This is a genomic window from Neisseria subflava, assembly GCF_024205705.1.
Lineage (GTDB): Bacteria > Pseudomonadota > Gammaproteobacteria > Burkholderiales > Neisseriaceae > Neisseria > Neisseria subflava_D.
The window spans coordinates 1378423-1433017 of record NZ_CP073115.1 but is presented as its reverse complement, the minus strand read 5'-3'; the positions used below and the strand labels follow the sequence as shown (position 1 = coordinate 1433017).

64 protein-coding genes and 1 other RNA gene (2 of these 65 running past the window's edge) are annotated in these 54595 nt (G+C 48.0%); 29 read left to right on the top strand and 36 right to left on the bottom strand.

Going from position 1 to position 54595, the window contains the following annotated elements:
* Positions 1-758: the 5' portion of an MBOAT family O-acyltransferase gene (locus tag KCG54_RS06970; RefSeq protein ID WP_254323787.1), read on the bottom strand. The gene continues 679 nt to the left of window position 1, outside the view; only the first 758 of its 1437 coding nucleotides appear in the window; its start codon is at positions 756-758; its stop codon lies off the left edge, out of view.
* A gap of 46 nt (positions 759-804) precedes the next feature.
* Entirely contained in the window at positions 805-1443 is a 639-nt protein-coding gene (locus KCG54_RS06965) for a DedA family protein (protein WP_254323786.1), read from the bottom strand.
* A gap of 229 nt (positions 1444-1672) precedes the next feature.
* Between KCG54_RS06965 and hda the strand changes: the two genes are divergently transcribed.
* The 4 genes from hda to KCG54_RS06945 all read left to right on the top strand — a co-directional run bounded on the left by hda (position 1673) and on the right by KCG54_RS06945 (position 4323).
* On the top strand, positions 1673-2341 hold the full coding sequence (gene hda, locus KCG54_RS06960; RefSeq protein ID WP_003682428.1) for a DnaA regulatory inactivator Hda: 669 nt from the start codon (positions 1673-1675) through the stop codon (positions 2339-2341).
* On the top strand, positions 2338-3006 hold the full coding sequence (locus tag KCG54_RS06955) for an HAD family hydrolase (RefSeq protein ID WP_254323785.1): 669 nt from the start codon (positions 2338-2340) through the stop codon (positions 3004-3006). The genes hda and KCG54_RS06955 overlap by 4 nt, the downstream gene beginning before the upstream one ends.
* Positions 3007-3065: 59 nt before the next feature.
* Positions 3066-3380 carry a TonB family protein gene (locus KCG54_RS06950; protein ID WP_254323784.1) on the top strand — a complete coding sequence of 105 codons (315 nt, stop codon included), beginning with the start codon at positions 3066-3068 and terminating at the stop codon, positions 3378-3380.
* A gap of 157 nt (positions 3381-3537) precedes the next feature.
* The gene (locus KCG54_RS06945) at positions 3538-4323 is read left to right on the top strand and encodes an endonuclease/exonuclease/phosphatase family protein (protein ID WP_254323783.1); all 786 of its coding nucleotides are present in this window, start codon (positions 3538-3540) and stop codon (positions 4321-4323) included.
* 166 nt (positions 4324-4489) lie between these two features.
* On the opposite strand, the gene ssrA is transcribed toward KCG54_RS06945, so the two are convergent.
* From ssrA to KCG54_RS06930, 3 genes are all read right to left on the bottom strand, one after another.
* Positions 4490-4852, bottom strand: a transfer-messenger RNA (tmRNA) gene (gene ssrA / locus KCG54_RS06940).
* A 112-nt stretch (positions 4853-4964) separates the two neighbouring features.
* Positions 4965-6179: a pyridoxal phosphate-dependent aminotransferase gene (locus tag KCG54_RS06935; RefSeq protein WP_254323782.1), complete on the bottom strand. Its 1215-nt coding sequence runs from the start codon at positions 6177-6179 to the stop codon at positions 4965-4967.
* 84 nt (positions 6180-6263) lie between these two features.
* Entirely contained in the window at positions 6264-6479 is a 216-nt protein-coding gene (locus tag KCG54_RS06930; RefSeq protein WP_254323781.1) for a tautomerase family protein, read from the bottom strand.
* A 165-nt stretch (positions 6480-6644) separates the two neighbouring features.
* On the opposite strand from KCG54_RS06930, the gene KCG54_RS06925 reads away from it, so the two are divergent.
* Positions 6645-7244 carry an MlaC/ttg2D family ABC transporter substrate-binding protein gene (locus KCG54_RS06925; protein WP_254323780.1) on the top strand — a complete coding sequence of 200 codons (600 nt, stop codon included), beginning with the start codon at positions 6645-6647 and terminating at the stop codon, positions 7242-7244.
* 59 nt (positions 7245-7303) lie between these two features.
* On the opposite strand, the gene efp is transcribed toward KCG54_RS06925, so the two are convergent.
* The 3 genes from efp to KCG54_RS06910 are packed head-to-tail and all read right to left on the bottom strand — an operon-like array spanning position 7304 to position 9374.
* On the bottom strand, positions 7304-7864 hold the full coding sequence (gene efp, locus KCG54_RS06920; RefSeq protein WP_070608205.1) for an elongation factor P: 561 nt from the start codon (positions 7862-7864) through the stop codon (positions 7304-7306).
* 42 nt (positions 7865-7906) lie between these two features.
* Positions 7907-9064 carry an elongation factor P maturation arginine rhamnosyltransferase EarP gene (gene earP, locus KCG54_RS06915; protein ID WP_254323779.1) on the bottom strand — a complete coding sequence of 386 codons (1158 nt, stop codon included), beginning with the start codon at positions 9062-9064 and terminating at the stop codon, positions 7907-7909.
* Between the two features lie 31 nt (positions 9065-9095).
* Positions 9096-9374 (bottom strand): hypothetical protein, encoded by a 279-nt coding sequence (locus tag KCG54_RS06910; protein WP_003747149.1) that lies wholly within the window; start codon positions 9372-9374, stop codon positions 9096-9098.
* 102 nt (positions 9375-9476) lie between these two features.
* Between KCG54_RS06910 and nadE the strand changes: the two genes are divergently transcribed.
* A complete protein-coding gene (nadE, locus tag KCG54_RS06905; protein ID WP_003747146.1) occupies positions 9477-10265 on the top strand; it encodes an NAD(+) synthase in 789 nt (262 codons plus the stop codon).
* 68 nt (positions 10266-10333) lie between these two features.
* Here nadE and KCG54_RS06900 read toward each other — a convergent pair whose 3' ends face one another.
* The gene (locus tag KCG54_RS06900; protein ID WP_070587794.1) at positions 10334-10534 is read right to left on the bottom strand and encodes a protein MIGRI; all 201 of its coding nucleotides are present in this window, start codon (positions 10532-10534) and stop codon (positions 10334-10336) included.
* Between the two features lie 116 nt (positions 10535-10650).
* Between KCG54_RS06900 and metX the strand changes: the two genes are divergently transcribed.
* Together metX and metW are read left to right on the top strand one after the other, a co-directional pair.
* A complete protein-coding gene (gene metX / locus KCG54_RS06895) occupies positions 10651-11790 on the top strand; it encodes a homoserine O-succinyltransferase MetX (RefSeq protein ID WP_254323778.1) in 1140 nt (379 codons plus the stop codon).
* Positions 11787-12368 carry a methionine biosynthesis protein MetW gene (gene metW, locus KCG54_RS06890; RefSeq protein WP_254323777.1) on the top strand — a complete coding sequence of 194 codons (582 nt, stop codon included), beginning with the start codon at positions 11787-11789 and terminating at the stop codon, positions 12366-12368. Before metX ends, metW begins: the two co-directional genes overlap by 4 nt.
* Positions 12369-12463: 95 nt before the next feature.
* Here metW and KCG54_RS06885 read toward each other — a convergent pair whose 3' ends face one another.
* Together KCG54_RS06885 and KCG54_RS06880 are read right to left on the bottom strand one after the other, a co-directional pair.
* Positions 12464-12928, bottom strand: a complete 465-nt coding sequence (locus tag KCG54_RS06885) for a low molecular weight protein-tyrosine-phosphatase (RefSeq protein WP_254323776.1) — start codon at positions 12926-12928, stop codon at positions 12464-12466.
* A gap of 86 nt (positions 12929-13014) precedes the next feature.
* A complete protein-coding gene (locus KCG54_RS06880) occupies positions 13015-14115 on the bottom strand; it encodes a conjugal transfer protein (RefSeq protein WP_070608210.1) in 1101 nt (366 codons plus the stop codon).
* Positions 14116-14319: 204 nt separating this feature from the next.
* Between KCG54_RS06880 and gloA the strand changes: the two genes are divergently transcribed.
* Positions 14320-14733, top strand: coding sequence for a lactoylglutathione lyase (gene gloA / locus KCG54_RS06875; RefSeq protein WP_003685011.1), 414 nt, complete (start codon positions 14320-14322; stop codon positions 14731-14733).
* 159 nt (positions 14734-14892) lie between these two features.
* Here gloA and KCG54_RS06870 read toward each other — a convergent pair whose 3' ends face one another.
* The 12 genes from KCG54_RS06870 to KCG54_RS06815 all read right to left on the bottom strand — a co-directional run bounded on the left by KCG54_RS06870 (position 14893) and on the right by KCG54_RS06815 (position 23908).
* Positions 14893-15849 carry an IS110 family transposase gene (locus tag KCG54_RS06870; RefSeq protein WP_254323775.1) on the bottom strand — a complete coding sequence of 319 codons (957 nt, stop codon included), beginning with the start codon at positions 15847-15849 and terminating at the stop codon, positions 14893-14895.
* Positions 15850-16146: 297 nt separating this feature from the next.
* Positions 16147-17325, bottom strand: a complete 1179-nt coding sequence (locus tag KCG54_RS06865; protein ID WP_254323774.1) for a zonular occludens toxin domain-containing protein — start codon at positions 17323-17325, stop codon at positions 16147-16149.
* 4 nt (positions 17326-17329) lie between these two features.
* Positions 17330-17620, bottom strand: coding sequence for a DUF2523 domain-containing protein (locus KCG54_RS06860; RefSeq protein WP_254323773.1), 291 nt, complete (start codon positions 17618-17620; stop codon positions 17330-17332).
* Between the two features lie 9 nt (positions 17621-17629).
* A complete protein-coding gene (locus KCG54_RS06855; RefSeq protein WP_254323772.1) occupies positions 17630-19129 on the bottom strand; it encodes an IgG-binding virulence factor TspB family protein in 1500 nt (499 codons plus the stop codon).
* Positions 19083-19376: a hypothetical protein gene (locus tag KCG54_RS06850; RefSeq protein WP_254323771.1), complete on the bottom strand. Its 294-nt coding sequence runs from the start codon at positions 19374-19376 to the stop codon at positions 19083-19085. The genes KCG54_RS06855 and KCG54_RS06850 overlap by 47 nt, the downstream gene beginning before the upstream one ends.
* Before the next feature lie 127 nt (positions 19377-19503).
* Positions 19504-19779: a hypothetical protein gene (locus KCG54_RS06845; protein WP_254323770.1), complete on the bottom strand. Its 276-nt coding sequence runs from the start codon at positions 19777-19779 to the stop codon at positions 19504-19506.
* A gap of 12 nt (positions 19780-19791) precedes the next feature.
* Positions 19792-20010: a major capsid protein gene (locus KCG54_RS06840; protein WP_070646583.1), complete on the bottom strand. Its 219-nt coding sequence runs from the start codon at positions 20008-20010 to the stop codon at positions 19792-19794.
* A gap of 85 nt (positions 20011-20095) precedes the next feature.
* Complete coding sequence (locus KCG54_RS06835; protein ID WP_063075624.1) at positions 20096-20299, bottom strand: hypothetical protein; 204 nt, start codon at positions 20297-20299, stop codon at positions 20096-20098.
* A 13-nt stretch (positions 20300-20312) separates the two neighbouring features.
* On the bottom strand, positions 20313-20624 hold the full coding sequence (locus KCG54_RS06830; protein WP_254323769.1) for a hypothetical protein: 312 nt from the start codon (positions 20622-20624) through the stop codon (positions 20313-20315).
* Between the two features lie 12 nt (positions 20625-20636).
* Positions 20637-21890, bottom strand: a complete 1254-nt coding sequence (locus KCG54_RS06825) for a replication initiation factor domain-containing protein (protein WP_349306443.1) — start codon at positions 21888-21890, stop codon at positions 20637-20639.
* A 415-nt stretch (positions 21891-22305) separates the two neighbouring features.
* Positions 22306-23055, bottom strand: coding sequence for a lysophospholipid acyltransferase family protein (locus tag KCG54_RS06820; protein ID WP_003747133.1), 750 nt, complete (start codon positions 23053-23055; stop codon positions 22306-22308).
* Positions 23056-23113: 58 nt separating this feature from the next.
* Positions 23114-23908: a GNAT family N-acetyltransferase gene (locus tag KCG54_RS06815; RefSeq protein WP_254324995.1), complete on the bottom strand. Its 795-nt coding sequence runs from the start codon at positions 23906-23908 to the stop codon at positions 23114-23116.
* A 269-nt stretch (positions 23909-24177) separates the two neighbouring features.
* Here KCG54_RS06815 and KCG54_RS06810 point away from each other — a divergent pair, with 269 nt between their 5' ends.
* From KCG54_RS06810 to KCG54_RS06795, 4 genes are all read left to right on the top strand, one after another.
* A complete protein-coding gene (locus KCG54_RS06810; protein WP_254323767.1) occupies positions 24178-25509 on the top strand; it encodes a YadA-like family protein in 1332 nt (443 codons plus the stop codon).
* A gap of 94 nt (positions 25510-25603) precedes the next feature.
* A complete protein-coding gene (locus KCG54_RS06805) occupies positions 25604-26536 on the top strand; it encodes an AEC family transporter (protein ID WP_254323766.1) in 933 nt (310 codons plus the stop codon).
* 182 nt (positions 26537-26718) lie between these two features.
* Complete coding sequence (gene dnrN / locus KCG54_RS06800; protein WP_254323765.1) at positions 26719-27192, top strand: iron-sulfur cluster repair protein DnrN; 474 nt, start codon at positions 26719-26721, stop codon at positions 27190-27192.
* 157 nt (positions 27193-27349) lie between these two features.
* The gene (locus KCG54_RS06795) at positions 27350-28075 is read left to right on the top strand and encodes a hypothetical protein (protein ID WP_254323764.1); all 726 of its coding nucleotides are present in this window, start codon (positions 27350-27352) and stop codon (positions 28073-28075) included.
* Between the two features lie 41 nt (positions 28076-28116).
* Here KCG54_RS06795 and KCG54_RS06790 read toward each other — a convergent pair whose 3' ends face one another.
* Complete coding sequence (locus KCG54_RS06790) at positions 28117-29082, bottom strand: tRNA dihydrouridine synthase (protein WP_254323763.1); 966 nt, start codon at positions 29080-29082, stop codon at positions 28117-28119.
* An 83-nt stretch (positions 29083-29165) separates the two neighbouring features.
* Here KCG54_RS06790 and KCG54_RS06785 point away from each other — a divergent pair, with 83 nt between their 5' ends.
* Both KCG54_RS06785 and KCG54_RS06780 read left to right on the top strand, forming a co-directional pair.
* A complete protein-coding gene (locus tag KCG54_RS06785; RefSeq protein WP_254323762.1) occupies positions 29166-30740 on the top strand; it encodes a glycosyltransferase family 2 protein in 1575 nt (524 codons plus the stop codon).
* A gap of 222 nt (positions 30741-30962) precedes the next feature.
* Positions 30963-32291 (top strand): anaerobic C4-dicarboxylate transporter family protein, encoded by a 1329-nt coding sequence (locus KCG54_RS06780; protein WP_254324994.1) that lies wholly within the window; start codon positions 30963-30965, stop codon positions 32289-32291.
* A gap of 69 nt (positions 32292-32360) precedes the next feature.
* On the opposite strand, the gene KCG54_RS06775 is transcribed toward KCG54_RS06780, so the two are convergent.
* Complete coding sequence (locus KCG54_RS06775) at positions 32361-32786, bottom strand: DUF4124 domain-containing protein (protein ID WP_049322303.1); 426 nt, start codon at positions 32784-32786, stop codon at positions 32361-32363.
* 189 nt (positions 32787-32975) lie between these two features.
* Here KCG54_RS06775 and guaB point away from each other — a divergent pair, with 189 nt between their 5' ends.
* The 3 genes from guaB (at position 32976) to waaF (ending at position 36355) form a co-directional block, all read left to right on the top strand.
* A complete protein-coding gene (gene guaB, locus KCG54_RS06770) occupies positions 32976-34439 on the top strand; it encodes an IMP dehydrogenase (RefSeq protein WP_003678893.1) in 1464 nt (487 codons plus the stop codon).
* Positions 34440-34504: 65 nt separating this feature from the next.
* Positions 34505-35269: an energy transducer TonB gene (locus tag KCG54_RS06765; protein WP_254323761.1), complete on the top strand. Its 765-nt coding sequence runs from the start codon at positions 34505-34507 to the stop codon at positions 35267-35269.
* 66 nt (positions 35270-35335) lie between these two features.
* A complete protein-coding gene (waaF, locus tag KCG54_RS06760; protein ID WP_254323760.1) occupies positions 35336-36355 on the top strand; it encodes a lipopolysaccharide heptosyltransferase II in 1020 nt (339 codons plus the stop codon).
* A gap of 142 nt (positions 36356-36497) precedes the next feature.
* On the opposite strand, the gene KCG54_RS06755 is transcribed toward waaF, so the two are convergent.
* From KCG54_RS06755 to KCG54_RS06745, 3 genes are all read right to left on the bottom strand, one after another.
* A complete protein-coding gene (locus KCG54_RS06755) occupies positions 36498-37472 on the bottom strand; it encodes a class 1 fructose-bisphosphatase (protein ID WP_254323759.1) in 975 nt (324 codons plus the stop codon).
* Between the two features lie 67 nt (positions 37473-37539).
* The gene (locus tag KCG54_RS06750; RefSeq protein ID WP_254323758.1) at positions 37540-37893 is read right to left on the bottom strand and encodes a hypothetical protein; all 354 of its coding nucleotides are present in this window, start codon (positions 37891-37893) and stop codon (positions 37540-37542) included.
* 130 nt (positions 37894-38023) lie between these two features.
* Complete coding sequence (locus KCG54_RS06745) at positions 38024-38869, bottom strand: 23S rRNA (adenine(2030)-N(6))-methyltransferase RlmJ (RefSeq protein WP_254323757.1); 846 nt, start codon at positions 38867-38869, stop codon at positions 38024-38026.
* Between the two features lie 125 nt (positions 38870-38994).
* Between KCG54_RS06745 and KCG54_RS06740 the strand changes: the two genes are divergently transcribed.
* Both KCG54_RS06740 and KCG54_RS06735 read left to right on the top strand, forming a co-directional pair.
* Positions 38995-39609: a riboflavin synthase gene (locus KCG54_RS06740; protein WP_003683409.1), complete on the top strand. Its 615-nt coding sequence runs from the start codon at positions 38995-38997 to the stop codon at positions 39607-39609.
* A gap of 16 nt (positions 39610-39625) precedes the next feature.
* Positions 39626-40492, top strand: a complete 867-nt coding sequence (locus KCG54_RS06735; RefSeq protein ID WP_254323756.1) for an ATP-binding protein — start codon at positions 39626-39628, stop codon at positions 40490-40492.
* Positions 40493-40557: 65 nt separating this feature from the next.
* Here KCG54_RS06735 and KCG54_RS06730 read toward each other — a convergent pair whose 3' ends face one another.
* The gene (locus KCG54_RS06730; protein ID WP_049336552.1) at positions 40558-40986 is read right to left on the bottom strand and encodes a Spy/CpxP family protein refolding chaperone; all 429 of its coding nucleotides are present in this window, start codon (positions 40984-40986) and stop codon (positions 40558-40560) included.
* Positions 40987-41263: 277 nt separating this feature from the next.
* On the opposite strand from KCG54_RS06730, the gene rpe reads away from it, so the two are divergent.
* On the top strand, positions 41264-41944 hold the full coding sequence (gene rpe, locus KCG54_RS06725; RefSeq protein WP_036490579.1) for a ribulose-phosphate 3-epimerase: 681 nt from the start codon (positions 41264-41266) through the stop codon (positions 41942-41944).
* 105 nt (positions 41945-42049) lie between these two features.
* Here rpe and KCG54_RS06720 read toward each other — a convergent pair whose 3' ends face one another.
* Both KCG54_RS06720 and ypfJ read right to left on the bottom strand, forming a co-directional pair.
* Positions 42050-43432: a phosphomannomutase/phosphoglucomutase gene (locus KCG54_RS06720; protein ID WP_254323755.1), complete on the bottom strand. Its 1383-nt coding sequence runs from the start codon at positions 43430-43432 to the stop codon at positions 42050-42052.
* Between the two features lie 121 nt (positions 43433-43553).
* Positions 43554-44396: a KPN_02809 family neutral zinc metallopeptidase gene (gene ypfJ / locus KCG54_RS06715; protein ID WP_254323754.1), complete on the bottom strand. Its 843-nt coding sequence runs from the start codon at positions 44394-44396 to the stop codon at positions 43554-43556.
* A 186-nt stretch (positions 44397-44582) separates the two neighbouring features.
* On the opposite strand from ypfJ, the gene KCG54_RS06710 reads away from it, so the two are divergent.
* Entirely contained in the window at positions 44583-45080 is a 498-nt protein-coding gene (locus tag KCG54_RS06710) for a YbhB/YbcL family Raf kinase inhibitor-like protein (protein WP_254323753.1), read from the top strand.
* A 76-nt stretch (positions 45081-45156) separates the two neighbouring features.
* Here KCG54_RS06710 and KCG54_RS06705 read toward each other — a convergent pair whose 3' ends face one another.
* The 3 genes from KCG54_RS06705 to KCG54_RS06695 all read right to left on the bottom strand — a co-directional run bounded on the left by KCG54_RS06705 (position 45157) and on the right by KCG54_RS06695 (position 48636).
* Entirely contained in the window at positions 45157-45666 is a 510-nt protein-coding gene (locus KCG54_RS06705; RefSeq protein ID WP_004519830.1) for a peptidylprolyl isomerase, read from the bottom strand.
* Between the two features lie 116 nt (positions 45667-45782).
* Positions 45783-47198 carry an SLC13 family permease gene (locus KCG54_RS06700; RefSeq protein WP_254323752.1) on the bottom strand — a complete coding sequence of 472 codons (1416 nt, stop codon included), beginning with the start codon at positions 47196-47198 and terminating at the stop codon, positions 45783-45785.
* Between the two features lie 265 nt (positions 47199-47463).
* On the bottom strand, positions 47464-48636 hold the full coding sequence (locus KCG54_RS06695) for a sugar transporter (protein WP_254323751.1): 1173 nt from the start codon (positions 48634-48636) through the stop codon (positions 47464-47466).
* A 144-nt stretch (positions 48637-48780) separates the two neighbouring features.
* Between KCG54_RS06695 and KCG54_RS06690 the strand changes: the two genes are divergently transcribed.
* On the top strand, positions 48781-48990 hold the full coding sequence (locus KCG54_RS06690; RefSeq protein ID WP_049344680.1) for a heavy-metal-associated domain-containing protein: 210 nt from the start codon (positions 48781-48783) through the stop codon (positions 48988-48990).
* A gap of 246 nt (positions 48991-49236) precedes the next feature.
* Here the strand turns inward: KCG54_RS06690 and cueR are convergent, their stop codons facing one another.
* Positions 49237-49629 (bottom strand): Cu(I)-responsive transcriptional regulator, encoded by a 393-nt coding sequence (gene cueR / locus KCG54_RS06685; RefSeq protein ID WP_254323750.1) that lies wholly within the window; start codon positions 49627-49629, stop codon positions 49237-49239.
* A 147-nt stretch (positions 49630-49776) separates the two neighbouring features.
* Between cueR and KCG54_RS06680 the strand changes: the two genes are divergently transcribed.
* From KCG54_RS06680 to KCG54_RS06655, 6 genes are all read left to right on the top strand, one after another.
* Positions 49777-49986 (top strand): heavy-metal-associated domain-containing protein, encoded by a 210-nt coding sequence (locus tag KCG54_RS06680; protein WP_254323749.1) that lies wholly within the window; start codon positions 49777-49779, stop codon positions 49984-49986.
* A 99-nt stretch (positions 49987-50085) separates the two neighbouring features.
* A complete protein-coding gene (locus tag KCG54_RS06675) occupies positions 50086-52248 on the top strand; it encodes a heavy metal translocating P-type ATPase (protein ID WP_254323748.1) in 2163 nt (720 codons plus the stop codon).
* Positions 52249-52319: 71 nt separating this feature from the next.
* A complete protein-coding gene (locus KCG54_RS06670; protein ID WP_254323747.1) occupies positions 52320-52802 on the top strand; it encodes a sel1 repeat family protein in 483 nt (160 codons plus the stop codon).
* Positions 52803-52893: 91 nt separating this feature from the next.
* A complete protein-coding gene (locus KCG54_RS06665) occupies positions 52894-53151 on the top strand; it encodes a hypothetical protein (protein WP_070587765.1) in 258 nt (85 codons plus the stop codon).
* A 122-nt stretch (positions 53152-53273) separates the two neighbouring features.
* Positions 53274-53840, top strand: coding sequence for an SGNH/GDSL hydrolase family protein (locus KCG54_RS06660; protein ID WP_254323746.1), 567 nt, complete (start codon positions 53274-53276; stop codon positions 53838-53840).
* 118 nt (positions 53841-53958) lie between these two features.
* Complete coding sequence (locus KCG54_RS06655) at positions 53959-54207, top strand: CsbD family protein (protein WP_254323745.1); 249 nt, start codon at positions 53959-53961, stop codon at positions 54205-54207.
* Positions 54208-54271: 64 nt separating this feature from the next.
* Here the strand turns inward: KCG54_RS06655 and trpD are convergent, their stop codons facing one another.
* Positions 54272-54595, bottom strand: partial view of an anthranilate phosphoribosyltransferase gene (gene trpD, locus KCG54_RS06650; RefSeq protein WP_254323744.1) — the end only. Its footprint extends 705 nt past the window's final position; 324 of the gene's 1029 nt are visible here — the last part of the coding sequence; its start codon lies beyond the right edge, outside the window; its stop codon occupies positions 54272-54274.

Below are 54595 nucleotides of genomic sequence, written 5' to 3'. Positions count from 1 at the left end.
TAACCGGAAAAGTCGAAAAAGAGTTGGAAGGTGTAGCCATAAATCGCAGACAACACGCCCCAGCCGTCGAATTGGGCCGGATTTTCAAAAACAGGCGATACCCAGCCTTCCGCCAATACGCCGGCAAGCCACCATTTTTTTGCAACGCCCAACACAATCAGGCCGACCGCCAACGCTGGATAAATCAGCTGGCGCGCCTGTTTGGTGCGGATTTGCGTCAATGCGCCCGCTTGTTCGCCGTCTATGCTTTTAAAAGCGGCTGCACGGATAATCGGGCCGGATGTGATGGTGGGGAAGAAGCTCAAATGCAGTAGGAGCTCGTGCCATTCAAAACGGTCTCCCTTAGGCTCGCGGTAGCAATACACCAAGTAAGCCAGCGATTGGAAAGTGTAATAAGACAAACCCAAAGGCAAAAGGATGTCGATGACGGCGCTTTGCCCCGTATATTGCTGAATAATCGGGCGGAAAAAGTCGAAATATTTGAAGAAACACAAAACAGTCAATGCTGCCGAAATACCGCAACCCAGCCAAAATTTGCGGATATTCTCGTTTTCAGAAAACATCAGCACGCTGACCAGGTAAACCACAGACGAGTAAACCAAAATCAGCGCGGCAAAAATAGGGTCGATACGGTAAAGCCAGCCCAGTCCTGCAACCAAAAGTAAAACGTTTTGAACTTGCGGCAAACGTGCAAATGCCCAGTACAACGGCAAAAATGCGATAAAGAATACCGCAAACTCAATAGACAGCAACGGCATGACAATTCCTTGATGTGTTTAAACTTTCAAACTTTTCGATTGATTGTTATTTTTTGGCGTTAAGTTTGGCACGGATGACTTCGACTACCGCAGGTAAAATCGAAATTACGATGATTGCCGCCATGACTAAGCCCAAATTGTTTTTGACGACGGGGATATTGGCGAAGAAGTAGCCTGCATAGGAAAACGACAATACCCACAACACCGCGCCGATAATGTTGTAACGGATAAACGTGCCGTAGTGCATATCGCCCATGCCTGCGACAAATGGTGCAAACGTCCGCACAATCGGCACAAAGCGGGCAATGATGATGGTTTTGCCTCCGTGTTTTTCATAGAACGCATGGGTTTTTTCCAAATACGAACGGCGGAAAATTTTGGAATCAGGATTGGCAAACAGTTTTTGTCCAAAATACTTGCCGATCATGAAATTGGCCGCATCGCCTAAAATGGCGGCCGCTAAGAGCAGCAATACCATGACGTGGATGTTCATACCGCCGATGGCCGCAATACCGCCGGCGGCAAACAGCAGCGAGTCACCGGGTAAAAATGGCGTTACGACCAAACCGGTTTCGCAGAAAATCACAATAAACAAAATCGCGTAAATCCACGGGCCGTATTGGTCGGAAAGGTGGACAAGGTGTTGGTCGATATGGAGGATGAAATCGATAATGGTAGAAATCACTAGGGTTCCCAAATAAAAAGGCCGTCTGAAAAAGAACAGACAAATGTTTCGGCGAGAAGTTCGACATTGTAAAACCAAAGCGGAATAAAACCAATGCCGTAAGCGCATCAAGATATGTTTAGAAGTGCAGATATGTTGCAGGTATAGGCTTCAGACGGCCTTTATCCTTGATGGTGGACGGCAAAACAACGTAAAATAAAGCCGATTTCAACCTAACCGGTGCGCCTTTGTGAACCAGCTCATCTTCGATTTTGCCAGCCATGATTATCCAGGCTTCGACAAATTTCTGGGAACAGAAAATGCCGAGCTGGTGTATGTGTTGCAGCACAAACATGGGCAATTTATCTATGTTTGGGGCGAAGAGGGCGCAGGCAAAAGCCATCTCTTGCAGGCATGGGTCGCACAGGCGCTCGATGCCGGACGAAATGCCCTCTATATTGATGCCGCCGCCACGCCGCTGACAGAAGCCGCATTGGATGCGGAATATCTTGCCATTGACCAAATCGAAAAGCTTAATAATGAAGAACAGGCTTTACTGTTTGCCATATTCAACCGCTTCCGCAACAGCGGCAAAGGCTTTTTGCTTTTGAGTTCCGAATATACGCCGCAGCAACTCGTTATCCGCGAAGACCTGCGCACACGCATGGCGTATTGCTTGGTTTACGAAGTCAAACCGTTGACCGACCGGGAAAAAATCGATGCGCTCGTCAGCATGGCGGCTGCCCGTCAGGTAACCATCGATCCGGAAATTTTCGAATACCTGCTGAACCATTGGCGGCGCGATATGGACAGCCTGATGCAAATGCTCGATACCCTCGACAACTACGCCGTTATGATGGGCAAGCGCATTACTTTGCCGCTTTTGCGCCAGCTTTTAAAACAACAGGAAACCCAATGAAAAACCTTGCCATTTTCGACCTCGACAATACCTTAATCAATACCGATTCGGATCACTCTTGGCCGCAATACCTGATTAAAAAAGGCATAGTCGATGCGGCTGAAACCGAGGCGCAAAATGAAAAGTTCTACCAAGACTATCAAAACGGTTGTCTTGATATCGATGCCTTCCTCAAATTCCATCTCGCACCTTTAGCCCGTTTCAGCAAGGAAGAATTGGCTGAGTTTCATCGCGAGTTTATGGCCGAATATATTGTTCCGCACATTTCTCCGATGCAGCGTATGTTGGTGCAAAGCCATCAAATGGCGGGCGATGAAATGTTGGTTATTTCTTCGACCAACGAGTTCATCATTACCCCGATCTGTCATCTTTTCGGTATTCACAACATTATCGGTACACAGCTTGAAACCGGCGAAGACGGCCGATATACCGGCAACTATGTCGGTACGCCCAGCCTGAAAGAAGGCAAAATTACCCGATTGAACCAATGGCTTGCCGAGCGAGGCGAGACCTTTGAAAGCTACGGTAAGGTTTATTTTTACAGCGACTCCAAAAACGATTTGCCGTTGCTGCGTATCGTGAACGAACCTGTCGCCGTCAATCCGGATGCAGAGCTGGAAAAAGAAGCCAAAGCAAAAGGTTGGCCGATTTTGAATTTCAAATAACGACGAATCAGGCCGTCTGAAATATTTAATCTAACCACAACCCTAATAAGGACTAAAACATGAAAACGACTAAACTCCTCGCCTCAGCCCTGTTGTTTGCCGCTGTATTCGGTACCGCAGAAGCAGCCGATACCGAAACCTTGGAAGCCATGAAAGCGCAAAATGGCAGCGTTAAAACCGTTTTGATGGATGTCTTCACAACTCCTGCCGGCAATGTTGACCGCGTGAATATCATTCAATCCAGCGGCAATCCTGAAATGGACGAACGCGCAGTGAAAAGCGTTTCCAAATATCCTTATCCGAAACGTAAAACTGCATCTAAATATCAGCACGCCGTTACTTTTGAAACCAATGTTGAAGTAATCAACAACTGATTCGGACGCAAGGCCGTCTGAAAAACAGAAGGCGTTTTGATTGGGAAATTCCCTGTCAAAACGCCGTTTTATTCTTTAAACAAGTATAACCAAAATTTCCGTAAAACCACACGCTCCGGTGCTATACTGAAACAAATAAACCGCTTCATTACACATCATGTCTCCCCGTCCAGTTACCATTACTTCCTACAATATGCACAAAGGCATGTCTGCGCTCAACCGCAAAGTGCAGGTCAACCGTATGGCTGACGCGCTGGGTACATTGGGTTCGGACGTTTTGTTTTTACAAGAAGTCCAAGGACAACATCTCAACAGAAGCCGCCGTACCGACTTCCCCGATGCGCCGCATTACGACATCATCGGCGACAGCCTCGATTATCATCGCAGCTATGGTAAAAATGCCGTGTATCCCAAACGACACCACGGCAACGCCATTCTCAGCCGCTTGCCGCTGAAAACGGAAAACAACCTCAACATCAGCGTCAATAAACTCGAACAACGCGGCCTGTTGCATTGCGAGGTCGTGCCCGAAGGTTGGGAAGATCCGCTGGTGTGTCTGTGCGTCCACCTCAATCTGCGCGAGCCAGACCGCCTCAAACAATACCGAGCCATCAGCGACTACGTTGGCCGGTACATTCGTCCGGAAAGCCCTTTGATTATTGCCGGCGATTTTAATGACTGGCGGCAGAAATCAGCGCGTGAGCTGGGCAGTGCATTAGATTTGAACGAAGTATTTGTCGATAATACAGGCAAACGCCCCAAAACCTTCCCTTCGCGCCTGCCCATCCTAAGCCTCGACCGCATTTACACGCGCAATCTTGATGTCATCGATTCTGAAATTCACAACAGTAAAGACTGGCAACATTTGTCAGATCATCTGCCATTGAGTGTAACGGTTAGGCCGCATCGTAAAATGAATATGAAATCAGATAGAAAAATGTAAGGCTGAAATTTTTTAAAGCAAAGTACTATTGGCAATGTATCGAAAGAAAAAGTTTTTCACTCAGATATTTGAGACAAAAACAGGCCGTCTTAAAAGTTTCAGACGGCCTGTTTAAGTTTATAAAAAAGCGCAAACCTTTTTAAATCAAAAGTTTGCGCTTTAAATCTGGTGGAGGCGGGGGGAATCGAACCCCCGTCCGAAAGTCCTCTACAGAGCGTTCTACATACTTAGTTGTGTCTATTTAGAATCTCGTCCCCATCATGCCGACCAACAGGCCTTCAGAGAACCAGTTACCTTAAATCTCGTTTCCTGCCAAGTAACCCGACAGAAAACCAGTCAATGTAGAATGACGTTGCGGTAGCTTGCGCTACACAGCCCATTGACCAACTGCTGCAACGGCAGGCCTTAAGCGGCCAGTGCGTAAGTTTCGTCGTTTGCGACTATTTAAATTCAGTGTTTAACGGGAAATCTGAGACCCCGGTATGCCCGCATCTGCTTTGCAACCCCCGTCGAAACCAAGATCGCCCCCAGATAGGAAAAGTCAATTATACGCATGTCAGCGTGCTTTGCCAAGTTGCCGATTGATTGAAAAGGCCGTCTGAACAGCGGTTTGCTTTTTCAGACGGCCTCTTTGTTTAGGTTTATTGACGGTAGTTTTGCAGGAAGCGTTCGAGTTTGCCCATGGCTTCTTCGATTTGATGAACGGGAGGCAGGGTAACGATACGGAAGTGGTCGGGGCGTATCCAGTTGAAGCCTGTGCCTTGGACGAACAGGACTTTTTCACGCACGAGTAAGTCGTAGATGAATTTCATGTCGTCGTGGATGCTGTACATTTCGGTATCGATTTTGGGGAACATATACAATGCGCCCATGGGTTTGACGCAGGATATGCCCGGAATCTGGTTGACCAGTTCCCATGCTTTGTTGCGTTGCTCGAGCAGGCGGCCGCCGGGAAGGAGGAATTCGTTGATGCTTTGGTATCCGCCTAAGGCCGTCTGAATGGCGTGTTGCATGGGTGTGGTGGCACAAAGGCGCATAGAGGAGAGCATATCGAGGCCTTCGATATAGCCCTTGGCATGATGTTTCGGACCGTTGAGAACCATCCAGCCTTGACGGAAACCGGCTACGCGGTAGGCTTTGGAAAGGCCGTTAAACGTAATGGTCAGCAAGTCGGGAGCAAGGGCGGCAATATGATGGTGTACGGCACCGTCATAAAGAATTTTGTCGTAAATTTCGTCGGCAAAAATAATCAGGCCGTGTTTACGCGCCAGTTCGGCGATTTCGAGCAGGATTTCTTTGCTGTACACCGCGCCGGTAGGGTTGTTGGGGTTGATGACGACAATGGCTTTGGTTTTAGGTGTAATTTTTGCTTCCATGTCGGCCAGGTTGGGGAACCAGTTGTTTTCTTCGTCGCATAGATAATGGCGGACGGTACCGCCTGCCAGTGTTGCGGCGGCGGTCCACAAAGGATAGTCCGGTGCAGGAATCAGGATTTCGTCGCCGTCGTTGAGCAGCGCCTGCATGGACATGGTAATCAATTCGGAGACGCCGTTGCCGATGTAAACGTCGTTGACGGTAACGTCGAGCAGTCCTTTGGTTTGGTAGTAGTGGACGATGGCTTTGCGTGCGGAATAAAGGCCTTTGGAGTCGCAATAGCCTTGAGAAGTCGGCAGATTGCGGATGACGTCAACCAAGATTTCATCAGGTGCTTCAAAGCCGAACGGAGCCGGATTGCCGATATTGAGCTTGAGGATTTTGTTGCCTTCTTCTTCCAGTTGCAGGGCTTTTTTGTGAACCGGGCCGCGGATGTCGTAGCAAACGTGGTCCAGTTTGGATGATTTGGGGAATTTCTCCATGATGTGTGTTCCGTAAAATTGTTAACAATGGGATAAATGTACTCTTTTTGTGGGTAAATTAAAAGGGCTTCAGACGGTCAAAGCTTACTTATTGCGCGCTTCGGAACGGCGAACCGTCACGCTTTTGCCGCCTATGCCCCAGTTGTCCGTCTCGATTTCGTCGATGACGACGACGGTCGTCTCGGGATTTTTATTGAGAACGCTTGAGAGTAATTCGGTTACTCCGCGGATTAATTCGGCTTTTTGCTCTGCACTCGGGGCTTCGCTGCCGCCGGTTACTTTGATGTTGACGTAGGGCATGGCTTTTTCCTTTTAAAATAGTGTTCACATGTTATCTTATTTTTATCAGGCCGTCTGAAATTTGATTGCAGGATTTTTCATTGCTCATGTCAGCTTTTACAAAGAATTAAGTTTTTTGGAATAGATTGTTTTTAAAATGCGGTTTTATTTTGGATGGATATCGTCATGAACCGTTTTCTTCAGACTTTGATTGTGGCAGCACCAATGGTAATTGCCGCGCCTTATGTGGCAGCGGAAACGCATCCTGCGCAAAAACAGATGCAGCAGAACATTGATGCTGTGTTGAAAATTGCACGCAATACTTCTTTGACAGAAGCGCAACGTGTGAAACAGGTTGAGCAGTATGCCAACCGTTATCTGGATTATGAGCGTATTTCGGCTTTGGCGGTTGGTGCGCCATGGCGTGAATTTTCTGCCAAGCAGAAAACCGATTTTATCCGTGCATTCAAAGATATGGTGATTGCGATGTACTCGCATTCTGCACTGATTGGTGCGGCGGATGCAAATGTGCGCCTGTTGCCAAAGATGACGGCAAACGGCAATAAGTTTGACGTTTTCTCGGAAATTCAGACCAAAAAAGGTACCAAGTATGAAGTGGCCTACCAGCTTTACCAAAGTGGCGGTGCGTATAAGATTTACAACATCCGCGTGGACGGTACCAGCTTGGTAACGGTATACCGTAACCAATTTGGCGAGCTGATTAAGAACAAAGGCATTGACGGTACGATTGCGACTGTCGAAGCCAAGGGCTTGAAGAAACAATAAGGCAGATTGATAAAAAGGCCGTCTGAATATTCAGACGGCCTTTTTGTGTTACGGGCTGATTAAGCACGTTTGCGGAATTCGCCGGTACGGGTATCGATTTCGACTTTGTCGCCGTTTTCGATGTAAGACATCACTTGGATTTCAGTGCCGCCAACCAGACGTGCGGTTTTCATTACTTTACCGGAGGTATCGCCTTTAACGGCAGGCTCGGTGTATTCAACTTCGCGAACGATGATGGTAGGCAATTCTACGGAGATTGGGTTGCCTTCGTAGAAAGTTACTTCGCATACGTCTTCCATGCCGTCAACGATGAATTTCAACGCGTCGCCGATGTTGTCGGCTTCGATTTCGTATTGGTTGAATTCTTCGTCCATGAAGACGTACATTGGGTCGGCAAAGTAGCTGTAAGTACAGTTTTTGCGGGCCAAGATTACGACGTCGAATTTGTCGTCGGCTTTGTAAATGCTTTCAGAAGCGGCACCGGTCAGCAGGTTTTTCAGTTTCATGCTGACTTTGGCGGAAGAGCGACCGCCTTTGATGTATTCGGTTTTTTGAACAACCATAGGGTCGTTGCCAACCATAAATACGTTGCCGGCGCGCAGTTCTTGTGCTGTTTTCATTGTAGTTTTCCAATCAAATCGGTTGTAATAAAACGCGCTATTTTAGCGTATTTTTTTGTGCTTTGAAATAAAGGCGGCAAGTTTTTCGACGGCACTTTTTTGGGCAAAAAGTCCGTCCCGCCATTTTGCCGCGCTTTGGCGCCATTCGTTTTGGTGTGCCGTCAGGGTTTGCCATGCTTGCAGGCGCTGGCTGTCGCTGAGTGCTTCTCCGTTGTTGAGTTCGTCGGAAAGGCGGCGGTGTGCCGTGGCGACAACATCCGGATAAACCTGATGTGCTTTGTTCCAAAACGCGTGTAGTTTGTCGAGATGGATATTTTCTTCTTGCGGATAGATGTGCCAAAAGAAAGGTTTTCCGGCGAGCTGGGCGCGAACAAAGCTGTCTTCGCCGCGTATGACGGCGCCGTCGGCAAGGTTGAGCAGTTTATCGAAATCCTGTTGGGGGACAAAAGGGATTTTGATCAGGGTAACGTGTTCGCTCTGATACATATCGCCGTCTTCAAGCAGGGCGTTTTGTGGCACTAGGCCGCTGTTTTTCAGGCTGGCGATGATTTGTGTACCTGCAAGCAGCAGGGTAATAGGTTGGTTGGCCTGTTGCCACATGGTCAGCCATTTTGCCCAAATATCGCTTTGATAGCCGAAAAGCAGCCATTCGGGCGCATTTTTTGCAGGAAGTTTGAGTTGTCGGCGTAAGGCTTCTGTATCAAAGCCGGCAGATTCGGCGTAATCGAGTTCGCGCAGCAGGCCGCCGCTTTTTTCGCTGAAACCCATAAACCAAAAGTATTTCTGTATGCCGCCGGCTTGGGGCGAGGGCATTAAGTGCAGCCTCTCGTTGCTGTCTTCCGCGCTGAGGTATTCCCAGTTAAGCCAAAGTGGTCGGTGTCGGCGAATGATGGTTTGAACATTGTCGGGCAGTTCGCAGGCGAAGGTTTCGATGACGATGTCGGGGGTAGGGGCTGTATCGGTATCTTCGGCATGATCAGCTTGCCAAGCGTGAATGCCGATGCCTTGATGGATATTGGGAATCGAGGCCAAATCAGGGCAGAGTGCCTGAAGGGATGGGAAATCGTCTGTCCACAAATGCACTTGCCAGCCGAGTTCGCGTTGCAAAACACGTGCCAGCCGCCATGAAACGCCGATGTCGCCGAAGTTGTCGATGACGTTGCAAAAAATCCAGCAGGTATAAGGTGGGTTGGTGTTCATGGAAAAATATGCCCAAGGCCGTCTGAAAACATCAGAATGCGCCGAAATAGTGGAACAAATAAACAATCAGCAAAACAATCGGGATAAACATCCAAATGCTTTGCCGTTTCAATTCAGGCTCTTGTTTGAGGTGGTGTTTGATGACGTCAAAGAGGACGAATTTGAATAGGAACGTGGCTTCGCAGGCAAGGATGATGCCGTTGATGAGGTGTTGCGTTTTGTCTTCGGGCGGGTTGAGGGCAAACCACAAAAGAGTGGCGAGCGGAATCAGGCAGACGGCGAGCCAGCGCAGAAGGATGGGTTTGGACATGGTGTGCGTGCAAGAAATAAAAAGGGCATTATACCCTGTCGTCTTTCAGACAAGTGCAAATCAGGCTATCATTCGTTTTATTTGAAGCGAACATTTATCCCCATGCAAACCCAAGCCATCATCCGCCATATCGTTCAATGGCTCAAAGATTACGCCGAGCAGGCGCGTGCTAAAGGTTTTGTCGTCGGCGTATCCGGCGGCATCGATTCTGCCGTGGTTTCCACACTTGCCGCGCAAACCGGTTTGTCGGTTTTGTTGTTGGAAATGCCGATTCGTCAGAAGTCTGACCAAGTCAACCGCGCACAAGAACACATGGGCCGTCTGAAACAGCGTTATCCCAATGTAAAAGCGCAAAGCGTTGATTTGACCCCGGCGTTCGATACGTTTGCCGATACCGTTGACGTCAGCGAAACTGAATTTCCTAACAAACAGCTGGCACTGGCCAATGCACGCAGCCGCCTGCGCATGACGACGCTTTATTATTACGGCCAGTTGCATGGTTTGCTGGTGGCGGGGACAGGCAACAAAATTGAAGATTTCGGCGTCGGTTTTTTCACCAAATACGGCGACGGCGGCGTGGACATCAGCCCGATTGCCGATTTGACCAAAACTCAAGTGTACGCGTTGGCAGCCGAGTTGGACGTATCGGAAGACATTCAAAAAGCTGTACCGACAGACGGCCTTTGGGATACCGAGCGTACCGATGAAGAGCAAATGGGCGCATCTTATCCCGAACTCGAATGGGCGATGAGCGTGTACGGCAGCCACAAGCCAGAAGATTTTGAGGGCAGACAGCGCGAAGTTTTGGCAATCTATACACGATTGCACAAAGCCATGCAGCACAAAGTCAATCCGATTCCGGTTTGCAAGATTCCGGAAGAATTGTTTTAAGTTTGAATATCAAAAGGCCGTCTGAAAACGCTGGATTAAGGTTTTCAGACGGCCTTTTATATTTTATTTCAATAAGAATTGGGAATATGCTTGAAAAACAGCATCATCAAATACCAAAACAGCGTAGCCGTCGCCGCGCCCAGTAATACCCACGCGCTGATTTTGGCGATTTCCCGAATGGTGCGCTTTTGTTTGCGGCTGAACAGACGGTTCACAATCAATGCCGCGATGGCGCAAAAGAAAAAAAATCGTAAAAGCCTGCCTATCATTCTACATCCTCTCAAAAATATTGCCTTTAATTAAGGCAGGCCGTCTGAAGCCTCATGCACAAAACAAAAACGAAACGTTATAATACCCCTTTTGCCGCTTCACTTGGAAATTACAAATGACAACAAATGCCTCAGTGGGCATTGTAACGCCCCAGAAAATCCCGTTTGACACACCGCTTGCTCTGGAAAACGGCAAAACCTTACCCCGTTTCGACCTGATGATTGAAACCTACGGCACACTCAATGCCGACAAAAGTAATGCCGTCCTTATCTGCCACGCCCTGTCAGGCAATCATCACGTTGCCGGCAAGCACAGTGCGGAGGATAAATACCCCGGTTGGTGGGACAATATGGTCGGCCCCGGCAAACCTATCGATACCGAACGCTTTTTTGTTGTCGGTTTGAACAACTTGGGCGGCTGTGACGGCAGCACCGGCCCTTTGTCCGAGAATCCTGAAACCGGCCGCGAATATGGCGCGGATTTCCCTGTAGTAACCGTCAAAGACTGGGTGAAGTCCCAATCCATGCTTGCCGATTATCTCGGTATTCAAAAATGGGCTGCCATTGTCGGCGGCAGTTTGGGCGGTATGCAGGCATTGCAATGGACGATTTCTTTGCCTGAACGCGTTGCCCATGCGCTCGTCATCGCTTCTGCGCCTAAACTTTCCACTCAAAACATCGCGTTTAACGATGTTGCCCGTCAGGCGATTTTGACCGATCCAGATTTCCATGAAGGCAATTACCGCAGCCATCATACCGTTCCTTCACGCGGTTTGCGTATCGCGCGTATGATGGGGCACATCACCTATCTTGCCGAAGACGGCTTGGGTAAAAAATTTGGCCGAGATTTAAAATCAGACGGTTATCAGTATGGCTACGGCGTTGAATTTGAAGTGGAATCTTATCTTCGCTATCAAGGCGATAAGTTTGTCGGCCGCTTTGATGCCAATACTTATCTGCTGATGACCAAGGCGCTTGACTACTTCGACCCGGCTGCCGATTACGGCCACAACCTCACGCGTGCCGTGGAGAATGTGCAGGCCAAATTCTTTGTTGCCAGCTTCAGTACCGACTGGCGCTTCTCGCCGCAACGTTCGCATGAATTGGTCAAGGCATTAATCGCCGCGCAAAAATCCGTGCAATACATTGAAGTCAAATCCAATCACGGCCACGATGCCTTCTTGATGGAAGACGAAGCCTATATCCGCGCGGTTGCCGCTTATATGAACAACGTTTACAAGGACTGCCAAAAATGAATCTGCGCGACGATTTGCAACTCATTTACGATTGGATACCCGAAGGCAGCCGCGTACTCGATTTAGGCTGCGGCGACGGCGAACTGTTGGCCGCGTTGGTGGAACATAAAAATTGCACCGGCTACGGTGTTGAAATCGATACCGACAGCGTGATTACCGCCATATCCCGCGGTGTGAACGTCATTCAGGCCGATTTGGAAGAAGGTTTGGTGGCTTTTGGCGATCAAAGTTTTGATGTGATTGTCTTGAGCCAAACCATTCAAGCCATGCAGAACACGGAAAAAATCCTGCGCTGTCTGATGCGCGTGGCCAAACAGGCCATCGTCAGCTTTCCTAACTTCGGCTATTGGCGCAACCGCTTTCAAATCGCGGTCGGCGGCCATATGCCGGTTTCCGAGCGGATGCCGTATCATTGGTACGATACGCCCAATATCCATTGGTGTACCCTCAAAGACTTTGATTTGCTGTGTGCCAAAAACAAAATCCGTGTGCTTGAGCGTGCTGTCATGACCGGCAATAAACAGATTAAACATCTGCCGAATTTATTGGGCAGCCTGGCGTTTTACCGCGTAGGTTGATTGCGGTGATCAATAAAGGCCGTCTGAACAGGTAATCACGAAAGCATGGCTTTTGCAAATACCTGTTCAGACGGCCTTTTATTGTTCCAGCCGGTTTAAGCCTGTTTCAATTTTTCTAACAAGGCCAAACTGCCGGCATCGACCAGACGGTAGGTTTCGTCAAAGTCACCCGTGTACCACGGATCGGGAACGTGGTTGTAACCTGAATCGGGGATAAGGTCGGTCAGTTTGAAGATTTTGCCGGGGTGGAAACCGAGCTGCTTTTCGGTTTCTCTGAGGTTGTTGTCGTCCATCACGATGATGTAGTCGAAATGATCGGCATCGCTGGGTTTGATTTTGCTGCTGGTAAAGCCTGACGGGTCGATGCCGTGTTGCTTGAGCGCGCGGCGCGTGCCTTCGTGCATGTCTTCTCCGTCGTGCCAGCCTGATGTGCCTGCGCTGGCCGTAATGACGGCATTGCCCATGCCTGCTTCGCGGGCGCGGTAGCGCAGGACGTATTCGGCCATGGGGGAACGACAGATGTTGCCGAGGCAGACGAAAAGGATTTTGTGGGTTTTCATATGCGTGAAAATGAGCGGTAAGGTTTGAAAATCAATGCAACACGCTAAACCGTTTTCAGACGGCCTTGGCGTGTTGCATTTTCAATTTAGTTTACATTGCTGAAGAAAGGATTATGACCTTCCAGTTTCAACGCTTGGGCATAAGTAGGGATGTTCTCGTTTTCGCCCAATGGGTTGTGCAGCAGGTAGAGGTGCTCGATTCGGCATTCGGCCATCAGGTCGAGGAAGTTTTGCTGCACGATGGCGATATTGTCGGTTGAAGCCAGTTCCCAAGTGAAGGTCTGCGGAACGATTTCAAACGCGCTGTCTGTTGCGTTGAAGCTGAACTGGAGCTTGCCATCCGCTTTTGCTGCGGCAACAACGCCGACACGCGGGCTTTGCATACGGATGGCGCGGATGGCGTTGGTGGCAAAAACGTCCATGGCCATGCGTTGGCGGGTGTGGCTGCCGTCGGTAAGCGCGTCAAGCGGCGTATTGGGCGAGAGCGGGTTGGTAAAGAGGGTAACGCCGTCAAGGGCGAGATGCTCTTGCCAAACCTGCATCAATGGCAGGCCTGCCTGTTGCAGGTTGAGGCCCAAGGCCGTTTGAATGTCTTTATTGCCGTAGCCCAGCGCGTAAACAACATGGACAGATTGACCTTCAGGCAGCGTCAATGGTTTGTATTCGAATTTTTGCAGGAATGCGCCTGCCGCTTCATCGTTTTGCTTGGCTTGGAACCAGTCGCCCGGGGTAACGCTGCTCAAGTCGGTAGATTGGACGAGGTAGGGCAGCCATTGCGTGTTTTGCGTGAGGGCGCGCAGATTAGGGTAGTTTTGCAGGCAGGCGAAGAGGGCTTCGGTAGGCAGCGTGAGCGGCAGGGTTTGTTCTTTTTTGCAACCGGCGACCAAAACGACAGGCAGGGCAAACCATTGGGCTTCGTTATCGTTTTCTGCCTTCAAGACTTCGCCTACGCTTTGAATCAAGCTGGTGTAAGTGCCGACATCGGGCGCCATGGTCATTGCCAATGAAAGGTTGATGTAATGGTTTTGGCTGAGCATGGTGCGGATTTCGGTTTGCAGTTGGCCGGCCGAAAGCTTGCGTGATGCGGAGGAGGAATTGTGCGCCAGCTGATAGGCATTGAGCAGAAGGTAGTTTTTGATAGGGCTCTGCGGATAAGGGCGGGTATCTGGAAGAACAAAGGTTTTCATGACGGTTTGAAGTGTTGTGTTGTAAGTGTGGCGATTATAGCAATTTAGTCAGTCGGTGTGCTTGTTAATACATGAAATTCAAATGACGGCAGGGTGTGTGCTTCATTTTTATGCAGTTTCAGTGTCGGTATTTTGAGGCTGAAGAGGATGGTGCCCGATGTGTTATAATCCATGACCAAACATAATTCAGAAAGGAACAAAATCATGCGCTTGCTTCATACTATGCTGCGTGTCGGCAATCTCGAACGCTCTTTGGATTTCTATCAAAACGTATTAAACATGCAACTGCTGCGCCGCCGGGATTATCCTGAAGGCCGTTTTACTTTGGCTTTTGTCGGTTATGGCGATGAAGCGGACCATACTGTTTTGGAACTGACCCACAACTGGGATACCGAGTCTTATGACTTGGGCGATGCTTACGGCCACATTGCGATTGAAGTCGATGATGCTTACGCGGCGTGCGAACGTGTCAAAGAAATGGGCGGCAAAGTGGTACGCGAAGCCGGCCCGATGAAACACGGCACGACTGTGATTGCGTTTGTTGAAGATCCGGATGGCTACAAAATTGAATTTATTCAAAAGAAAAGCGGTAGCGATTCGGTGCAATATTCATCTTAAGACATAAGATAATGGAAAAGATGATATATTGACATGTCAATTATTAAAATAAGTTAATTTCCTATATTTATGTTTTTAATAGATATTTAGTTATTGCATTTTCAACAGAAACGACAAAGAACGGCTGTTTTTACAGCCGTTTTGTTTTGTATAAATTCGTTAAACCGTCTGATGTCGCGCTTTATCAAACGGCTTTTTAGACTTGTGTATATAAAATGCGATTTTTGCCAATTTCTGCATTAGTGCAACGATGATTATCATCTTAGGCTTTTTTGCCGCTTCTAAATTTCTGACAAGTTGAGGAAATGCATTCATGCGATAGGCAACAAGGGCAGGCATGAACAAGGCGCGTTTTAATTGGCGGTGTCCGTATCGGCTCAATCTGCCTTTTTTATTGACACTTGTCCCTGATTGTTCAATTTTTGGACTTAGACCGGCAAATGCTACAAATTTATTCGCTGTTTCAAAATTTTTATCTGTCAGGTGTCTTAGTAGGATCACTGCGGTTTCTTTACCTATTGCCGGTATGGTTTGCAGGTTTTGATATTCGATATTTAGACTTTCTTTCTGTTTTATCATGCCTTCTATCCGCTTTGATGTCTGATCTATTTTTTCTTCAAGTAGTTCTATGATTGCTTCATGGGTTGATTTTATGTATATGTCTTTTGCGGTATGCAACCTGTTTTGTGTTTCTTTTTGCTGTTCTTTTATTTGTTGCAGAAGATTAACCAGCTTATAGAGTATGGGATTTTCAGACGGCCTAAACGGTGTCAGTTTGTCTAAGTGTCGGTTTGCAAATTCGGCGATAAGTTTTGAATCTGCTTTATCTGTTTTGGTATTGCTGAACTGACTTTTTGCGTATTCTTTGATTTTTAAGGGATTAATTACAAAGATCGTATATAGCGCGCTCAAATATTCTGCCGCCTGTTCGTAGTAAATGCCTGTTGCTTCCATACTTATGGCAATTTTTCTAATTCTTTTTGTTTTTATCCAATTAATCAGATTCTCAAATCCTTCTGTATTGTTGGATATTTTTATATAGTCTTTGCTTCCTTTAGTTGTAATCAATGTTGCGTCTATCGTGTCTTTAGATACGTCCAACCCTATGACATTCATTTCATTTTCCTTATTTATTCAGCCTGATACGGCTATGATGATATTCAATCTTTAAGGTAATTGGACGGTTCGACATATCTTTTCCTCAGTTTTCAACTCTGGTCGTTATACTGTCTAAACCGTCTAGGCTTTTGTTTTGCGCTTAAACAAAAACCTGTAAACCGCCTTAATTAAAACGATTTACAGGTTTCAATTTAATTTACCCAATTTCAAAAAGGCGGGAGTTCCCGCACCCCGTTGATATTTATTTAACCGTTGATTCCGCTTAGGCTACATCAACAATTAAATAAATATCTCTTAACTGCCGACCTTTGCACCGTTTTGGAATCCTGTTTTTTCGCCTGCTTCAACATAGCCGTCATACATCAAGTTTTGAGGGCTTTTGCCGCCCATCGTAAGTACTTGTCCATTTTCAGGCGCGTAGGCTGTCTGCGGTGCTGTTTGTGGCTGTTGTACGGTGTGCTGTTCATCCTTATAGGGATTGAAAGGCAGGCCGTTTTTCACGTAGTCCTTACACATGGCTTTATTAACTTCTTTTAGCGGCGTGCCTTGGGTGCTATAACAAGTACAACCACTATTACCACCTTCAACGCAACCGGCGATGTATTCAAAGGTTTTAACTTGTCTTACATTGTCATAGATGGGTTTACTTTCAGGTTTTTCGGCTAGAGTAGGTACAAAATCTTCAGGCTTAAGATTTGTTTTTATATCTTGATGACTTTTAGGTTGATCAGTTTCCGTGATTGCCTGTGGTTCAATTGCAGACGAATCAGAAACAGATTGAACTACTTCAGATTGGCCGCTACCTTGTTTATAAATCTGATAAACGTTGAAACCTTTCCAAGCCATGAAAGCAAAAATAGCTACCAAAGCCCAAACAGCAAGCGGAATATTCTTTTTAAACTTCTGATGCTGGCTGGATGATTTGTAATATTTAAACGCCTCTTTTGGCGGCTTCCAGCTTGATGATTCAACGCCTGTTACTGCGGCAGGATTATCTAGGCTGGTAACACATTTGTACCATGTATATTGCTTCATACCTACTGCTTTGCGCTCAAGGTGCGTATGTTTTGAAACGAGATTGCGTACAAATACGTCAAGCTGACTTGGATGCTGTGTCATTAAGATAACCGTATGGCCGTGGTGACGAAGTTCGGTTAATTCTTGAATATAAGGCGGAACAGGGCGACCGGCAGCGCGAACAGGATAAGTATAATGCGCTTCATCGACAATCAATACTGCACCAGTAGGTAAAATATCCCTTAAAGGCGCAGACATAATTTCTTCTTCTGTGAGTTCGTGTGCGTTGAATTTACGTTTATCCAAACCGTCAATATGGCAGAAATAAAGCGGACGATCTACTTCCGTACCGTCTTCAAGCTTCATTTTGAACAAACCGTCTTCATTGTTCAGAATCATGGATACCACACGCGAAGTCTTGCCGGTACCCATATTCCCAGTAAACAAATAAATCATAACGCTACCTTGGCATAATAAAAGTTAATTTATTTAATGTAATCATTCCAATATAAAAGCTGAATGCGCCGAATAAATAACCGAGACCTTGGCCAAAACCACCTATTAAAAGTAAATTAAGAATATCAGACGGCATAGAATTTATGGCATTCAATGTGTAATCTTTAAATTTATTCAGCGCAATAATATAGCCTGCATACGTTACAAACGTCATGCCAGTAGCAATAATTATTCTGACAATTAGCATTTTGAGCAAAATTGCCAATAAAGGTATAAGACCTGCAAGTAATGGCATAAGTACCTCTTATTTCCTCAACGACCCAAAAACAATAAACGCGGACATGATGATGAATCCGAGCAGAACGGCAAAACGAACTTTTTCCATGAAAACGCAGAGCGGTTCATAGCTGATTTGTACCGGCTTTCCCCAAATGTTAAAACTTTTTGGCTGAGGACAAACGCCGTTTGGCGGTAGGAAATCGTCTGACGACCATGTCCTATCATCGGTAGTTTGAGGAATACTTATAGCGTCAAACATTCCCTCTTCAGGCTTGCCCATTTTGTCACAGGCTAAAATGTCTGGAAAAAAATCACAAAGTAAGCCTTTTGATTCTTCTTTCTTGTTATCTTTTTTATCTTCTTTCCTTTTATCAGATGGATCATCATCCGGATCAGGTTTATCATCCGGACGTTTATCAGGCTTATCATCTGAATCAGGATTGTCATCAGGTTTTTTATCGGGCTTTCCATCAGGATTAGGCGCAGGATCTGGATCAGGCTTTGTATTGGGTGCTTCAGATCCGCCCGGTGTCAGATCGGGACGTTGAGTAGTTGCGACATCTGCCGTTGAATTGCCGTTGGAGTCTTTGCCGAAAGTAATGGTAATTTGAACCGGTTTGCCGTTTTCGGGAGTGACAGGGCCAATGGTTACAACAGTACCGGCAGGGACTGATACTTTTTCGTTATATTCTGGTTTGCCTGATCCTTCGATAAAAGGGGTAGGATTACTATCAATTTTAGGTGTTGCAATTTCTAAAAACTTATCGGGGGTTAGTTCTTCGCTATAATTTTTTATAAAACTATAAGCTATAGCTAATGTTTGAATATCACAACTGACACCCCAACCATTCCATCTACATTTTGGTGACGTTCTTGCATAATCATCGCCAAAATACATATCCATTAAACCTTTATGAATTTTTTCATAGTCAGATTGAACTTGCATTGTTAGGAGGATTTGTGCATCTTTTTCTGATTTTCCCCCTTTTGAAAGAGCAAGCATTACAGATGAATCTACGCCAACACATGAGTAATAACCAGGTTCGCTTCTAAATTTACTCATACAAAGAGCATTATCATAGACTTTAAGATATGTATCGGCATTTTCAGAATAATGATAGCCGGCTGATTCTAAAGTGGGGTTTACGGCTTGATAGGCGTCATAAGCATATGATGCAGCACCAACGTAGGGTAGACCTTTTAAAGCAAGTTTTGCACCTGCTTTTACCAGGCGATATGCGCCTTGAAGAACGACTTTTCGGGATACTTGAGCTTCTAACGTTACGGGGACAGTTGAGGCAGATCTAAAGCCTGTTGATACATCTCTTACATGTAAACTTTTATCAAATCTAGCTTGATATTCCTGCTCAATACCTCCGCCTATTACTTTCCATGCTCTAAAGCCATTTTCATTAAATTCCTTAGTTAACGGATAACTTAGCTTCCCGTTTCTAACCTGTAAATCTGTAGCATAAGAATTAAAGCTGAATACAAACAGAAAAATTATTATTAAACCCCGTAACATTTATTTCGCCATTTCCTATACTGAAAACTGAATCATCTTTAAACAGAATTTCAAAACAGGATTTCTCAAAATCAATTCTATTATAAAAATTCATACACTTATTCATAGAGAATTTTTTTAAATGTTCAGTTTCTTTTAAAAATAAATAAAAAACATAAGATAAAGGTTTATCTAAATAGAATTTAGCTAACGCATCCAATTCAAATTCAGAGATATAGAAAAAATCTTTTTCATTTTTGAAAAGCATAATACTAACTTTCGTAATGTTTGCTGAAAGTTAGATTTTGACATTACCCGAATAGGGTATCAATCCTTAAATAAAATAGCCCCTATCAAAACAGGTACCGCCAGACCCAAGTAAAAATAGTAATCCATCATTTGAGAACCCTTTTCAAAATGGATACGAAATACACAGCAGCCATCACGCCGAACAAGAGCCATCCTGTATCCAAACCGCTTTTCAGATTTTCACTTGGATCGCATTTGGGCAAATCGGCTTTAATCGTCTGTCCGTTGAGTTTCCATACTGTACCGTTGTACTCAGGTTTGATAATTTTGCCGTCTTGGCTAATTTGAGGTACTACCAAGCTGAAATAGACGTTTTCAGCTTGGCTTTGCTCAAGACATTTATTCCCGACTTGGTAGTACATCTTAATTACCTATTAGCGCAATAAGCGTTTAACAATGGCAATAACGAACAAAGCGGCAAATACGCCGACTACCAACCATCCTGCTTCAAGGCCGTCAGTTTTTGCGGCTTCAAGGGCTGATTTTGCACCTTCATCAAGAGCGGCATAGGCTTGTGTAGCCAAAGCCAGAGGAGCTGCGGCAACAACGGCCAGTTTTGCGCCGTATTTACGGCAAGTGTTCATCAATTTCATGATGTTTTCCTTTACGAAATGTTTAAAAAAATGTGTTTGCGGGCTATGTGAAGGTTTTAGAGACCGCCCGCCGAGCCTCTTAAACTTAGTCTTCTTTTGTATAAAAACTGAAAATTAAAAATTCGCCGCCGATTTCTTCAATCGCCGAATTGAAAGCATCTTCATAGCTTTCATATTGACCGGCAGATTTAATATTAGGAGTGAAACCAATATCACCGAATGGATCGGGATAGATGAATTCATGATTTTCGAGTTCTTGAACAATAAATTTTTGCTGATACTTACTCATGATTCAGCCTTTCTTAGGCTTTGGGCGCTGAGCCTTTAACTTGGAAATCAAGCAATTTAGGAACTAGGCCTTTACCTGTTGATTCCATGGCGACGGTTACATCAACCGCGCATGGGAATTTAAGATTTCTCAGCTTGTCGAAATTATGGCTATCGCCAAACTTCATGCTTGCCGCGGTAAAACCTACGGAATTGCCGTTTGAAGGCATGGGGCTGGCTACCAAAACTGTGCAAGAATCGATTTTGTTACCGTCAATTTCGCCTTTGAATTGTTTTGCACCCAACAGGGTTGCTGAATACGTGGTTACTTGGCTTTGCTCAAACATTTTGAATTTCCTTTACTTGTTTAAAAAATTTGAAATAATTTTCTCTTCGAGTTCGATGTCTTTAATGTGTTGTTTTTCCCTGTCTTGTGGAAATGCGGTTTCTTTCTCATCAAGCAAATCATCAAGTAATGTTTGCATATTCAAATCATCAATTGCTTTTTGCTCTTCGTGGATATACTGAATCTTTTGTGTCTGATCTCTACAATCGTATTGTTCAGGTTGTAAACCTTTGGGATAACCTTCAATGCCTTTTACAAGTTCATCGACGATTTTTGTATCATCCCATCCTATATCGCGAAGGAAATTAACCATTTTTCCAACCTGATTACGCGCATGGAACAGTTTGTGATCGAAAGATAAATTTACTGTTTCTGTCTTGGCATCCATCCGCTTAGCTTCTGTTTTGAATATCGCCGAACATATCGGGTAAGCACCACCAAGATACGAACCGGGATAAAGCAAAACATCTAAGGGGATTTCTATATCGCCTGCCCGAAATTCAGTTTCAAACCTGACCCATGGACTGTTGACATCGCCAAATTGTTTTCCTTTCTCATAAACACGGGTAAATTTAGAATTTCCGCGTTTACCTACATAAAAGGTTTTGCCGCTACCGTCATCATTGCGCCATGCAGTACCTCGGCATTCGCTTTTTGGCCTCATGTTATGAACGTCAAAATGGCCGTTGTCATGATCAAGTAATGCCTGATCGGGTGTGTATTCGCCGTTAAAAAAATCATGGGCCACATCAACACGGGTAATTTTTGGACGTATGCACTTACTTAAAAACTCATACAGTCGGTTTTCCCAACCGGGTATAGCAGCCTGACAACCTGTACCATTCAATTCAACCAACATTGTTTCACGCTGACCGCCGTAATGAACTTTTCCGTATTCGACGTTATCCGGGCCTAGTTGGTAACAGCTTTTATAGAAAAACTTTCCTTTAAACGGTAATTTTTGGGTAATGCCAAAACCGAAAATTTCTTCTAACAGCTCGCTATACTTCACAACGAATTCCGTATCGGATACCAATCCTTTACCTGTTACTTTCGGCAAACTGTCTTCGTGAATTGTGAAAGTGATTTGGTCAATAAATGCGCCGTCATCCCTTCCTCTTCTTAACGGTATTTCAATGAATTTACCTTTTCCATCCGATACGAAATGACTGAAATATTCAAATTCGAAGTCTTGGTTCTTCGATTTTTCCGCACCCTTCGGATTATGGGTTTTATTTTGCTCCCCCCCTATTAGCCTAGGGGGCAGCCTTCGGCGGTTAGCGCAGGATTGCCGTCCGCTAAAGCGGCCGCCATATCTGCGCCCACCGCCACGGCTTTATCTTCCCAAGCTTTCACGTTTATATTCCTCATTCATCAAATCTCTTACTAAAAGTCTTCCGCATTCGTTTGCGGCGTTTTCAGCCTTGTGTTTTAAAGCTGGATAAGAAATAGGAAAGCAAAGAGTTTTGACACATTGAGATTCATCATTTATATCCTTGAAAATTTTGAGGATATACGACTTTGGAAAAGATACTGGTTCGGGATTTACGGTGTAGAAAATAAGCATAATTAAAGCCCCTTCACTGGCTTAGTTAAGGGGCTTTACAAGAATTAAGAATATGCGCCCCTGATGGAACGCAATATATAAGGCCGTCTGAACATTCAGAAGGCCTTTTGTTTGATCAGCCCAACTGTTTTTGCTTTTCGCTCAACAGGGCGTGTACTTGAAGCGCGGTAGCGTAGCGGTCTTCTCCCGCTTCAATCGGGTCGAGGAAATGCAGCTCAACCGTACTGGAAGGCTGGCTGATGACCATGCAGATGGATTGCCAGAGGCTGATGTCGCCGTAGTAGGCAGTGTGCGGGTTGGGGCTGCTACCGTCCGGATTCGGATAGCGGCAGAGTGCCGGAATAATCGGTACGCCTGCATCATAGGCCGTCTGAAAAAAGCTCGGTTTAAACGGCAGGATTTCACGGCCTTCGGTACTGGTGCCTTCGGGGAAAATGGTGACGGTATCGCCGTTTTTCAGTGCTTCGGTCACGCCGGCGATTTTGGCAGAGTTGCCTTTGATGCCGCGGTTGCGCGAGACGTAAACCGTTTGTGCCTGCGTGGCGAGATAACCGACCACCGGCCATTTGGCTACATCATCTTTAGCTACGAAACGGCCGGGGAAAGCGCCGTTGACCGCCATAATGTCCAACCATGAAATATGGTTGCTGATAAGCATTTGGCCGCGGCCTTCTTGCGGCGGTGTGCCGAAAGTTTGCAGTTTCATGCCGCAGGAAGCGAGTACGCGCAGCGACCATAATTGGATCGCGCGCAGTTTGCGTTTGCTGCTGTAAAAGGGAAACAGAAAAAACATTTCGGCCATGCCGTACAAAAGGCAGCCGGCAATGCAGAGAAGACGGAAGATAAAACGGATTTTGGCGGTCATTGTGTGTGTTTTTTTATAAAGATTAGGCAGGCCGTCTGAAGTTTCAGACGGCCTTTTATTATGAGTCGGTTTTAGGGGCAAAACGCTGTAAGTAGCGGTCGGAAAGATGGTTGATGTCCATCATGATCAGTACATCCGCGCAGTTGAATGCTTCATCGACGCAAGGCTCGCCGCAGAACCACGCGCCTGCTTTGAGATAGCCTTTGATCAGTGCAGGTACAGGCGGATTTTCAGACGGCGTGATGCTGTCCCATTTGAGCGGGTTGAGCGGTTTGACACACCATTGTGCCGGAGCGAGGTATTTGTCTTTCAAAGCATGATACAGGCCCGCCGCATCGTTGCCGCCGTCGCGCATTTCGATACTGCCGCAACCAATCATAAAGCGCAGGTTTTCGTCTTTCATGAATTTGACCAAACCGGTCCACAACAGCATGACCAAGCCGCCGTTGCGGTAGTCCGGGTGGGTGCAGGCACGGCCAAGTTCTACGGTTTGCGGCAGGATGTCTTTCAAAGGCTCAAGGTCGAATTCATGCTCGCTGTACCAGCCGCCGACTTTTTTTGCGGTTTCTTCAGTAATCAGGCGGTAGCAGCCGATTACCTCGCCGGTTGCATCGTCAAACGCGAGCAGATGGTGGCAATGTTTATCATAAGGATCGACATCGCGGCCGTCATCACTTTCGATTTCCGCCCCCAGTTCTTGGGCAAAAACCTGATAGCGCAATCTTTGGGCGGCTTCGATTTCAGCTTGGGTTTCTGCAAGGCGTACGCTCAGGCCGATTTTGGGGCCCGTTTGATTGAAACGGCTGGGGACATGATGTTTCCTGTTTGAAGAAAATGGCTGATTATAGCGGATATACGGACAGATTTATATTGATTTGCTTTGCGGTAGGGCAAATTATGTCGGGTTGTTGGAAAAAGGCTTCAGGCCGTCTGAAACTGATGGTTGTTTAGAAGGATGGTCAAGGAACATTTGCCAGGATGTTTGAAATTTATGACATAAATCAAAATATTTATCCGAACTATTTAATATGAGAATAAAAGTATATACAATATAACTAGTTTAAAAGTATTAATTCGATTGAACGAGATATTTTTAATATTTAAAAAATGGAGAATATAAAGATGAAACTGAATGTATCGCTCAGTCCTTTGTGTTTGGCTTTGGCGTTTTTTTTCGGTACTGCGTATGCGGACGGAGGTATTGTTGCCGGAACCATGCACAAGACGGGTTCTTTGGCTGTCGGTAAAGAATCCGTATCGGGCGAAAATGCCGCTGCAGTTGGCGACAAGGCTAAAGCAGGTGGCTATAAGGCGGCTGCTTTGGGTTATGATTCTGCCGCTTCCGGTTTGAGCGCAACTGCTTTGGGTGGCGAATCCAAAGCGGAGGCATTGCGGTCGGTGGCGGTTGGCTTTCGGGCCCATGCCAAGGGAACAAATGATGTAGCAGTCGGTGGCGCAGCGGCTGCTTCTGGCGGTCAATCCGTTGCAGTTGGTCTGCTGTCCAAGGCTTCAGCTTTGCGTGCCGTTGCGGTAGGTAATGGCGCGCAGGCAAGTAATATTGATGCAGTAGCTATCGGCAGAGATAGTGAGGCGGATGCGCTCAGCGCGACGGCCTTAGGTGATCGAGCTAAAGCACGTGGGACTCAATCACTTGCTCTGGCATCGGCTGCTGAAGCAGAAGGTTATCAAGCAGTGGCGGTCGGTACGCGTGCGGTATCGAATGCCGTAAACAGTGTAGCTTTGGGTGTCGAGTCTTCCGCTACAGCCTTGAACGGTCTGGCTGTCGGCACCAGCTCCAGCGTGCGTAAAGAAGGTGGTACCGCAGTCGGCGGCGGCGCATCGGCTTTGGAAGAGAAATCTTTGGCACTCGGTTTCCAAGCCAAAGGTAAAGCCGAGAAAGGGGTCGCTCTAGGTGCGCAAAGTATTGCGGATTTGGCTGCAGGTCAGGCAGGCTATGATTTTGCGACACAGTCGGCAAGTCAATCTGAAGAAACGGCATGGAAATCGACATTGGGCGCAGTTTCGGTTGGCAATGAAAAGGACAGCCGTCAAATTACCCATGTGGCTGCCGGTACTCAGGATACGGATGCGGTAAATGTGGCTCAGGTTAAAAGGCTTGCGGAAAGATGGCAGGCCGATAGTCAGCAAAAAGAGTCGGCGGTGGCTGCTCAAATCAATCAGATACGCGCTGAAACACGCGTAGAAATGAAAAAACTGGAAGACCGTGCGGATGCCGGCTCTGCCGCTGCGATTGCGGTGGGTAATCTGGGACAAGCTTACCAGCCGGGACAGGGTGCGGTATCCATTGGCAGCGGCGTTTGGCGCGGAAAGGCCGGTTTTGCTGTCGGAGTATCGAAAGTATCCGCCAGCGGCAAATGGCTGGTGAAAGGTTCGGCTGTTGGCGCATCTAAGGGTGGTGCAGGCGGTGGAGCCAGCGTAACCTATCTGTGGTAGAAAATTTCAGATGGCCTTGAATGTTGAGGCCGTCTGAATTTGGCATGCGAAGCGGTAGAAGCGTAAAATCAACGTTTTTGCCGCTTTTTTTATTATGGAAACCTCTTTCCTGCTTGCCGGAAAAATTACCGAGCTGACGCTGATTGTTTTGATGGGCGTGGCCTTGGTGAAGGCAGGGCTGTTGAAATCGGAAAACAGCTATACGCTCTCCGTCATTGCGCTTTACCTGATCAGCCCGTCTGTCATGATTCATGCCTTTCAGATGGACAATACGCCGCAGATTATCGAAGGGCTGAAGCTTTCCGTTATGCTGGCGGTGTTTTTCCATGTGGTGTTGATTGTTTTGGGCAGGTTGTTTAAGCACTTGTTCAAACTCGATGCGCTCGAACACGCGGCGACGGTGTACAGTAATTCGGGCAACTTGATTATCCCTTTGGTGATGTCGGTATTTGGTGCGGAATGGGTGATTTATACCACTGGTTTTATCTTGGTGCAGACGTTTTTGTTTTGGACGCATCTGCGCCTGTTGATTTGCGGCCGAGGCAATGTGGCTTGGAAAACCATTTTTACCAATATCAACATCTTATCCATGTTGGTCGGGCTGCTAATGTTTACCTTTCAAATCAAGCTGCCGCATATTGTCGATAATACTTTGGCGACGGTGGGCGGCATGATTGGCCCGGTTGCCATGTTGGTGGCGGGCATGCTTTTGGCTTCTCTGCCGTTACGCTCGATTATGTGGACGCCGAGGCTGTATCTCGTTGCTTTTTTAAGGCTGATTTTGATTCCAATATTATTGCTTTTTGCCGTCAAAGTTTGTGGTTTTGTCCATCATGATGCGCATGCGGATACGGTTGTTGTAATCAGCTTTTTGGCAACGACTTCGCCTGCCGCAGCGACGGTTACCCAAATGGCGGTTGTTTACGGCAAAAATGCCCAAAAAGCCAGCGCGATTTATGGGCTGACAACCTTGCTTTGTGTGGTAACCATGCCGGTGATGATTGCGTTATATCGTTGGATTATTTAAGAAAAGGGCAGGCTGTCTGAAACGTTAGCCTTATGTTTCAGGCGGCCTGTTTGGTATTTTAATTTTGAAAATAACTTTTATTATCAATTAATTAAACAATTAAAAAACTATACAAAGCGGATTACTGCGTGTATCCTTACACCTAACATTCATTCAATATAAATCTTTAAAGGAACACAGCCATGACCGACTTTACCCTTTGGGAAACCGCGCCTTTTAATTCTACGATTGACCATATCCTGCAACGTTATCACAACGTTCATCGCGCCCAGTTTGAAGAGTTGGTACCGCTGGCGCAAAAAGTAGCGCAGGTTCATGCCGATACTTTTCCGGCTGAAGTGGCCGATTTGTTAGCCTATATGCAAAACGAGCTGTTGATGCACATGATGAAAGAGGAGCGCATGTTGTTCCCGATGATTAATCAGGGCGTGGGTCGCGGCGCGGCAATGCCCATCAGCGTGATGATGCACGAGCATGAAGAACACGACCAAGCCATCGCGCGTCTGGAAGAATTGACCAACAATTTTGAGCTTCCCGAAGGCGCTTGCGGCAGCTGGACCCGTTTGTACACTTTGGCCAAAGAGATGGTGGATGATTTGAAAGACCATATCCATTTGGAAAATGAGATTTTGTTCCACCGCGTTTTGGCTTCTTAAAATTTGAGCTTAATCAAGGCCATCTGAATGTTCAGACGGCCTGTTCTTTAATCTCTTGCTAAGTTAGTGCAATGGTTCTAAAATTTTAATAAAGAAACAAAATTAGGCAGTAAAGGCACACATCCGTTCTTTTGTTTACTTGAGAAGGAGTTTATGAATGAAACATTCTAAAGTTTTACTATCGGGTATTCTGTTTGTTGCTCTGACTGCGTGCGCCCAAACGACGGACGGCAGCTGGAGCGCCTTGCAGGATACGAAAACAGGCGTGCAGTCGCGGCCTTATTATGAATTTGGCAATGTACTTCAGAAGATTTCTTTTAAGAAAACCGGTAATCCGGAAAATGGTCTGAAAAAGCCTGTCTTGACAGTGTATCGTCAGGGCAAGCTGTTGGGCGAAGCATATAATTTGGAAGCATCTTATGGCAGCCCCTTGTTGCCAACCCTGTTTTTGGTAAACGGCAAGTCATTAAATATTAATGACGACAATGATAGAAAACTGTTGGCTACTGCTAAGAGAATCGATTTTTACGATTTCGGACGTAGTCGGATCGGCCATGCAGTCTTTACCGCGCCTAACGGCATCTGTCAGGATATGAAACACGGCAAAGGCGTTTCCTACAAGCTGGTTACCAACTATGTTAATTTTCCGGATTATCCTTCGCCTGAAAATATCTTGATTATCACTGCGCAAGGCAAATATGAGCAAGACGGGTTTATATTGGATGCCACTGAGTCAAGAGTGACCAGTGCCAATAAAGAGTTTGCCAAAAAATATGGCGAAGCCCTGAAATCCAAGAATGGCCCTGAGACCAGGCATGTGAATATGGCCAATGCAGCCAGCGCGGAAAAAGGCAGACTGTTGGCTGATTATATCTGTCAGTAATCATATTAAAGGCCGTCTGAAATTCAGACGGCCTTTTTGAATCATGAATGCATCTCTTGTTCAAACGACAGCAGAATCTGTTTTACTTCATCCGCTTCTTTGACGGCACGGATACGGTCGAACAATATCTGCGCCTGTTCAAACTCTTTTTTCATCATGCCCAGCCATTGTTTCAAACGGGCAACCGGATATTTGTTGTTGGCTTCTTTGGCAAGGCATAAGTCGAAGAATTGGACTATCCATGAGGAGACTTCGGCAAAGTCGGTGTCTTTCACTGTTTCGCCGTTTTCATATTGCTTGATTTGCCGCGCTAAGTCTGGACGGATAACCGCGCCGCGCCCGAGCATCACGCTGTCGCAACCGCTGACGGTTTTAATGTCTAGATAGTCTTGAAGGCTGAACACATCGCCGTTGGCGGTAACGGGAATACTGACAGCATCGCGGATTTTGCGCACCCATTCCCAATGTGCCGGCGGTTCGTAGCCTTCGACTTTGGTGCGCGCATGGACGGTTAACGCGCAGGCTCCGCCGTTTTCAATCGCGGAGGCGCATTCCAATGCCAGACTTTTATCTTCATAACCGAGCCGCATCTTGGCAGTCAGCGGAATGTGTTGCGGCAGGCGTTGGTGCAGGGTGTGGACGATGTGGTAAATCAAGTCGGGCTCTTTGAGCAAGACCGCGCCGCCTTTGTGTTTGTTGACCGTCGGCGCGGGGCAGCCGAAGTTGAGGTCGATTTTGTCCGCACCGAAACGTACGGCTTCCAAAGCATTGACGGCCATGTTTTCCGCATCGCTGCCCAAAAGCTGGACAGTACAGGGCGTGCCGGCCGGCGTGCGGTTGGCATGGGCGATTTCGGGAACATATTTAAGCCAAGTGGCGCGTGAGTGGACCGTGTGCGTAATGCGGACAAATTCGCTGACGCATTCGTCAAATCCGCCGATGCGCGTCAACAGGTCGCGCATCACATCGTCCACCAGCCCCTGCATGGGGGCAAGAATAAGCTGCATGAGTCAGGCCGTCTGAAAAAAGGAGGACATATTGTAGCGGTATATCGGTTAAAATACAGCTTCCTTTTTCAGACGGCCTTTTTATGATGCACACAATTCCGGCAACCGCCGCCATGTTGGTAAAAAATTCAGAACGTTATCTTTCAGAAGTTTTGAGTGCACTGAAAGACTTTGACGAGGTCCTGTTGTTGGACAACGGCTCGACCGACCGTACTTTTGAAATTGCCAAGGGCTTTCCCAATGTCAGCTATTACAAGCATGACTTTATCGGGTTTGGCCCGATGAAAAATCTGGCGGCCAGACTGGCACAAAACGATTGGATTTTCAGCATAGACAGCGATGAAGTGGCGGATGAGGCATTAATCGAATCCATTCGTGCGGCCGTTTTGGAAAATGAGAAGGAACATATTTTTTCGCTTTCCCGTCTGAACCATTACCACGGCAGACTGATTAAAGGCTGCGGCTGGTATCCGGATATTATTCCGCGCCTTTATCATCGCAAATTTACCCGTTTTTCCGACCGTCAGGTGCATGAGTCTTTGGTGTTGCCGCAGGAAGCTAAGGTTAAACAACTCGATGGCCATCTGAAACATTATTCTTTTGAAAACGCCGAAGGGCTGATTCAAAAAATGCAGCAGTATAGCTCGCTGTATGCGGCAGAAAATCGTTTTAAGAAAGACAGTTCGCCGTTTAAGGCTTTGCTGCATGGCGGCGTATCGTTTGTGAAAAATTACCTGCTCAAACGCGGTTTTGCCTATGGGGCGGACGGCCTGACAATTTCAGTTTCCAACGCGCAAGGTTCGTATTACAAATATGTCAAACTCTACGAGCACAACCGCACGATAACCGTCTCCCTCATCATCACCACCTACAACCGCCCCGATGCTTTGGAGCTGGTGTTGAAATCGGCTTTATCGCAAACCCGTCTGCCGGATGAGATTATTGTCGCGGATGACGGCTCAAGGCAGAAAACCGCCGAAGTGGTTGATTTTATCCGCCGCAGGACAAGCATTCCTGTTAAACATTCATGGCAGCCGGATAGAGGCTTTCGTGCAGCCGAATCGCGCAACCGTGCGCTGGCGCAGGCGCAAAGCGATTATATTGTGTTGATTGACGGTGATATGGTCTTGGATCCGTCTTTTATCGCCGATCATTTGAAGATTGCCCGCAAAGGCCGTCTGATACAGGGTTCCCGCGTAATTTTGACTGAGGATAAAACGCAGGATATTTTGAACGAAGGCGATTTGCCTGCCTTGTCCATGTTCAGCTCGGGAATAGAAAAACGGCTTTCCGCCCTGCGCTGCCGTTGTTTGGCCAAACTGGCAGGCCGAAAAGGCAACCGCAAACACAAAGGCATCAAAACCTGCAATATGGGCTTTTTCCGCAGCGATGCGCTTGCCGTCAACGGGTTTGACAATAGCTTTGTCGGTTGGGGCAGGGAAGACAGCGAATTTGTCGCCCGTTGCTATCATAACGGTATGAAACGCCATAATTTGAAATTTGCCGGCATTGCGTACCACCTCTGGCACAATGAGGCAGAACGCGATTCATTGCCGCAAAACGATGCCTTGTTGGCGGCAACGTTGTCGGAACGCAAAATCCGCTGTGTTCATGGCGTATCGGATTTTATAAAAGATGAAGAAGTAGCCGGAAAATAGCTTTATCATCTTTTAGAATCATAGAGGCCGTCTGAAAATCTTCAGACGGCCTTTTTTGTGTTTTTAAAAACCTAGCGGTTAAATGAGAATATTATTTATTTGATATAGATCAGTATGTATAATTAGGTAAAGTATGGTTATGGAAGAGGGTTTACTCTATAATCCAACCGTTTGTAATTTTATTTCGGTCAAAGCCGGATTTTGGGAGTTGTGATGTCAACTATGTTTTTTATCCAGTTTGCCGTTGTGTTGCTGTGTATCCTGATTGGTGCGCAGGTTGGCGGTATTGGTTTGGGCGTGCTCGGCGGTATCGGCTTGGCCGTATTGTCTTTTGGTTTCCATCTTCAACCGACCAGCCCGCCGATTGATGTGATGCTGATGATTATGGCGGTAGTGTCTGCCGCAGCGGCCATGCAGGCCAGCGGCGGTTTGGACTATATGATTAAGATTGCCACGCGTGTGTTGCACCGCAATCCGAAATACATCACCTTTATCGCGCCGGCGGTAACTTACACCTTTACCGTCTTGGCAGGTACGGGCCATGTGGCTTACTCGGTCTTACCCGTGATTGCCGAAGTCAGCCGTCGCAATGGCATCCGTCCTTCCCGTCCGCTGACGATGGCGGTTATCGCTTCCCAATTTGCGATTGTCGCCAGCCCGATTGCCGCCGCGGTTGTTGCCTGTGTTACCATGCTTGAGCCGCAACACATCACGATGGCGGACGTGTTGAAAGTTACCGTTCCGTCCACGATTTTGGGTATCGGTTTGGCTTGCGTGTTCGTAAACAAACTGGGCAAAGAATTAAAAGACGATCCGCATTATCAGGCTTTGCTGAAAGACCCGAATTATGTGAAAGAATACATCGATGTGGAGGAGCAACAAACCGATGTCACTATTTCGCCGAAAGCCAAATTGTCGGTCGGTATTTTCTTGACTGCGGCATTGCTGGTGGTGGTAATGGGGGCGTTGCCTGAGCTGCGTCCGGCTTTTGAACACGATGGCGCGATCAAGCCTATGGGCATGGCGCATACGATTGAAATCGTGATGTTGTCTGCTTCTGCGCTGATTATTCTGGCGTGTAAACCCAATGGCGATGCGATTACCCGAGGTTCGGTATTCCATGCCGGTATGCGTGCCGTAATTGCGGTGTTCGGCGTGGCTTGGTTGGGAGATACCTTGATGAGCGGCCACTTAACAGAAGTAGAGTCGACCGTCAGCCATTTGGTTGAATCTGCACCGTGGACCTTTGCCTTTGCCCTGTTTGTCTTGTCGGTATTGGTTAATAGTCAAGGCGCGACAGTGGCGACGCTGTTCCCAATCGCCATCAAACTGGGGATTCCAGCGCCCATCATTATCGGCACATTCGTTGCGGTAAACGGCTATTTCTTTATACCAAACTACGGTCCGATTATTGCCGCTATTGACTTCGATACAACCGGCTCGACCAAAATCGGCAAATTCATCTTCAACCACAGCTTCATGATTCCGGGCTTGTTGAGTATGGCATTTAGTCTGGCTTTTGGTTTGTTGTTGGTTCAGGTGTATTATTGATAAGCTGAAGAATGAAGGCCGTCTGAAATTAAATTTCAGACGGCCTTTTTGATATTGTGATTCGAGAGCTTAATTGCAGTATTTATTGACGTCGTTTTGGTATTGTTTAATTAAACTGTCTCGGTTGGCCAAGCGTGCGCTTTCGGCAACTTGGCGGTTGATTTTGGCGATTTTGCAGTTTTCCAGCTTATTTTGGCGGTTTTGTTCTTCGATTTTTTTATTGCGCTCTTCGATTTGTTTGTTTTGTTCCGCAACCTGTTCGTTGGGCTGCTCGGCAACCGGCTCAGATGCCGCAACAGCAGGCGCAACGGCAGGTTTGACGTTGTGCGTGCGGATGTTGACCACGCCGGAACGTTTCGGTTGCAGGCGGTTTGGCGTATCGGAATAGCTGTTGCCCGATGCGCCTTTCCAAGTGTAAACCTCAGCCGCGCCGGTCAGGGCGGCGGAAGAGAGAAGGGCTGCTATCAGACAGGTTTTGAGTACGGAAGATTTCATGGGTTTCCCTTATGTAAATGATGTTCTCATGCGGCTTATTTTACTTGAAACTGCAATGCGTTGGCATATTTTTGTACGCCAAATCAAATCATGTAAAAAAATAACGTTAAAACGTGTATTGCCAATGTTAGCATCAAGCCGGTGTGATATAATGCCGTGCATCTTGCACAAACTGAAAGACCGAGCATCATGCGTATTGTAGAAAAAGCCTATACTTTCGACGACGTTTTGTTGGTTCCAGCGCACTCAAACGTGCTGCCTCGAGATGTCAAACTTCAAACCAAACTCACCCGCGATATCACGCTCAACCTCCCTCTACTTTCTGCTGCAATGGATACCGTTACCGAAGCGCGTCTGGCCATCTCTATGGCTCAAGAAGGCGGCATCGGCATTATCCATAAAAACATGACGCCGGAGTTGCAAGCGCGTGCCGTTTCCAAAGTGAAGCGCCATGAGAGCGGCGTGGTGAAAGATCCCGTTACCGTTGCGCCGACCGCATTGATCCGCGAAGTCTTGGAAATGCGCGCACAACGCAAACGCAAAATGTCCGGTCTGCCTGTTGTTGAAAACGGCAAAGTGGTCGGTATCGTGACCAACCGCGACCTGCGTTTTGAAAACCGTGTCGATCTGCCGGTTTCTGCCATCATGACCCCCCGCGACCGTTTGGTTACCGTTCCTGAAGGTACCAGCATTGATGAAGCCCGCGAAATCATGCATGCGCACAAAGTTGAGCGCGTTTTGGTGTTGAACGACCAAGACGAACTCAAAGGTCTGATTACAGTTAAAGATATTCTGAAAACAACCGAATTCCCTAATGCCAACAAAGATGCCGAAGGCCGTCTGCGCGTCGGTGCCGCGGTGGGTACCGGCGGAGATACCGAAGAGCGCGTCAAAGCATTGGTAGAAGCAGGCGTGGACGTGATTGTGGTCGATACTGCCCACGGCCATAGCCAAGGCGTGATCGATCGCGTGCGCTGGGTCAAAGAAACTTATCCGCACATCCAAGTCATCGGCGGCAACATCGCGACTGCCAAAGCCGCTTTAGATTTGGTTGCTGCCGGTGCGGATGCCGTTAAAGTCGGTATCGGCCCGGGCTCGATTTGTACGACCCGTATCGTGGCAGGCGTGGGCGTGCCTCAACTGACAGCGATTCACAATGTTTCCGAAGCCCTGAAAGGTACAGGCGTTCCCCTGATTGCCGACGGCGGTATCCGCTTCTCCGGCGATATTGCAAAAGCTCTGGCAGCAGGTGCATACAGCGTCATGCTCGGCGGTATGTTTGCCGGTACGGAAGAAGCACCGGGTGAAATCGAACTCTACCAAGGCCGCTCTTACAAGTCTTACCGCGGCATGGGTTCGTTGGGTGCGATGAGCCAAGGCTCTGCCGACCGCTACTTCCAAGACAAAACCGACAGCACAGACAAATATGTTCCTGAAGGCATCGAAGGCCGCGTTCCTTACAAAGGCCCGATTGTGAACATCATCCACCAATTGACCGGCGGTCTGCGCTCCAGCATGGGTTATTTGGGTTGCGCCAATATTGCTGAAATGCACGAGAAAGCAGAATTTGTGGAAATCACTTCTGCCGGTATGAGCGAATCCCACGTTCACGACGTACAAATCACTAAAGAAGCGCCTAACTACCATCGTTAACCCACTATAAAAAGGTCGTCTGAAAATATTTCAGACGGCCTTTCTGTTTTTATAAGGTTTTAAAAATGAAGCAGATATTGCTTGCTGCCGTTATGCTTAGTATTTCAGGTTTGGCATTTTCAGAGTCTATTGAAGAATTGGAAAGAAGGCCGCTTAATATGTTGAAAACTCTGGGATTATCTGTTGAGGCTCAAAAAGGGTTTGTTTGGGCTATTGTACCTGTTGATGAAACTGGTAAGGTTGGTAAAGCAGTATGGAGCAAGGAGGGTGAAGTTTCTTCTGAGTTTATGGAATTGGCAAAACAGAAAATTGCTTCATTTAAACGATTCAAACCAAAGTGGGCTTATGCTCATACCTTGGCAGGATATCACGAGAAATTGCTAAAAGTGCAGAAACAAAAATGTGCAGCAATTGATCCTGATGGGTTTAAACGATGGAACAATAATCCGTATATTAAATCGGATTTAATAGGTGAGCCTTTATTGGATTGTTTACATAAAGTATCCGAGGAACAGACCAATATCAAAGTCAACATTCCCAGCATTGCCCAATTTTTTATTATTTCTGAGAAACAGGCAATGGTGAATATTGCTCAGATTTATCTTCCAGGATATCCCGCTCTATCAGCAGAAAATGGAGAAGAAGGCTCTGTCGTTATGGAATTACATATAGCAGGAGGAAAGGTTGATACAGCAAAAATTGTTAAAAGCAGCGGTTATTCCCGATTAGATAAGGCTGCACGTAAGGCTATTTGGAGATTAACTTTTTCCAAAAAAGCTCGGGAAGATATTGAATACTATCAACTGATACAGTTTAATCTAGGCGATTAAACCGAGTTTCAGACGGCCTTTTAAAAATCGTATTACAATAAGCCAAAATTAAAAACACATTCCATTATGTCCAAAAGAATCCTGATTATTACCCCAAGCTGGATTGGCGACTGCGTCATGACCCAACCGCTTTATCGCCGTTTGCATGAGCTGTATCCCGGCTGCACCATTGATGCTTTTGCGCCCAAATGGTCGATGGCCGTATTTGAGCGCATGCCTGAAATCAACCGTGTGATGGAAAACCCGTTTGGACATGGCGCGTTGGAATTGAGAAAACGTTGGCGTATCGGGCGTGAATTGGGAAAAGAAGGCTATGATCAAGTGATTGTTTTGCCCGGTTCGCTCAAATCCGCCATCATTGCCTTGGCTACGGGCATCAAGCAGCGTACGGGCTACGTCGGCGAGTCGCGCTATTTTTTGCTGAACGATATCCGTAAGTTGGATAAGGCAGCATTGCCTCTGATGGTTGACCGCTATACTGCGCTGGCGCATCCGACCCAAGCGGATTTTAACGGGCATTCAGATAATCCCTGTTTCACGATTGATCCCGAAAGCCGTCAAGCCGCTTTGGCAAAACATGGTTTGACGACGGATAAACCGATTTTGGCATTTTGTCCCGGTGCGGAATATGGCCCGGCCAAGCGTTGGCCTGCGCGTCATTTTGCCGAACTCGGCCGCCGATATTTGGCCGAGGGTTGGCAGGTTTGGCTGTTTGGTTCGCAAAAAGATTTTGATATTGCAGATGAAATCAACCGACTTTCAGACGGCCTGTGTACCAATCTTTGCGGTAAAACCAATCTTCCGGAGGCGATTGATCTGTTGTCTTGCGCCGATACGGTTGTGTGCAACGACAGCGGTCTGATGCACCTTGCGGCCGCACTTGATCGGAAATTGGTTGCGGTTTACGGCTCATCCAGCCCTGACCATACGCCGCCTCTAAGCCAAAAGGCAAAAATCGTCAGTTTGAATTTGGATTGCTCACCTTGTTTTAAGCGCGAATGTCCGTTAGGGCATACGGATTGTTTGAACAAGCTGACGCCGGATATGGTGCAAAAAGCAGCGGAAGAGCTGGCTCGTGCGGCGTAATCCAATAAAGATTAGATGGAAAACAGCAAAGGGCAGATTTGAGTTTGCCTTTTGATTTTTCATTTTTTCTATTTTTTAACAAAAGGCCGTCTGAAAATCATATTTCAGACGGCCTTTTGGGGTTTGAAATCAATATATCTGATTATTTTTGATGCAGATTATAAACGTATTCCACTTCTTCGCGGCTGCCCATGAATACGGCAACACGTTGGTGCAGGCCGGTAGGTTGGATGTCGAGCATGGCTTCGATGGCGTCGTTTGATGCGCCGCCGGCTTGTTCCATAATCAGGCTCATCGGGTTGGCTTCGTACATCAGGCGCAGTTTGCCCGGTTTGGATGGGTCGCGTTTGTCTTGCGGATACATGAATACGCCGCCGCGCATCAGGATGCGGTGGATTTCGGCAACCATGCTGGCTACCCAGCGCATATTGTAGTTTTTGCCGCGTACGCCGGTTTCGCCTGCCAGTAATTCATCAATGTATTGTTGAACAGGGGCGAACCAATGTCTTTGGTTGGACATATTGATGGCGAATTCTTTAGTAGACTCGGGAACGCGCGGATTTTCTTTGGTCAGCAGGAATTGGTTGGCATCGTCCAAAGTGAAGACGAATACGCCGTGACCGACAGTCAGTACCAGTTGGGTTTGCGGACCGTATAAAACATAACCTGCGGCTACTTGGTCGCGGCCTTTTTGCAGGAAGGATTCGGTAGTCAATGCACCTTCAGGTTTCGCCAAAATGGAGAAGATGGTGCCGACGGAGATGTTGACGTCGATATTGGAAGAGCCATCCAGCGGGTCAAACAATACCAAATAGCCGCCGTTTTCGTGTGTGGCGACATAGGTGTCTTCTTCTTCGCTGGCAAGGCCTGCGATATTGGCATTGGCTTTTAAAACATCAATCATGATATTGTTGGCGATGACATCGAGTTTCTTTTGGTCTTCGCCTTGGATGTTGCCGGTACCTGCCATACCCAAAACGCCGGAAAGTGCGCCGAGGCGGACTTTGGCGTTGATATCCAAACAGGCGGCGGCTACGGATTCCAATACGCTGGCCAGCTCTTGCGGCAGTTTGTGTTCGGGCAGGTGTTGGGCTAAGAATTGGTTCAATGTATTCATGGTTTCACTCTTTTCCTAAGTTTGAATCGAATATTTTTCAATTTCAGGCCGTCTGAAAACGGCGTGTTCATTTAGTTTTGCTCTCGGCCATGCCTAAAACTTCTTTAGTGCAGGCGATGCTGGTGTCTTTGATGCGTTTTTTCAGCTCGTCGCTCATGGAGTCGCTGCCGCCCAAAAGCGAGGTTGCTTCTTCAGGATTGATTTGGTCGACTGTTTTTTCACCGATACAGCGGCAGATTTTTTCAGTGGTCGCTGAATCAAACGGGCTTTTTCCTGCGGCTTTTTCTACACAGGCTTCGGTTGCCGAGCGGACAAATTCAGTGCGGAAACTTTGGGTAAATTCTTCTTTAAATTCGTTTTTTACTGATTCGCTGCACGCGCAAAGCAGGAGTATGCAGGCTAGGGGTGTGCGTATATTCATGAGTGAACGGCCGTTAATTGTTATGTTGTGAATTGTAGTGGAAAAAGGCTTAAGTATAAAGGGTTAAGGCCGTCTGAACGGGTATGGCGGCAAAGTTGAAGCGCTTGGGTATACATTCAGACGGCGGCGTTTATTTCGTTTTGCTTTCCAATAGATAATGCGCGTCTGCATCTTGCGCCAAAATTTTGGAAAGTTCGGGCAGATTGTTTTGCAACTGTTCGGCAAGCATGTAGGGCGGATTGATGACGAACATGCCGCTGCCGTGCATACCGAAGCCGTCGCTGCGCGGCGTATGGACATGAAGCTCGGCGTGCAGATAATTGTCGGGAGCGATTTTTTTGAGTTCGTCCGGCAGTTTGCGGCTTTCTTCGCGGCTCAAGCAAGGATACCAAACCATGTAGCAGCCGGTTTCAAAGCGTTTCAAGGCATCTTTCAAGACTTGGACGACACGGCGGTAGTCTTGTTTTTCTTCGTAGGGCGGATCAATCAAGACGGCGGCACGGCGGGGCGGAGGAGGCAAGAGTGAAATCAGGCCTTGATAACCGTCCGCTTGGCTGACCTGCACTTTACGCGCAGGACGGACTTCGCGCATATTGTTTTGCAAATGGACAAAATCGGCAGGATGCAGCTCAAAGAGGCGCATTTTGTCGCTGTCGCGCGTGATCGCCTGTGCCAGCCAAGGCGAGCCGCAGTAAAGGTTGTCTTGCGGCAGTATTTGTTTCAGACGGCCTACAAATTCAGCCAATTCGGAAGGCAGCTTGTCAGCTTGTTCCAAGAGCGCAATGCCTTGTTTGTATTCACCGACTTTTTGCGCTTCATCGCCGCTCAAATCATACAAACCGGCACCGCTGTGCGTATCGATATACCAATAAGGCTTGTCTTTGCGGTTGAAATATTCGAGGACGAGGAAGAGGGTAAAGTGCTTGAGCATATCGGCATGGTTGCCGGCATGGAAGGCGTGGCGGTAGCTGAGCATGATCGGGCTGCGGAAATAAAAATCCGATTATACCCCAAACCATCGCCATCACCGCTTTCAGACGGCCTTTGTGCCTGGAAAATGCTACAATATCCGCCTTATCGTACCATCGGAAAGAAGACATCATGTTTACAGGCATCGTACAAGGCATGGGCAAAATTACAGACATCGCCCAACCTTCGCCCGACTTTCGTACCCACACAGTCGAGCTGCCCCCCGAAATCGCCGACAATCTGCAAACCGGCGCCTCTGTCGCCAACAATGGCTGCTGCCTGACCATTACCCGAATCGACGGCAACAAAGTCAGCTTTGATTTGATGGACGAAACCTTACGCAAAACCAATCTCGGCAGCTTGAAAGTCGGCGACAGTGTCAATTTGGAACGCGCGGCGCGGTTTGGCGACGAAATTGGCGGTCATGTGATGAGCGGCCATGTGATGGCGGTTACCCGAATTTCCCGTATCGAATCCAGCGAGTTCAACCGTACCGTTTGGTTTGAGCTGCCGGAAAACCTCAAGCCCTACATCCTGACCAAAGGCTTTGTCGGTTTGGACGGTTGCAGCCTGACCATAGGCGAAGTCAGCGACAGCGAATTTTGCGTACACCTGATTCCTGAGACTTTGGAGCGTACCCTGTTTGGCAGCCGCAAAGAAGGCGACCTCATCAATATTGAAATCGATCCGCAAACCCAAGCCGTTGTCGATACCGTGATGCGTGTATTGGCACAAAAGGCCGTCTGAAAAAAAGAAAGCCGAAATGAAATTATCCAATTTTTTGAAAAAAGCGAATTCCGTTTTAAACCGTCTGGATTTAATCCTGCCTGACGAAGCCGGTAAAACCGACTGGCGCGCTTTGGCCTACCGTTGGCACAGCGTGGGCAAAAAAGGCATTTTGGAAAGCCTGCCGCGTCCGCATACGTTTCCTTTGAGTAGATTGGCGGCAGTCGGTTCGCAAACCGATAGGCTGAAACGCAATACCGAGCAATTTTTGGCAGGCCGTCCGGCAAATAATGTCTTGATGACCGGCGCGCGCGGTACGGGTAAATCCTCCTTGGTGAAAGCGTTGTTGCACGAATACGCCGAGCGCGGCCTGCGGCTGATTGAGGTGGATAAAAGCGATTTGATCAGTTTGCCGGCTTTGTTGACGCTGTTGTCTGAGCGTCCCGAGAAATTTATCGTTTTCTGCGATGATTTGTCGTTTGAAACCGGTGATGAAACCTATAAAGCCTTGAAAACTGCTTTAGACGGCGGACTGTCGCAACGTTGCACCAATGTTTTGGTTTATGCAACTTCCAACCGCCGTCATTTAATTCCCGAATACATGGATGAAAACGGCGGTACTACGGGCACTCGCGGCGAAATCCATCAGAAGGAAGCCGTCGAGGAGAAAATTTCCCTTTCCGACCGCTTCGGCTTATGGCTGAGTTTTTATCCTTTCGATCAAAACGATTATTTGACTGCCGTAGCCAACTGGTTGGGCGATTTCAATGTGCCTTTTGACGATACGGCGCGCCAAGTCGCGTTGCAATGGGCGCAAATGCGCGGTAGCCGTTCAGGCCGCTCGGCATGGCAGTTTGCCTGCGATTGGGCAGGCCGGTTGCCGGAAGAAAGAGTGCTGGATTAAGGCTGAAAAAGTAAAGGCCGTCTGAATATGGTTTCAGACGGCCTTTTTGTATTTTTATTTATCCATCAGCGCAAGCATGAAGACAACCATTGCTGGCGTTGGCGCGGATTGAGCAGATGATAGAGGCGGTATTGGATTTCCATTTCATCCACCGCGTAGTCCATGCTGGAGAGGTAGCGGTTTTCAACATAATCGCGGGCGGCGTTTGAGTCGAATGAGTCGCCGGAGAGGATTTTGATGATGGTTTGGCGGCGGTTGCGGTCGGAGCGTACGGTTTTGCGGTAGGCTTTATCGTTGATTTGTTTGAAGTCGGTACGCAGACGGCGCAGGGCGGCGTGTTGGTCGGCGGATAAATTAAGCTGTCGGATGTCGCAATTCGGGTGGAAGTCGTCCAAAGTGGCCAGAAACGGACCGGCATGTGCAGGCAGACTGGAACAGAGTAGGGCGAGTGCTAAGAAAATAAAAGTCGGATAGCGGGAAAGTGCAACAGACACGGTGTTTTCCTAATGTTTCATCAGGTTTGGAAATATAACCGATAAGCGTGTGAAAGGCAGTATCAATGCAGTTAACTTTTGTTAATGATGTTAGATTTTTCTGCACGTGTATGTATTCAAATAATTTATTTTCAAAGCCTTACAATTTGATTTTAAGTTTCATTAATGTATGTGAAATGTAAATTCATAAAAATGACGGCAGAGACGTTGTCGGCAGCATACAACATAGGGGCAAAAATGCGATAATGACAAAGGAACACACTTTAGGAGAACAAACATGACCGACTACCGTATCGCCCCCAGTATTTTGTCTGCCGATTTTGCCCGCTTGGGCGAAGAGGTTGCCGAAGTTATCCGCGCTGGTGCGGATTTGATTCATTTTGACGTGATGGACAATCATTATGTACCGAATCTGACTTTCGGCCCTATGGTTTGCGCGGCTTTGAAACCGTATGCAACCGTGCCGGTCGATGTGCATTTGATGGTTGAGCCGGTGGACGATTTGATTCATGCGTTTGCCAAAGCCGGTGCCAATATCATTACTTTTCATCCGGAAGCCAGCCGCCACATCGACCGCAGCTTGGGTTTGATTAAAGAATACGGCTGCCAGGCAGGCTTGGTATTGAATCCTGCTACGCCGGTCAATATTCTGGAAAACGTTTTGGACAAACTGGATATGGTGTTGCTGATGTCGGTTAACCCGGGCTTCGGCGGACAAAGCTTTATCCCGAATACACTGGTGAAAATCCGCAAAGTGCGCGAGATGTTGGACGAGTATGAACGGCAAAGCGGCCGCCATATCGCATTGGAAGTCGATGGCGGCGTGAAGACAGACAATATTGCAGAAATTGCGGCGGCAGGTGCGGATACGTTTGTCGCCGGTTCGGCGATTTTTGGCAAACCGGATTACAAAGCCGTTATCGATGAAATGCGCCAACAGTTGGCGCAAGTCGGATAACCAAGCCGGGATATTCTTAGTTTTTGAAACTTTGGAATAACAATATTGAATATAAAAGGCCGTCTGAAATGATTTTCAGACGGCCTTTTGTTTTAGCCTAAACCCTTACAGCGGCCATTTCAATGCAGGATTGCTTTCAATGACTGCTTTGAATTGGTTTTGAATACGTTCAATCGCTTCTTGCGTATCCGCTTCAAAACGCAATACCAAAATCGGCGTGGTATTGGAAGCACGCATCAGGCCGAAGCCGTCGGGGAATTCAACGCGCAAGCCGTCGATGGTGATGATTTCGGTCGCACCTTCAAACTTGGCATTGGCAGCCAGCTCTTCAATCACTTTGTGGCCGTTGCTGCCTTCGGGCAGGTCGATGTTGAGTTCGGGCGTGGAAATGCTTTGCGGCAGCTTGTTCAACACTTCGGACGGATTGTCGAAGGCAGACAGGATTTCCAAGAGGCGTGCGCCGGCATACATACCGTCGTCGAAGCCGAACCAGCGTTCTTTAAAGAAGATGTGTCCGCTCATTTCACCGGCAACCAGTGCGCCGGTTTTTTTCATGGTGGATTTGATGAAGCTGTGGCCGGTTTTTTCCATCACAGGATCACCGCCGTGTTCTTTAATCCAAGGGGCGAGCAGACGGGTGGATTTGACGTCGAAAATCACTTTGGCTTTAGGATTGCGGCTCAATACGTCTTGTGCGAAAAGCATCAGTTGGCGGTCCGGATAGATGATGTTGCCGTCTTTGGTAACCACGCCCAAGCGGTCGGCATCGCCGTCAAATGCCAAGCCGATTTCGGTATCGCCGTTTTTGAGCTCGACAATGAGGTCTTGCAGGTTTTTCGGTTTGGAAGGGTCAGGGTGGTGGTTAGGGAAATTGCCGTCCACTTCGCAGAAAAGTTCGGTTACTTCGTTGCCCAAGCCTTTGTAGAGTTTGCCCGCGAATGCGCCGCCGACACCGTTGCCTGCGTCGATGGCGATTTTCATCGGGCGTTTGAGCTTGATGTGGCCGACGATATTGTTGTGGTATTCGCCGGAGATGTCTTTTTCGGTTACGCTGCCTTGTTTGTCGGCGGCAACAAAACCGTCTTTTTCAACAATGGCTAAAAGTTCTTGAATGGCTTCGCCTGCGAGCGTGTCGCCGCCGAGCATCATTTTGAAACCGTTGTAATCAGGCGGATTGTGGCTGCCGGTAATCATCACACCGCTGCCGCCGCATTCATTGATGGCTGCGAAGTAGAGCATAGGGGTGGCAACCATGCCGACGTTGAGGACATCGATACCGCTGTCTGTGAAACCGCGTTGAATCTGCGCCATCAGGCCGGGGCCGCTCAAACGGCCGTCGCGGCCGAGTGCGATGTGGGTAATGCCTTTTTCGGAGGCTTTGGTGGCAATGGCTTTGCCGATTAAGTAGGCTGCTTCGTCAGTCAGGGTTTTGCCGACGATGCCTCGGATGTCGTAGGCTTTGAAAATGTCGCGGGCGATATTTGCCATGAGGATTTCCTTTAAATTTAAGGGGAAATAATGAGGCTTATTCTAACACGGCTAAAAGGCCGTCTGAAAAAATCAGACGGCCTTTTGTCGTTACATCAAAGAACAGTGTTGTTTGGACGAATCAATTGTTGAAAGTGTTGCACTGGTTGATGTCGCCGCTTTCCAAACCGCGCTTGAGCCAAGTCATGCGTTCTTCGGACGAGCCGTGGGTAAAGCTGTCGGGAACGACATAGCCCTGAGCCTGTTTCTGCAAGCGGTCGTCGCCGACGGATTCGGCGGCCAGCATCGCTTTTTGAATGTCTTCGGCTTTGAAGATATTGTTATTGACGGCGTAGTGTCCCCAAATGCCGGCGAAACAGTCGGCCTGCAATTCGAGTTTGACGGAAAGGGCATTGGCCTCTTTCTTGCCGACTTGCTGTTGCATTTTGTGGACTTTAGGCAGAATGCCGAGCAGGTTTTGAACGTGATGGCCGACTTCATGGGCAATAACGTAGGCAAACGCGGCATCGCTGGCGGATTCGAGCTTGGTGCGCATGTCTTCGTAGAAACTCAAATCCAAATAAACTTTTTGGTCGCCTGGGCAGTAAAATGGACCCATGGTAGATTGGCCTGTACCGCAGGCGGTGGATGTACCGCCTTCATACAACACCATGGTTGTCGGTGTGTAGCGTTGGCCGTGTTGTTGGAAATATTTGCTCCATGCTTTTTCCGTCTCGGCAAGGACGACACGGGACATTTCGTTCAATTCGGCTTCTTGTTGGCTGTCGAGTCGGGTAGCTTGCTGGGTAGGAATGCCCATTGAAGATGAGCCGCCAACCAAACCGCTCAAATCCACGCCGTAATATGCGCCGACCAAAACCACGATAATGCCGAGTATGCCCGGCGTTTTGCCGCCACCGCCGCCGCCACGGCTTCCGCGGCGGTCTTCGACGTTTTGGCTTTGTTCACGACCTTTCCAATCCATAATGTGTATCCTGTGTAGTTTTCATGCGGCGGATTATACTATGGAATGTCAAATGTGTTTGATCGAATTGCGAATATTGCTTGAGGCCGTCTGAAAATGCGACATCGGGAAAGTGAAAACGGCAGTATCTTTCAGACGGCCTTGGGGTTTGTTAGAATGAGCCAACCTACTATTGGGAGATATAAGATGAAAGTCAGCAGTAAAGCTATTGTCAACGGCGAATTTGAAGACAAATACGGCAAGCGCGGCAGCCAGTTCAGTCCGAACGGTATGCCTACTTATTCGATTCCTTTTGAGATCGAAGATGCTCCTGAAGGAACAAAGTCGTTTGCCGTGGTGTTGGAAGACAAAGATGCCATTTCAGCATCGGGTTTCGTATGGACGCATTGGTTGATTTCGGATTTGAAACGTACTTCCGTGGCAGAAAATGAAAGCATTTCTGCAACGGATTTCACGCAAGGCGCGAACACTTGGGCGAGCGTGTTGGGTAAATTTGAAATCGAAGAGGCTTCTTTTTACGGTGGTATGGCACCACCGAACAACCGCCATCGTTATGAACTGATTGTGTACGCGCTGGATACCGTTTTGGATTTGCCGCACGGTTTCCGCTTTAATGAGCTGCATTTTGCCATGCAGGGTCATGTTTTGGATTCGGCATGTGTGGTCGGTACTTATGATGTGTGACGGTATGCGTCATTATTGAAAAACAGCCTGTCCGTTTTTAATTCGGACAGGCTGTTTTTATGGGAAATCAAATCAATTAAACCACTTCGGCTTTAGTGATGATGACAGGTTCGCTCGGTACGTCGTCGTGGTAGCCGTGACGTTTGGTAGAAACGCCTTCGATGGCATCGACAACGTCAAAACCGTCAACGACTTTACCGAATACGGCATAGCCCCAGTCTTGAACGACGGTTTTGCCGTACAACTCTTTAGAACGGAAGTTCAGGAAAGCGTTGTCGGCAGTGTTGATGAAGAATTGCGCGCTGGCAGAGTGCGGATCGGAAGTACGCGCCATGGCGATGGTGTATTTCTCGTTAGGCAAACCGTTGGACGCTTCGTTTTGAATCGGATCGCGGGTTTCTTTTTCGTTCATGTTTTCATCCATGCCGCCGCCTTGAATCATGAAGCCTTTGATGACACGGTGGAAGATTACGCCGTCGTAGAAGCCGTCTTTAACGTATTGCTCGAAGTTTTTAGCAGTAACGGGGGCTTTGTCGAAATCGAGTTCGATTTTGATGTCGCCTTTATTGGTGTGCAGGATAATCATGGGTTTCCTTTCGTTAGAATCCGGTTTTAATCATTCGTTAAATTGTGTCTGAACGAGAAACTTCAAGGCCGTCTGAAAAATATTCTTTCAGACGGCCTTGTTACTTAGTCGATGGTTTACATCAGTACAGCATAAGCCCACAGAGCAACCAATACTACGCAGAGGATGTTCAGCAATAAGCCGACATTCATCATTTCGCGTTGCTTGATTAAGCCTGTACCGAACACAATCGCGTTAGGCGGTGTAGCAACCGGCAGCATGAAGGCACAAGATGCGCCGACACCGATGACGAATACCAAGACTTGTTCCGGCAGACCCATTTGCGCGGCAATGCTGGCGAAAATAGGCACAAGCAGGGCGGCGGAAGCCGTGTTACTGGTGAACTCGGTCAGGAAGATGATGAAGGTGGCAACCACGAAAATCACCAGCAATGCAGGAGAATGGGAGAATGTGGAAGCAACTTGCTGACCCAATGCTTCAGATGCGCCAGAAGATTGCAGCAACGCGCTCAAGCTGATACCGCCACCGAAGAGCATCAATACACCCCAGTCGGTATTACGGGCAACTTCTTTCCATTGCGCCACGCCGAATACGACGACGGCAACGGCGGCAATCAGGGCGATAACGGTATCGGGGTTGGAAATACCGAATGCGGCTTTGATTTTGGAGCTGAATACCCAAGCGATGGCGGCTGCCAAGAAAATCAACAACGCGATAACGCGGTGCAAAGTCCAAGGGATAGATTCGGCTTTAACTTCCACGCGCTCGTTCAAATTAGGTTTGAGGATGACGTACATGGAAAACAGCATCAACGGCAGAATCAACAGCATCATCGGCAGGCCGAGCTTCATCCAGCCGACGAAGTCCAAGTTCAGCGCTTTGGCGGCGATCATGTTCGGCGGAGAACCGACCACGGTACCCAAGCCACCGATACTGGCACAGTAGGCGATGCCGAGCAGGACGAAAACGTAGGTTTTGCGTTCTTTTTCTTGGTCGAGGTGGCTCATCATACCCATGGCCAAAGGCAGCATCATTGCGGCAGTCGCAGTGTTACTGATCCACATGGACAGGAAGGCGGTAACGGCAAACAGCATCAACACGGCCACTTTCATATTGCCGCGCGACAGGCGCAACAGGCTGACGGCGATTTTACGGTCGAGACGCTGCATGTGCAGTGCGGTAGCAAGTGCGAAGCCGCCGAAGAAGATGTAAATCGTCGGATCGGCAAAGCCCGCCATCGCTTTTTTGATGTCCATGTCGGGGAAGCCGAGTACGACAGCGAGAATCGGCACCATCAATGCGGTTACCGTAATGTGGACGGCTTCGGTAAACCAAAGCGCGGCAACGAAAATCAACAGCGCGATACCTTTGTTGGCATCAGGGCTATAAGGAAGGATGTAATAAATGCCGAAGCAGACAACAGCAGAGATAATGGTCGTCAGCAGTCCTTTAAAGTCGGTAATCGGCTTCTGTGCACTGAGAAGCTCGACGTTCTCAGGATGCTGAGTCTTATCCTTGGCGTTTAAGTCCATGATGTATTCCTCTGAAACATGATTGGTTTTTCTTTTCAGCCGTACGTTCAGACGGCCTAATAGGCGACAGTATATTTGTAATTTGATGTAGTGTAAACAAATTGTAAATTGTTTTTTAGAAATGAAATGAAAACCGGATAAGCAGCAAGAAAACTGCTTATCCGGCGGAATGAAGATCCATCGTGGGTTAATAAGAATCAGGACAAATCGGTAAAACTGCCAAAATTACGGCCGAGTCAGTAATACCATCCTGATTTATATGGATTTAAACATTTTGCGTCAGATTGTCTTGTTCCTTAAACAACAAACCGCAAACGGCCAGACCTGCCGCCGCCAGCAAGGCTCCGGCAATGCCGATATTGGAAAGGCCGAACCAGACGGTTACATAATGCCCCAAAAGCGCACCGCCGCCGATACCGACATTGTACAAACCTGAATAAATCGAGTTGGCCACATCTGTCGCATCGGAAGCAAACGTCAATACTTTGGAGACCATGCCCAAGCTGACGATGACGATGGCCACGCCCCAAATAAACACCAGCGCGTACACCGCATAAGGGAAAGAGGCAAACGGCAGAAGCAGCAGGGCGGAGAGCAGGATGACTGCCACTGCGCCGAGCATAAACAAACGTTGCGATTTGGCAAACCATTTGCCAAACAAATAAGAAGCGGCGAAGCCTGCCAAACCGTACAGGCTCAAAACGATGGTAACTTGTTCTGCCTTAAATCCGCCAATTTGCAACACAAAAGGCTCGATATAGCTGTATGCCGTGAAATGGGCTGTAATAATCAACACCGTCATGGCATAAAGCAACATCAGGTTGCGGCGTTTGAACAAACTCGGCAGACTGCTTAAAGAGCCGGTATTTTGGCTTGGTAAAGCAGGCAGGTTTTTGGCCAACACCAGCATTACGCCGGCAGCACAGACCCCGATCAGCAGGAAGCTGAGCTGCCAGCCGAAGTATTGCCCGACCACGCGCCCCAGCGGAATGCCCAAAACCATAGCCAAAACCGTACCCGTACTGAGCAGGCCCAAAGCCTGATTGGTCTTACCGTCCGGAGCAAGGCGGACTGCCAACGAGGCCGTAATCGACCAAAATACCGCGTGTGTCAGCGCAATCCCGATACGGCTGACCAAGAGGATGTTGAAGTTCCAAGAAAAGAACGACAGCGCGTGAAACAGCGCAAACAGTGCAAACAGCATCAGCAATAATTTGCGCCGTTCGATGTTTTTCGTCATCAGCATCAGCGGCAGCGATAGGAGCGCAACAATCCACGCATACACCGTAATCATCATGCCCACTTCCGTTGCCGCTTTGCCAAAGCTTTGACCGATGTCGCTCAAAAGCGCAATCGGAATATATTCGGTGGTATTGAAAATAAACGCCCCCACCGCCAGCGCGCATACGCTAACCCATTGTTTGAATGTTGAAGTCATTATTATGTCCGTTTGATGAAGCAAAGGGCGTTATTGTACGCCTATCTGCATCTTTCAGACGGCCTTAATGAAGAATTTGCAAGCTGTTTGCGTAAGGAGTAAAGTATTTCGCAACCATATTTGTTTGAATGAAAGGAAATACAAATGCAAACTGTTACCCTCAATATCGACGGCATGACCTGCGGCGGCTGTGTGAAAAGCGTAACCCGTCTTTTGGAAGGCGTAGAAGGCGTGGAAAAAGCAGAAGTCAGCTTGGAAAACAAAAATGCAGTGATTACTTTTGATGAAAGCAAGACAGATGCTGATGCGCTGATTGATGCCGTAGAAGATGGCGGCTACGATGTGGCTTTGTAACCGATAAGCGTATTTTGAAAAGGCCGTCTGAAACGCTTCAGACGGCCTCTGTCTCTTGATAACTTACTTTTTGCCATTATTTGGATTACACCGCCATACGGGTAAACAAAAGTTTTCGCGCATATCTGAAGCAAAGCGGCGGCAAGTGGCTGCCGTATTACGACGAGGCCTGTACCAAACCGTTAGCGGCCGACTAAGGCTACCTGAAACTTTTCAGGTAGCCTGTTTCTATTCTGCCCAAGCCGCCTAACGCTCCTCCAGCCCGGCCAAAATCGCACAATCCGGGCAGTCGTCTCCCGCGCAGGCTTCGTGCCAACGTTGCAGCTCGGCCACCATGCCCTGCAAGCGTTCGATTTTGGCTTCCAGCTCGGCGATGTGCCGCGCGGTGAGCGTTTTCACTTCGCGGCTGGTACGCTGCGGGTTGTGTTGCAGGCTCAAAAGCTGCCCGATCTGCGGCAGCGAAAAGCCCACTTCCCGCGCATGGCGGATAAAGCATAGCCGGACAAGGTCGGCCTGTCCGTAGCGGCGGTAGCCCGCTTCGCTGCGCGCGGCCGGGGCGATTAGGCCGTGCTTTTCGTAGTCGCGGATTTGTTTGGCGGAAAGGCCGCTCTCGGCCGCGGCCTGGCTGATGTTCATCATGATGCTTGACCTTTACTTCGGGTAAAGCTTTATAGTGGCGGCACTTAGCGGGAAAGCAAGAGCAGACCCATCATTTCAGGTTACCTGAAAGCTTTGGCTGCAACGGGCTTTAAAACCTCAGCCTCATTCCAACAGAAAGGAAACCCTATGCAAACCATCACATTAAACATCGAAGGCATGACCTGCGGCGGCTGCGTGAAAAGCGTTACCAGCATCCTCGAAGGCGTAAACGGCGTGGATAAGGCCGAAGTGAGCCTGGAAAACAAGAATGCCGTCGTGGAATTCGACCCCGCCCAAACCAACCCCGCCACGCTGATAGAAGCGGTGGAAGACGGCGGCTTTGATGCGGCTTTGTAAATCGAATCGCAACAAATCGACTGCAACACCCCAAAGGCTACCTGAAAACCCTGCTCCGCTTTTTTCAGGTAGCCCAACCACATTCAGAAGGAAGAAACCATGCAACAAAAAGTCCGTTTTCAAATCGAAGGCATGACCTGTCAGGCCTGCGCTTCGCGTATTGAAAAAGTGTTGAACAAAAAAGATTTTGTCGAATCGGCAGGGGTGAACTTTGCCAGCGAGGAAGCGCAGGTTACGTTTGACGACAGCAAAACCTCCGCAGCCGACATCGCCAAAATTATCGAGAAAACCGGCTACGGCGCGAAGGAAAAAACGGAAGACGCGCTGCCGCAGCCCGAAGAAGCAGCGCATGTAAGCTGGAGGCTGTGGCTTTTGTTGGCCATCAATATTCCGTTCCTTATCGGCATGGCAGGGATGATGATCGGGCGGCACGATTGGATGATTCCGCCTGTATGGCAATTTGTGCTGGCAAGCGTGGTGCAGCTTTGGCTGGCGGTGCCGTTTTACAAAAGCGCGTGGGCAAGCATTAAGGGCGGGTTGGCGAATATGGACGTGCTGGTTACCATCGGCACGGTATCGATTTACCTGTATTCCGTCTATATGCTGTTTTTCAGCCCGCACGCGGCGCACGGCATGGCACACGTGTATTTTGAAGTAGGCGTGATGGTGATCGGTTTTGTGTCGCTGGGCAAATTTTTGGAACACCGCACCAAAAAATCCAGCTTGAACAGCTTGGGCTTGCTGCTGAAACTTACGCCGACTCAAGTCAATGTGCAGCGCGAAGGCGAATGGCGGCAGCTACCCATCGACCAAGTGCAAATCGGCGACCTTATCCGCGCCAACCATGGCGAACGCATTGCCGCCGACGGTATCATCGAAAGCGGCAGCGGCTGGGCGGACGAGAGCCATCTTACCGGTGAATCCAACCCCGAAGAGAAAAAGGCAGGCGGCAAAGTGTTGGCAGGCGCGCTGATGACCGAGGGCAGCGTGGTGTACCGCGCCACGCAGCTCGGCAGCCAAACCCTGCTCGGCGATATGATGAACGCGCTTTCTGAAGCACAAGGCAGTAAAGCACCGATTGCGCGCGTAGCCGATAAAGCGGCGGCGGTGTTTGTGCCAACTGTTGTGGGCATCGCGCTTTTGACTTTTATCGTTACTTGGCTGATTAAAAGCGATTGGACTGTTGCGTTGATACACGCCGTTGCTGTTTTGGTAATTGCTTGTCCGTGCGCGCTCGGTCTGGCGACGCCTGCCGCGATTATGGTCGGCATGGGCAAGGCGGTGAAACACGGCATTTGGTTTAAAGACGCGGCGGCAATGGAAGAAGCCGCCCACGTCGATGCCGTCGTATTAGACAAAACTGGTACGTTGACCGAAGGCAAGCCGCAGGTTGCTGCCGTTTATTGCGTTCCCGACAGCGGCTTTGACGAAGACGCTTTGTACCGCATCGCCGCCGCCGTTGAACAAAACGCCGCTCATCCGCTTGCCCGTGCCATCGTTTCCGCCGCCCAAGCGCGCGGTTTGGAGATTCCCGCCGCACAAAACGCGCAAACCGTCGTCGGCGCAGGCATTACCGCCGAAGTCGAAGGCGTGGGTTTGGTGAAAGCGGGCAAAGCCGAATTTGCCGAATTGACCTTGCCGAAGTTTTCAGACGGCGTTTGGGACATCGCAAGCATTGTCGCAGTCTCAGTCGATAACAAACCCATCGGCGCATTCGCGCTTGCCGACGCATTGAAAACCGACACCGCCGAAGCCATAGGCCGTCTGAAAAAACACGGCATCGATGTTTACATCATGAGCGGCGACAACCAAGGTACGGTCGAATACGTCGCCAAACAACTGGGTATCGCACACGCCTTCGGTAATATGAGTCCGCGCGATAAAGCTGCCGAAGTGCAGAAACTCAAAGCCGCCGGCAAAACCGTGGCAATGGTCGGCGACGGCATCAACGACGCGCCAGCGCTCGCCGCCGCCAACGTCAGCTTCGCCATGAAAGGCGGTGCGGACGTTGCCGAACACACTGCGTCCGCCACGCTGATGCAGCATTCGGTCAACCAGCTCGCCGATGCCCTGCTGGTATCGCAGGTAACCTTGAAAAACATCAAGCAAAACCTGTTTTTCGCCTTCTTCTATAATATATTGGGTGTTCCGCTCGCCGCGCTCGGCTTCCTAAACCCTGTTATCGCAGGCGCGGCAATGGCGGCAAGCTCGGTTTCCGTGTTGAGCAATGCCTTGCGCCTGAAACGGGTAAATATTGAGTGATAATATAAAGGCCGTCTGAAGACTGTTTTTTCAGACGGCCTGTCATCAAGTATTTTTGAAGGAATAATCAGATGAAAACACTTCGTTTATTGTTTGGCTTAGCATTGGTTGCTACTGCGTTTAGCGTGCAGGCTGAGGATTACAGCGAGAAGCAGCACGATAAGCTGATACGAGAATGCAATCGGAACAATCTGGAAAGTTGCGTCACTGCGGCCATTTGGACGCGCGATTATCTTGAAGCGCCTGCTCATGCGTATCCGTTTTTGAAAAAAGCCTGTGATGGCGGCAATATGCGCGGCTGCAATGTTTTGGGTAATCTGTATCTCAATCCGTCCAGCGGTTTGGGCATGGATTATGCCGCAGCGGTCAAGCTCTACGAGCGAGCCTGTAAAGGCGGTTATGAAAATGCCTGTACCAATCTTGAAGAAACTAAAGCAGAGATGGCGCAAGGCAATACACCAGACCGCGACAGTCGTTTAAATCAATTAAGCCAATCTTGTGCTTTAGAAAACGAAGCCACTTGTCAGGCATTGATGCTGGAAATGCAACGTTGAGCGTCACGCGGAGGCCGTCTGGAACATTGTTTTTTCAGACGGCCTTTAATCCATATTTTCTGATTTTGAGGCTCAAGCGGGAGTATGTCGTATGGACATGATGTTGTTTACCAATATTGTATTGATTGTTTTATGTATTTTTACCATGTTGCTGGTGTGGTCGCGCAACTGGAAACGCAAGCAGGCGTATTTTGAAAAAATCAAAAGCAATCCGGAAAACCTCAAATGGGTTGGGCAAAATCTGACCGGTCAGGAATGGAAGGATTTGAAAGTCGTAAGCGACCGTTTTGGGCTACCCATGTTGCAGGCCAAGCAATTAATTGATTTTTATAAAAACAGTCAGCGTTAATTGATGATTTAACGATAGAACTTGACTGAAGTTAAGGCCGTCTGAAATAGCACTCTTATAATAATATAAATGATATTTCAGACGGCCTTGCTATTGGTTCAAATAAAGGGAGGAGAACAAAAATGACCGTTTACTTAATCGGCGATTCCGTTCGGCTTGCATCGGAGCCTTACACACGCGTCGCTTTGCCTGAGGCGGATATTGTTTCTCCATCGGAAAACTGCCGTTCGTCGCATGATGTGTTAGAGCATATCGGGCAATGGACAGAGGGCGCGACTGTGGGAGACATTATCCACATCAACTGCGGTTTGCACGACATCCGCCACAATCAAGGCTGTAATGAGCCGGTGGTCGATATAGAAACCTACCGCAACAACCTGACCCAAATTTTCGATTATCTGAAACAGACAGGGGCAAAAATTATTTGGGCGTGCAGTACGCCGTTTTTGGAAAGCGTACACAATATCCTCAAACCCTCGCGCCGCTATCTGGCTGATTTGAAGGCCTATAACCGTGTGGCGGAGGATTTGGCAAGGCAATATGGTTTTGCTGTCAATGATTTATACAGTCTGATGTATGAGCAGGACTTGACTGATGTGATGCTGTGCGACGGGCTTCATTTCAATGAGTTCGGCAGTAAGATGATAGGCGAGGCAGTAGCCGAAGCGATATTGAAACAGATGGATTGACCTGATTTAACTCATTTTGTCATGTTTTGGCTTTCAGACGGTCTTTAAAGTTAAAGTGAAGCCCTGATATAAAATAATACAGCACTAATCTTATCAACATTAATCTAGGAGTATGACCATGAGCGGCGAATTAGATAAAATCAGCGGTAAAGTAAAAGAAGTGGCTGGAGATGTATCCGGCAATGCTAAACTTGAAGCTGAGGGCTTGGTTCAACAAGGCGTTGGCAAAGTAAAAGAAGTGGTCGGCGACATTGAAGAAAAAGTCGGCGGTGTTTTGCAAAAAGGCAAAGAAGAAGCTGAGCATTTGGTTGATGAAGCCAAAGAAAAAGCTGAAGGCTTGATTAATGATATTAAAAGCAAATTTTAATATTTAAAGAATAAAAGGCCGTCTGAAAGATTTTTCAGACGGCCTTTGTTTATGGTTTTAAAGCTTAGGCAAACTGTTTGCCAAATTCGATAAATTCGTCTTTTTTGGCTTTGGCCTTGCCGGAGTCGATGGCTTCTTGAGCGGCTTTGACACCATCTGCCAGCGAAGCGACTACGTTTCCTGCGTAGAGCGCTGCGGCGGCATTGAGGACGACGATATCGCGTGCGGCACCGGCTTTGCCGTCCAACACTTCGTTCATTTTTTGCAGGGATTCTTGCGCGTTTTCGACTTTGATTTCATCCAAATTGCGGCGGACCTCCATGCCGAAATCGGCCGGGCTGATGTCGTATTCGGTAATTTTGCCGTCTTTCAGTTCGGCAACACGGGT

Coding starts and splice junctions, on each gene's coding strand:
- KCG54_RS06955 (WP_254323785.1), top strand. CDS start 2,338: ATGAAAAACCTTGCCATTTTCGACCTCGACAATACCTTAATCAATACC.
- KCG54_RS06950 (WP_254323784.1), top strand. CDS start 3,066: ATGAAAACGACTAAACTCCTCGCCTCAGCCCTGTTGTTTGCCGCTGTA.
- KCG54_RS06945 (WP_254323783.1), top strand. CDS start 3,538: ATGTCTCCCCGTCCAGTTACCATTACTTCCTACAATATGCACAAAGGC.
- KCG54_RS06935 (WP_254323782.1), bottom strand. CDS start 6,179: ATGGAGAAATTCCCCAAATCATCCAAACTGGACCACGTTTGCTACGAC.
- KCG54_RS06930 (WP_254323781.1), bottom strand. CDS start 6,479: ATGCCCTACGTCAACATCAAAGTAACCGGCGGCAGCGAAGCCCCGAGT.
- KCG54_RS06925 (WP_254323780.1), top strand. CDS start 6,645: ATGAACCGTTTTCTTCAGACTTTGATTGTGGCAGCACCAATGGTAATT.
- efp (WP_070608205.1), bottom strand. CDS start 7,864: ATGAAAACAGCACAAGAACTGCGCGCCGGCAACGTATTTATGGTTGGC.
- earP (WP_254323779.1), bottom strand. CDS start 9,064: ATGAACACCAACCCACCTTATACCTGCTGGATTTTTTGCAACGTCATC.
- KCG54_RS06910 (WP_003747149.1), bottom strand. CDS start 9,374: ATGTCCAAACCCATCCTTCTGCGCTGGCTCGCCGTCTGCCTGATTCCG.
- nadE (WP_003747146.1), top strand. CDS start 9,477: ATGCAAACCCAAGCCATCATCCGCCATATCGTTCAATGGCTCAAAGAT.
- KCG54_RS06900 (WP_070587794.1), bottom strand. CDS start 10,534: ATGATAGGCAGGCTTTTACGATTTTTTTTCTTTTGCGCCATCGCGGCA.
- metX (WP_254323778.1), top strand. CDS start 10,651: ATGACAACAAATGCCTCAGTGGGCATTGTAACGCCCCAGAAAATCCCG.
- metW (WP_254323777.1), top strand. CDS start 11,787: ATGAATCTGCGCGACGATTTGCAACTCATTTACGATTGGATACCCGAA.
- KCG54_RS06885 (WP_254323776.1), bottom strand. CDS start 12,928: ATGAAAACCCACAAAATCCTTTTCGTCTGCCTCGGCAACATCTGTCGT.
- KCG54_RS06880 (WP_070608210.1), bottom strand. CDS start 14,115: ATGAAAACCTTTGTTCTTCCAGATACCCGCCCTTATCCGCAGAGCCCT.
- gloA (WP_003685011.1), top strand. CDS start 14,320: ATGCGCTTGCTTCATACTATGCTGCGTGTCGGCAATCTCGAACGCTCT.
- KCG54_RS06870 (WP_254323775.1), bottom strand. CDS start 15,849: ATGAATGTCATAGGGTTGGACGTATCTAAAGACACGATAGACGCAACA.
- KCG54_RS06865 (WP_254323774.1), bottom strand. CDS start 17,325: ATGATTTATTTGTTTACTGGGAATATGGGTACCGGCAAGACTTCGCGT.
- KCG54_RS06860 (WP_254323773.1), bottom strand. CDS start 17,620: ATGCCATTACTTGCAGGTCTTATACCTTTATTGGCAATTTTGCTCAAA.
- KCG54_RS06855 (WP_254323772.1), bottom strand. CDS start 19,129: ATGTTACGGGGTTTAATAATAATTTTTCTGTTTGTATTCAGCTTTAAT.
- KCG54_RS06850 (WP_254323771.1), bottom strand. CDS start 19,376: ATGCTTTTCAAAAATGAAAAAGATTTTTTCTATATCTCTGAATTTGAA.
- KCG54_RS06845 (WP_254323770.1), bottom strand. CDS start 19,779: ATGTACTACCAAGTCGGGAATAAATGTCTTGAGCAAAGCCAAGCTGAA.
- KCG54_RS06840 (WP_070646583.1), bottom strand. CDS start 20,010: ATGAAATTGATGAACACTTGCCGTAAATACGGCGCAAAACTGGCCGTT.
- KCG54_RS06835 (WP_063075624.1), bottom strand. CDS start 20,299: ATGAGTAAGTATCAGCAAAAATTTATTGTTCAAGAACTCGAAAATCAT.
- KCG54_RS06830 (WP_254323769.1), bottom strand. CDS start 20,624: ATGTTTGAGCAAAGCCAAGTAACCACGTATTCAGCAACCCTGTTGGGT.
- KCG54_RS06820 (WP_003747133.1), bottom strand. CDS start 23,055: ATGACCGCCAAAATCCGTTTTATCTTCCGTCTTCTCTGCATTGCCGGC.
- KCG54_RS06810 (WP_254323767.1), top strand. CDS start 24,178: ATGAAACTGAATGTATCGCTCAGTCCTTTGTGTTTGGCTTTGGCGTTT.
- KCG54_RS06805 (WP_254323766.1), top strand. CDS start 25,604: ATGGAAACCTCTTTCCTGCTTGCCGGAAAAATTACCGAGCTGACGCTG.
- dnrN (WP_254323765.1), top strand. CDS start 26,719: ATGACCGACTTTACCCTTTGGGAAACCGCGCCTTTTAATTCTACGATT.
- KCG54_RS06795 (WP_254323764.1), top strand. CDS start 27,350: ATGAAACATTCTAAAGTTTTACTATCGGGTATTCTGTTTGTTGCTCTG.
- KCG54_RS06790 (WP_254323763.1), bottom strand. CDS start 29,082: ATGCAGCTTATTCTTGCCCCCATGCAGGGGCTGGTGGACGATGTGATG.
- KCG54_RS06785 (WP_254323762.1), top strand. CDS start 29,166: ATGATGCACACAATTCCGGCAACCGCCGCCATGTTGGTAAAAAATTCA.
- KCG54_RS06780 (WP_254324994.1), top strand. CDS start 30,963: ATGTTTTTTATCCAGTTTGCCGTTGTGTTGCTGTGTATCCTGATTGGT.
- KCG54_RS06775 (WP_049322303.1), bottom strand. CDS start 32,786: ATGAAATCTTCCGTACTCAAAACCTGTCTGATAGCAGCCCTTCTCTCT.
- guaB (WP_003678893.1), top strand. CDS start 32,976: ATGCGTATTGTAGAAAAAGCCTATACTTTCGACGACGTTTTGTTGGTT.
- KCG54_RS06765 (WP_254323761.1), top strand. CDS start 34,505: ATGAAGCAGATATTGCTTGCTGCCGTTATGCTTAGTATTTCAGGTTTG.
- waaF (WP_254323760.1), top strand. CDS start 35,336: ATGTCCAAAAGAATCCTGATTATTACCCCAAGCTGGATTGGCGACTGC.
- KCG54_RS06755 (WP_254323759.1), bottom strand. CDS start 37,472: ATGAATACATTGAACCAATTCTTAGCCCAACACCTGCCCGAACACAAA.
- KCG54_RS06750 (WP_254323758.1), bottom strand. CDS start 37,893: ATGAATATACGCACACCCCTAGCCTGCATACTCCTGCTTTGCGCGTGC.
- KCG54_RS06745 (WP_254323757.1), bottom strand. CDS start 38,869: ATGCTCAGCTACCGCCACGCCTTCCATGCCGGCAACCATGCCGATATG.
- KCG54_RS06740 (WP_003683409.1), top strand. CDS start 38,995: ATGTTTACAGGCATCGTACAAGGCATGGGCAAAATTACAGACATCGCC.
- KCG54_RS06735 (WP_254323756.1), top strand. CDS start 39,626: ATGAAATTATCCAATTTTTTGAAAAAAGCGAATTCCGTTTTAAACCGT.
- rpe (WP_036490579.1), top strand. CDS start 41,264: ATGACCGACTACCGTATCGCCCCCAGTATTTTGTCTGCCGATTTTGCC.
- KCG54_RS06720 (WP_254323755.1), bottom strand. CDS start 43,432: ATGGCAAATATCGCCCGCGACATTTTCAAAGCCTACGACATCCGAGGC.
- ypfJ (WP_254323754.1), bottom strand. CDS start 44,396: ATGGATTGGAAAGGTCGTGAACAAAGCCAAAACGTCGAAGACCGCCGC.
- KCG54_RS06710 (WP_254323753.1), top strand. CDS start 44,583: ATGAAAGTCAGCAGTAAAGCTATTGTCAACGGCGAATTTGAAGACAAA.
- KCG54_RS06705 (WP_004519830.1), bottom strand. CDS start 45,666: ATGATTATCCTGCACACCAATAAAGGCGACATCAAAATCGAACTCGAT.
- KCG54_RS06700 (WP_254323752.1), bottom strand. CDS start 47,198: ATGGACTTAAACGCCAAGGATAAGACTCAGCATCCTGAGAACGTCGAG.
- KCG54_RS06695 (WP_254323751.1), bottom strand. CDS start 48,636: ATGACTTCAACATTCAAACAATGGGTTAGCGTATGCGCGCTGGCGGTG.
- KCG54_RS06690 (WP_049344680.1), top strand. CDS start 48,781: ATGCAAACTGTTACCCTCAATATCGACGGCATGACCTGCGGCGGCTGT.
- cueR (WP_254323750.1), bottom strand. CDS start 49,629: ATGATGAACATCAGCCAGGCCGCGGCCGAGAGCGGCCTTTCCGCCAAA.
- KCG54_RS06680 (WP_254323749.1), top strand. CDS start 49,777: ATGCAAACCATCACATTAAACATCGAAGGCATGACCTGCGGCGGCTGC.
- KCG54_RS06675 (WP_254323748.1), top strand. CDS start 50,086: ATGCAACAAAAAGTCCGTTTTCAAATCGAAGGCATGACCTGTCAGGCC.
- KCG54_RS06670 (WP_254323747.1), top strand. CDS start 52,320: ATGAAAACACTTCGTTTATTGTTTGGCTTAGCATTGGTTGCTACTGCG.
- KCG54_RS06665 (WP_070587765.1), top strand. CDS start 52,894: ATGGACATGATGTTGTTTACCAATATTGTATTGATTGTTTTATGTATT.
- KCG54_RS06660 (WP_254323746.1), top strand. CDS start 53,274: ATGACCGTTTACTTAATCGGCGATTCCGTTCGGCTTGCATCGGAGCCT.
- KCG54_RS06655 (WP_254323745.1), top strand. CDS start 53,959: ATGAGCGGCGAATTAGATAAAATCAGCGGTAAAGTAAAAGAAGTGGCT.